48 protein-coding genes and 1 riboswitch (2 of these 49 cut by a window edge) are annotated in these 57,671 nt (G+C 58.7%); of the genes, 24 read left to right on the top strand and 24 right to left on the bottom strand.

Going from position 1 to position 57,671, the window contains the following annotated elements:
- Positions 1 to 423: the 5' portion of a metallophosphoesterase family protein gene (locus GYN08_RS20150; RefSeq protein ID WP_166278300.1), read on the bottom strand. The gene continues 303 nt to the left of window position 1, outside the view; only the first 423 of its 726 coding nucleotides appear in the window; it begins with the start codon at positions 421 to 423; its stop codon lies off the left edge, out of view.
- A gap of 315 nt (positions 424 to 738) precedes the next feature.
- Here GYN08_RS20150 and GYN08_RS20145 point away from each other — a divergent pair, with 315 nt between their 5' ends.
- Both GYN08_RS20145 and GYN08_RS20140 read left to right on the top strand, forming a co-directional pair.
- Positions 739 to 1,374, top strand: coding sequence for a TetR/AcrR family transcriptional regulator (locus GYN08_RS20145; RefSeq protein ID WP_166278297.1), 636 nt, complete (start codon positions 739 to 741; stop codon positions 1,372 to 1,374).
- 13 nt (positions 1,375 to 1,387) lie between these two features.
- Complete coding sequence (locus GYN08_RS20140; RefSeq protein ID WP_166278294.1) at positions 1,388 to 1,897, top strand: DUF4188 domain-containing protein; 510 nt, start codon at positions 1,388 to 1,390, stop codon at positions 1,895 to 1,897.
- Between the two features lie 448 nt (positions 1,898 to 2,345).
- Here GYN08_RS20140 and GYN08_RS20135 read toward each other — a convergent pair whose 3' ends face one another.
- Positions 2,346 to 3,362 carry an ABC transporter substrate-binding protein gene (locus GYN08_RS20135; RefSeq protein ID WP_166278291.1) on the bottom strand — a complete coding sequence of 339 codons (1,017 nt, stop codon included), beginning with the start codon at positions 3,360 to 3,362 and terminating at the stop codon, positions 2,346 to 2,348.
- A 290-nt stretch (positions 3,363 to 3,652) separates the two neighbouring features.
- Here GYN08_RS20135 and GYN08_RS20130 point away from each other — a divergent pair, with 290 nt between their 5' ends.
- The 8 genes from GYN08_RS20130 to GYN08_RS20095 all read left to right on the top strand — a co-directional run bounded on the left by GYN08_RS20130 (position 3,653) and on the right by GYN08_RS20095 (position 14,184).
- Entirely contained in the window at positions 3,653 to 5,032 is a 1,380-nt protein-coding gene (locus tag GYN08_RS20130; RefSeq protein WP_235946408.1) for a sodium-dependent transporter, read from the top strand.
- A gap of 464 nt (positions 5,033 to 5,496) precedes the next feature.
- The gene (chvE, locus tag GYN08_RS20125) at positions 5,497 to 6,582 is read left to right on the top strand and encodes a multiple monosaccharide ABC transporter substrate-binding protein (RefSeq protein WP_166278404.1); all 1,086 of its coding nucleotides are present in this window, start codon (positions 5,497 to 5,499) and stop codon (positions 6,580 to 6,582) included.
- A gap of 22 nt (positions 6,583 to 6,604) precedes the next feature.
- A complete protein-coding gene (gene mmsA / locus GYN08_RS20120) occupies positions 6,605 to 8,164 on the top strand; it encodes a multiple monosaccharide ABC transporter ATP-binding protein (RefSeq protein ID WP_166278285.1) in 1,560 nt (519 codons plus the stop codon).
- Complete coding sequence (gene mmsB, locus GYN08_RS20115) at positions 8,139 to 9,302, top strand: multiple monosaccharide ABC transporter permease (protein WP_166278282.1); 1,164 nt, start codon at positions 8,139 to 8,141, stop codon at positions 9,300 to 9,302. Before mmsA ends, mmsB begins: the two co-directional genes overlap by 26 nt.
- Before the next feature lie 211 nt (positions 9,303 to 9,513).
- On the top strand, positions 9,514 to 10,524 hold the full coding sequence (locus GYN08_RS20110; RefSeq protein WP_166278279.1) for a substrate-binding domain-containing protein: 1,011 nt from the start codon (positions 9,514 to 9,516) through the stop codon (positions 10,522 to 10,524).
- Positions 10,514 to 12,382: a cache domain-containing sensor histidine kinase gene (locus GYN08_RS20105; protein WP_166278276.1), complete on the top strand. Its 1,869-nt coding sequence runs from the start codon at positions 10,514 to 10,516 to the stop codon at positions 12,380 to 12,382. Before GYN08_RS20110 ends, GYN08_RS20105 begins: the two co-directional genes overlap by 11 nt.
- Positions 12,379 to 13,608 (top strand): response regulator transcription factor, encoded by a 1,230-nt coding sequence (locus GYN08_RS20100; protein WP_166278273.1) that lies wholly within the window; start codon positions 12,379 to 12,381, stop codon positions 13,606 to 13,608. Before GYN08_RS20105 ends, GYN08_RS20100 begins: the two co-directional genes overlap by 4 nt.
- A 144-nt stretch (positions 13,609 to 13,752) precedes the next feature.
- Complete coding sequence (locus tag GYN08_RS20095) at positions 13,753 to 14,184, top strand: DUF6526 family protein (RefSeq protein ID WP_166278270.1); 432 nt, start codon at positions 13,753 to 13,755, stop codon at positions 14,182 to 14,184.
- Between the two features lie 304 nt (positions 14,185 to 14,488).
- Here the strand turns inward: GYN08_RS20095 and GYN08_RS20090 are convergent, their stop codons facing one another.
- Positions 14,489 to 15,475, bottom strand: coding sequence for a diaminopimelate dehydrogenase (locus GYN08_RS20090; protein WP_166278268.1), 987 nt, complete (start codon positions 15,473 to 15,475; stop codon positions 14,489 to 14,491).
- Positions 15,476 to 15,745: 270 nt separating this feature from the next.
- Between GYN08_RS20090 and GYN08_RS20085 the strand changes: the two genes are divergently transcribed.
- From GYN08_RS20085 to GYN08_RS20060, 6 genes are all read left to right on the top strand, one after another.
- On the top strand, positions 15,746 to 16,456 hold the full coding sequence (locus GYN08_RS20085; protein WP_166278265.1) for a response regulator transcription factor: 711 nt from the start codon (positions 15,746 to 15,748) through the stop codon (positions 16,454 to 16,456).
- A 1-nt stretch (position 16,457) separates the two neighbouring features.
- Entirely contained in the window at positions 16,458 to 17,909 is a 1,452-nt protein-coding gene (locus tag GYN08_RS20080) for a sensor histidine kinase (RefSeq protein ID WP_166278262.1), read from the top strand.
- A complete protein-coding gene (locus GYN08_RS20075; RefSeq protein ID WP_166278259.1) occupies positions 17,899 to 18,840 on the top strand; it encodes a PepSY domain-containing protein in 942 nt (313 codons plus the stop codon). Before GYN08_RS20080 ends, GYN08_RS20075 begins: the two co-directional genes overlap by 11 nt.
- A 202-nt stretch (positions 18,841 to 19,042) precedes the next feature.
- Complete coding sequence (locus tag GYN08_RS20070) at positions 19,043 to 19,669, top strand: PepSY domain-containing protein (RefSeq protein ID WP_166278256.1); 627 nt, start codon at positions 19,043 to 19,045, stop codon at positions 19,667 to 19,669.
- A 307-nt stretch (positions 19,670 to 19,976) separates the two neighbouring features.
- Positions 19,977 to 21,284, top strand: a complete 1,308-nt coding sequence (locus GYN08_RS20065; protein WP_166278253.1) for a DUF5050 domain-containing protein — start codon at positions 19,977 to 19,979, stop codon at positions 21,282 to 21,284.
- 740 nt (positions 21,285 to 22,024) lie between these two features.
- Positions 22,025 to 22,720 (top strand): MgtC/SapB family protein, encoded by a 696-nt coding sequence (locus GYN08_RS20060; protein WP_206023849.1) that lies wholly within the window; start codon positions 22,025 to 22,027, stop codon positions 22,718 to 22,720.
- 35 nt (positions 22,721 to 22,755) lie between these two features.
- Here GYN08_RS20060 and GYN08_RS20055 read toward each other — a convergent pair whose 3' ends face one another.
- From GYN08_RS20055 to GYN08_RS20010, 10 genes are all read right to left on the bottom strand, one after another.
- Positions 22,756 to 23,829 (bottom strand): hypothetical protein, encoded by a 1,074-nt coding sequence (locus GYN08_RS20055; protein WP_166278250.1) that lies wholly within the window; start codon positions 23,827 to 23,829, stop codon positions 22,756 to 22,758.
- 6 nt (positions 23,830 to 23,835) lie between these two features.
- A complete protein-coding gene (locus tag GYN08_RS20050; RefSeq protein ID WP_166278247.1) occupies positions 23,836 to 25,662 on the bottom strand; it encodes an HSP90 family protein in 1,827 nt (608 codons plus the stop codon).
- Positions 25,663 to 25,942: 280 nt separating this feature from the next.
- The gene (locus tag GYN08_RS20045) at positions 25,943 to 27,244 is read right to left on the bottom strand and encodes a pyrimidine-nucleoside phosphorylase (protein ID WP_166278244.1); all 1,302 of its coding nucleotides are present in this window, start codon (positions 27,242 to 27,244) and stop codon (positions 25,943 to 25,945) included.
- Between the two features lie 121 nt (positions 27,245 to 27,365).
- Complete coding sequence (gene deoD / locus GYN08_RS20040) at positions 27,366 to 28,073, bottom strand: purine-nucleoside phosphorylase (protein WP_166278241.1); 708 nt, start codon at positions 28,071 to 28,073, stop codon at positions 27,366 to 27,368.
- Between the two features lie 381 nt (positions 28,074 to 28,454).
- Entirely contained in the window at positions 28,455 to 29,636 is a 1,182-nt protein-coding gene (gene deoB, locus GYN08_RS20035; RefSeq protein ID WP_166278238.1) for a phosphopentomutase, read from the bottom strand.
- 57 nt (positions 29,637 to 29,693) lie between these two features.
- On the bottom strand, positions 29,694 to 30,884 hold the full coding sequence (locus tag GYN08_RS20030) for a NupC/NupG family nucleoside CNT transporter (protein ID WP_166278236.1): 1,191 nt from the start codon (positions 30,882 to 30,884) through the stop codon (positions 29,694 to 29,696).
- Between the two features lie 253 nt (positions 30,885 to 31,137).
- Positions 31,138 to 31,536, bottom strand: coding sequence for a cytidine deaminase (locus GYN08_RS20025; RefSeq protein WP_166278398.1), 399 nt, complete (start codon positions 31,534 to 31,536; stop codon positions 31,138 to 31,140).
- A gap of 122 nt (positions 31,537 to 31,658) precedes the next feature.
- A complete protein-coding gene (gene deoC / locus GYN08_RS20020) occupies positions 31,659 to 32,324 on the bottom strand; it encodes a deoxyribose-phosphate aldolase (RefSeq protein WP_166278233.1) in 666 nt (221 codons plus the stop codon).
- A 269-nt stretch (positions 32,325 to 32,593) separates the two neighbouring features.
- Positions 32,594 to 33,586: a hypothetical protein gene (locus GYN08_RS20015; protein WP_166278230.1), complete on the bottom strand. Its 993-nt coding sequence runs from the start codon at positions 33,584 to 33,586 to the stop codon at positions 32,594 to 32,596.
- A 42-nt stretch (positions 33,587 to 33,628) separates the two neighbouring features.
- Positions 33,629 to 33,720: riboswitch (cyclic di-GMP riboswitch) on the bottom strand.
- Positions 33,721 to 33,822: 102 nt separating this feature from the next.
- Positions 33,823 to 34,761 (bottom strand): sugar-binding transcriptional regulator, encoded by a 939-nt coding sequence (locus tag GYN08_RS20010; protein ID WP_166278395.1) that lies wholly within the window; start codon positions 34,759 to 34,761, stop codon positions 33,823 to 33,825.
- A gap of 277 nt (positions 34,762 to 35,038) precedes the next feature.
- On the opposite strand from GYN08_RS20010, the gene GYN08_RS20005 reads away from it, so the two are divergent.
- The 4 genes from GYN08_RS20005 to GYN08_RS19990 all read left to right on the top strand — a co-directional run bounded on the left by GYN08_RS20005 (position 35,039) and on the right by GYN08_RS19990 (position 44,529).
- Entirely contained in the window at positions 35,039 to 35,749 is a 711-nt protein-coding gene (locus tag GYN08_RS20005; protein WP_166278228.1) for a 4'-phosphopantetheinyl transferase family protein, read from the top strand.
- A 117-nt stretch (positions 35,750 to 35,866) separates the two neighbouring features.
- On the top strand, positions 35,867 to 42,682 hold the full coding sequence (locus GYN08_RS20000) for a non-ribosomal peptide synthetase (RefSeq protein ID WP_166278225.1): 6,816 nt from the start codon (positions 35,867 to 35,869) through the stop codon (positions 42,680 to 42,682).
- Positions 42,683 to 42,769: 87 nt separating this feature from the next.
- The gene (locus GYN08_RS19995; RefSeq protein ID WP_166278222.1) at positions 42,770 to 43,114 is read left to right on the top strand and encodes a hypothetical protein; all 345 of its coding nucleotides are present in this window, start codon (positions 42,770 to 42,772) and stop codon (positions 43,112 to 43,114) included.
- 164 nt (positions 43,115 to 43,278) lie between these two features.
- Positions 43,279 to 44,529, top strand: coding sequence for a methyl-accepting chemotaxis protein (locus GYN08_RS19990; protein WP_166278219.1), 1,251 nt, complete (start codon positions 43,279 to 43,281; stop codon positions 44,527 to 44,529).
- A gap of 136 nt (positions 44,530 to 44,665) precedes the next feature.
- Here GYN08_RS19990 and GYN08_RS19985 read toward each other — a convergent pair whose 3' ends face one another.
- Together GYN08_RS19985 and GYN08_RS19980 are read right to left on the bottom strand one after the other, a co-directional pair.
- Positions 44,666 to 44,926, bottom strand: a complete 261-nt coding sequence (locus GYN08_RS19985) for a GlsB/YeaQ/YmgE family stress response membrane protein (RefSeq protein WP_166278216.1) — start codon at positions 44,924 to 44,926, stop codon at positions 44,666 to 44,668.
- Between the two features lie 291 nt (positions 44,927 to 45,217).
- On the bottom strand, positions 45,218 to 46,444 hold the full coding sequence (locus GYN08_RS19980) for an outer membrane protein assembly factor BamB family protein (RefSeq protein WP_166278212.1): 1,227 nt from the start codon (positions 46,442 to 46,444) through the stop codon (positions 45,218 to 45,220).
- Positions 46,445 to 46,879: 435 nt separating this feature from the next.
- On the opposite strand from GYN08_RS19980, the gene GYN08_RS19975 reads away from it, so the two are divergent.
- From GYN08_RS19975 to GYN08_RS19965, 3 genes are all read left to right on the top strand, one after another.
- Entirely contained in the window at positions 46,880 to 47,032 is a 153-nt protein-coding gene (locus GYN08_RS19975) for a hypothetical protein (RefSeq protein ID WP_166278209.1), read from the top strand.
- 114 nt (positions 47,033 to 47,146) lie between these two features.
- On the top strand, positions 47,147 to 47,461 hold the full coding sequence (locus GYN08_RS19970) for a ribosomal L7/L12 family protein (RefSeq protein WP_166278204.1): 315 nt from the start codon (positions 47,147 to 47,149) through the stop codon (positions 47,459 to 47,461).
- A gap of 197 nt (positions 47,462 to 47,658) precedes the next feature.
- A complete protein-coding gene (locus GYN08_RS19965; RefSeq protein WP_166278202.1) occupies positions 47,659 to 48,375 on the top strand; it encodes a class I SAM-dependent methyltransferase in 717 nt (238 codons plus the stop codon).
- A 169-nt stretch (positions 48,376 to 48,544) separates the two neighbouring features.
- Here GYN08_RS19965 and mnhG read toward each other — a convergent pair whose 3' ends face one another.
- Genes mnhG through GYN08_RS19930 form a run of 7 tightly spaced genes read right to left on the bottom strand, consistent with a single transcriptional unit; the run spans position 48,545 to position 54,690 of the window.
- Positions 48,545 to 49,030 (bottom strand): monovalent cation/H(+) antiporter subunit G, encoded by a 486-nt coding sequence (mnhG, locus tag GYN08_RS19960; RefSeq protein WP_166278199.1) that lies wholly within the window; start codon positions 49,028 to 49,030, stop codon positions 48,545 to 48,547.
- Positions 49,002 to 49,295, bottom strand: coding sequence for a Na(+)/H(+) antiporter subunit F1 (locus GYN08_RS19955; protein ID WP_166278392.1), 294 nt, complete (start codon positions 49,293 to 49,295; stop codon positions 49,002 to 49,004). Before GYN08_RS19955 ends, mnhG begins: the two co-directional genes overlap by 29 nt.
- Positions 49,292 to 49,771, bottom strand: coding sequence for a Na+/H+ antiporter subunit E (locus GYN08_RS19950; protein WP_166278196.1), 480 nt, complete (start codon positions 49,769 to 49,771; stop codon positions 49,292 to 49,294). Before GYN08_RS19950 ends, GYN08_RS19955 begins: the two co-directional genes overlap by 4 nt.
- 6 nt (positions 49,772 to 49,777) lie before the next feature.
- Positions 49,778 to 51,256: a Na+/H+ antiporter subunit D gene (locus GYN08_RS19945; protein ID WP_166278193.1), complete on the bottom strand. Its 1,479-nt coding sequence runs from the start codon at positions 51,254 to 51,256 to the stop codon at positions 49,778 to 49,780.
- Positions 51,253 to 51,609, bottom strand: coding sequence for a Na(+)/H(+) antiporter subunit C (locus GYN08_RS19940; protein ID WP_166278190.1), 357 nt, complete (start codon positions 51,607 to 51,609; stop codon positions 51,253 to 51,255). Before GYN08_RS19940 ends, GYN08_RS19945 begins: the two co-directional genes overlap by 4 nt.
- The gene (locus GYN08_RS19935) at positions 51,609 to 52,034 is read right to left on the bottom strand and encodes a Na(+)/H(+) antiporter subunit B (RefSeq protein ID WP_166278187.1); all 426 of its coding nucleotides are present in this window, start codon (positions 52,032 to 52,034) and stop codon (positions 51,609 to 51,611) included. Before GYN08_RS19935 ends, GYN08_RS19940 begins: the two co-directional genes overlap by 1 nt.
- Complete coding sequence (locus GYN08_RS19930) at positions 52,027 to 54,690, bottom strand: Na+/H+ antiporter subunit A (RefSeq protein ID WP_166278184.1); 2,664 nt, start codon at positions 54,688 to 54,690, stop codon at positions 52,027 to 52,029. The genes GYN08_RS19935 and GYN08_RS19930 overlap by 8 nt, the downstream gene beginning before the upstream one ends.
- Before the next feature lie 189 nt (positions 54,691 to 54,879).
- Here GYN08_RS19930 and GYN08_RS19925 point away from each other — a divergent pair, with 189 nt between their 5' ends.
- Complete coding sequence (locus GYN08_RS19925; protein WP_166278181.1) at positions 54,880 to 55,374, top strand: GNAT family N-acetyltransferase; 495 nt, start codon at positions 54,880 to 54,882, stop codon at positions 55,372 to 55,374.
- A gap of 191 nt (positions 55,375 to 55,565) precedes the next feature.
- Here the strand turns inward: GYN08_RS19925 and GYN08_RS19920 are convergent, their stop codons facing one another.
- Together GYN08_RS19920 and GYN08_RS19915 are read right to left on the bottom strand one after the other, a co-directional pair.
- Entirely contained in the window at positions 55,566 to 56,753 is a 1,188-nt protein-coding gene (locus tag GYN08_RS19920; protein WP_166278178.1) for an asparaginase, read from the bottom strand.
- A gap of 335 nt (positions 56,754 to 57,088) precedes the next feature.
- Positions 57,089 to 57,671, bottom strand: the 3' portion of a protein-coding gene (locus tag GYN08_RS19915; protein WP_166278175.1) for a bifunctional helix-turn-helix transcriptional regulator/GNAT family N-acetyltransferase. Its footprint extends 395 nt past the window's final position; 583 of the gene's 978 nt are visible here — the last part of the coding sequence; its start codon lies beyond the right edge, outside the window — the gene reads right to left on this strand; the stop codon is at positions 57,089 to 57,091.

Here is a 57,671-nt window from a genome sequence, read left to right as displayed (position 1 = left end):
CTCGTAATAACGGTCGAGGCCGCGCGCGAAGTCCAGATGCCGCGCCAACGCTTCGGATTTCAGCTCGGGACGCCGGAAAGCTTCGCCGGTCTCGATGCGCAGTTCGCGATCGGCGAAGCCGTAGCTCTCGAGCGTGGCGCAGCCGCCGTTGCGGACGACCCAGCGCTTCCAGTCCTCTTCGCCTCCGTTGACCAGGGCGCGCAGCATCAAGTCTTCGTGATTGCCCATCAGGGCGACCGCGCCGGCCGCGCGAAGTTCCATGACGCGTTCCAGCGTCCGCATGGATTGGGGGCCGCGGTCGATGTAGTCGCCGAGCAGCACGAGCTGATCCGAAGCCGGATCGTATCCGGTTTTGTCCAGCAGCCGTTCGAACAAATCCAGTTCTCCGTGAATGTCGCTGATCGCCAGCGTTCTTTTTTTCATGAGGGAGGCCTCGCTTTCGGGGAAGGTTAGCCCGGAGGGGCGGTTCGGCAATGCGGCGGCATGAACGGAATCGGCGCCGGCACCGTACTCATGCACGCCGCGCCGTTCGTCGTCAGCAGATGGAAACGCAGCCGTTCGGGAGCCTTGCTGCGGAGCAAAGCGCCGAATCCCCCGCCCGGCAGCTCGATATTCTTTTTATTTTAAGCTTGCGGCTTCGGAACGACAAGAACAAAAAAAGCTTGTATATTTAGATTAACTCAAGTAAATTAATGTACAAGAGTTAACCTTTTTTTGCGCTGACGGGAGGATGAAGCATTGACGGAACGGAGTTACCCGCTGAGGGACGTCAAAAAGGCGAGAACGAGAATCCGGCTCTATGAAACGGGATTGTCGATGATGAAGACGCGCAGGTTCGGCGAGATCATGGTGGACGAGATTTGCCGCGAAGCGGAGACGTCGAAAGTTACTTTTTTCAAATGTTTTCCTCAAAAGGAGGCGCTGCTCGTCTATTTTATGCGAGTATGGCTTACGAACCGCATGCTGGAGATCGAGGAGGCGGGCAAGCGGGGCTTCGGAGCGATCCGCCATCTGCTGGACAGCGTGGCGACATGGCACGAAGACGTGCCGGGCGTCATGCCCAGCCTGATCGCTTTTCTCGCGCAGACCGATATGCATCCGTGCATGCCGGAGCTCGGCGAAGCGGAAGTGCATCTGCTGTTTCCCGGGCGGGAAGAAGCCGCGGCGGAGCCGCCCGTTCTGCCCGCGCTGTTTCGCCGCTGCATGCTCGAAGCGCAAAGCGAAGGCACGCTGGCTCCCGGGATCGAAGTGGACGATGCGGTCAAGCTGCTGTGGACGGTTTTTTACGGGGCGTTTCTGACGGCGCGGCTGTACGGGTCATCGGATATTCGGGGATTTTACGAACTGCATCTGGGACGGTTGGAAAAAAGCTGAGGAGGCGATCCGCATGGCAAAAGTGATTCCGGGCCGGCAGACGGCCGAGATCGAAGGTCCGTTCGTCGTGTTCATTATCGGGGTGCGCATCAACAAATGGCTGTCCGTCGGTCAGTGGCTGCCGGTAGTGCAGGCTATGCCGCCGATGCTGAAGGAGCTGTACGCGAACAAGGAGCTCGGTTTTTTGGACGCGGCTTACTTCATGTCGGCCCGGGGGCCGTCGATCGTGCAGTATTGGCGTTCGTACGATCAACTGGAGCGCTATGCCCGGGGCGGCGAGCATCATTTGAAAGCCTGGAAGGATTTCAACCGCAAAGCGAGGACGGGGCAGGCGGTCGGCATTTATCACGAGACTTATCTGATCGAAAACGGGGCGTGCGAATCGATCTACGTGAACATGCCGGCGACCGGCCTGGGCCGCGCCGGTAAGCTGACGCCGGTCGGCGCGGGAAGCGAAACGTCGCGGGAACGCGCCGGCCTGGGAAGACGCGGCGAAGAGGGCGGCAGTCGTTCGACGGAATAAAAGGGGAAGCGGGACCGGAAGTTAGGCGAGAATCCGGACAATCTTAACTTTTTCGCCGTCTTCGTCTCTTAACGAACGCTGATATCGCTATTTACCGATTTACGGTCTCTTTTTTTAGCTAACGAATCCTTATGTCCTTATAAGCCGGGATAAGGCTCGTTAAAGGCCGTTTCGGCTTAAATAGCGTGCCGAAGATTCGTTAGCGTTCGACGAAGCCGCCTGACGAACAAATAGCGTGCCGAAGATTCGTTAGCGTCCGCCGAAGCTGGCGAGCCGATGAAATCGCCGCTCCCGTCGAACCGCGAAGAACGCCTTATCGGCCTCCGGTCGGCGAGGCCGATAAGGCAGGAGCAAAGAACACGCAAACCACAAGCCAAGAAACCCGGCAATCCTTGCGGCAGCCGGGTTTCTCCATACTCTGCAGGAGCGGGCTTTCCGCTCCCTTTTTTTATTTCCCGCCGACTAACGCTTCGCGCACCAGTTCCAGCGATCGCTGCTTGATATGCGGCGCTTCGCTGATGACCCACTGCGGCATCTCGTACACGTGGCCGGCTCGCACCGCCTTCAAGTTTTTCCAAACGGAAGTCCGCTCGATCTGGCTTCGGTTATCTTCCGCGTCTTTATCGCCTTCCGCGTTCGGGGCTCCGATTTCCACGAAAATGTAGTCCGCGTCGTAGTCGGGCAGCACCTCCAGCGAGATCGGCACGACGTCTTCCAGCTGTTCGACGCCCTTGGCCGGAGTCAGGCCGAGATCGCCGTAAAGCACCTCGGACAGCGCCTGCTTCGGTCCGTGGACGCGCACTTCCTTCGGCATGATGCGCAGATACAGGAAAGTCGAGCCTTCGGGAACGGCTTTCGCGATCGCGGCCCTCGCTTCCTCGGCTTTCTTGCCGTACGAGTTCAGCCACTCGTCCGCCTGCTGCCGCCGTCCGAGCATATCGCCGTAAGTTCGGAGCTCTTCTTTCCAATCTTTCGAGGGAGAATCCGCGATAACGGTAGGCGCGATCGCCTGCAGTTGATCATACAGGTCGGCCTGCGCTTTGCGTCCCAGAATCATGTCGGGTTGTGCGTTCAGCACGGCTTCGACGTTGACTTCGTCGCCGAGAGGCTGTACGCCTTCCAGCGCGGAAGCTTCCAGATACGGCGGCATGACGCCTCCCGGATAGGTGGCCGAAGCATACGGCTTGACGCCGAGGGCGAGCAGAAAGTCGGTCAGCCGGTAATCGAGCGAAGCGATACGCCCCGGCTTGGCGGGAATGATGCTTTCCCCTTTGAGATGCGGGACCGTCCGTGTATCGGCGGCTGTCGTACCGGCTGCCGGCGCGCTCGGAGAATCGGCCGCGGAAAAATTTTTCGCGGCCGAAGAACCGTTTCCGGAAGCGGCGCATCCGGCAATCAGCAGGACGCCCGCCAGAAGAAGGGCGCCGGCGGATTTGGAGAGAACGCATAGAGGATTCGGTGGCATACATACAGCTCCTATTCGATAATGATAATCGTTATCATATAAAAAACCCGGACAACCGTCAAATCAGAATCGTTTACGAAGAAAAACCGTTCGCGCTTGAAAAGAACAAAATATATGTATATGCGGATCTATAAATTCATAACGAAGGTTGTAAGGTTTATATTTTTTCATTTTGTTATTGACCCGAGCGAATAAAACTATAGACAACCCGACATTGATTGGTTACCATGAGAAAATCAAATCGCGTTACAGAAATCGAATCGTAGAAAGGTCGGAGGGGTATGAAAGGAATGGACAACAAATCGGTAGGAGCCGGCGACAGACCCGGACAGGGCGGCACGGGCTTTTCCAAAAAAGGCTTCATCCTGGCCGCGATCGGCAGTTCGGTCGGCCTGGGCAACATGTGGAAGTTTCCTTATATTACCGGCGAGAACGGCGGAGCGGCCTTTTTCCTGCTGTTCATTATCTGCCTGGTCGTCGTGGGACTGCCGATTCTGCTGGCGGAGATGACGATCGGGCGCGGCGGGCGCAGCAACGCTTCCGCTTCGCTGTTCAATCTGACGAATAAAAAGCATTGGAAATGGTTCGGCCTGATCTCGATCGTGACCGCTTTCCTTATTATGTCGTACTACGGCGTAGTGGCCGGTTGGACCATGCATTACATGATCCAGTCGTTCTCGGGCGCGCTGTCCGATGTCAACATGGATTATGCCGCAGCGTTCCTGGGCTTCGCGGGCGGGTACATGCCGCTCTTCTGGAGCGCGGTCGTCATGGCCATTACGGGCTTCGTTATCGCAAAAGGCGTATCGAGCGGCATCGAAAAATTCAACAAAATCCTCATTCCGGGCTTTCTGATTCTGCTGCTGATCCTCATGGTCCGCGCGCTGACGCTGCCGGGAGCGATGGAGGGCGCCGAGTTCTTCCTGAAACCGGATTTCTCCAAGCTGAACGAAGAATCCGTGCTGATCGCGCTGGGACACTCGTTCTTCTCGCTGTCGCTCGGCATGGGCTGCATGCTGACGTACGGCTCTTACGTGCAAAAGGACCAGTCGCTCGGCAAAGCGTCGCTGGCGATCGCCGGAGGCGACCTGCTGTACGCGTTCGTCGCCGGTCTCGTCATCTTCCCGACGGTATTCGCTTACGGCATGGAGCCGTCCAGCGGCGTCGGCCTGGCTTTCATCGCCCTGCCGGCCGCGTTCGCGCAGATGCCGCTCGGCTTCCTGTTCGGCGGCTTGTTCTTCCTGCTGCTGGCGATCGCGGCGCTGACCTCGGCCGTCTCTATCCTTGAAGTTCCGGTTGCCTACGCGATGGAACAATGGAAATGGAGCCGGAAAAAGACGGCGATTATCCTCGCTTCCTTCGCGTTCCTGCTCGGCGTACCGTCGGCGCTGTCCGTCGAAGGTACGAGCGGTCCGCTCAGCAATCTGCTCATTTTCGGCAAAACGATCTTCGACCTGTTCGATTTCTCGACGTCGTACATCCTGATGCCGATCGGGGGATTGATCATCACGCTGTTCACGGGCTATGCCTGGAAACGGGCCGGTGAAGAAGCGGGCCTTACCGGCGGCATTTACCGGACGTGGATGTTCCTGCTGCGTTATGTCTGCCCGCTGCTGATCATCCTGATCTTCCTGTACTCGGTAGGCGTTCTGGATTTCGGAACGGATTGATCGACGACAAAGCGAGCGCTCCCTTCGGGGAGCGCTCAGACTGTCGAGAAAGTTACTTCAGCGCGGGAAGCGAGAAGACTCCGAGAGAAATTCGTCAGCGTATGCTTACGAAGTGCCTTTCTTCGAAAGGCTGTAGGTCGCGTGTTGAAATCGAGAAAAAGATTAAATGTTAAGCGGAATTTTCTCGATTTCAAAGGCGAACGCTGTCGCTCCTTCACTGAATTTCTCTCTACGTCTTCTCGCTTCCAGTTACGCTAGATTTTCTCGACACGTTGAGCGCTCCCTTCGGGGAGCGCTTTTTCGTCGTTCCCGCGCGCAAAAGTTAAATTTTTATAAAAAAGGTGCGCTTCCGTATAAAGACCCCCCGAAAAAGCGGTGCTATGCTGAAAGGCGTAAAGAAACGAGACGGCGCCGATAAATTGGAAGCGCTATCTAAAGACAGAATTACGGGAGGGAGCTCGGTGATGAAAAGAATATCGGCGCTTCTGCTCGCGCTGGTGATGACGGCGGTTCTGGCCGGCTGCAATCTGGCGGAGAGCAGTGCGGGAAGCGCGGAGAAGGGTTATATCGGTCTGTCGATGCCGACCAAGTCGTCGGAGCGCTGGGTAGCGGACGGCAGCAACATGCAGCGGCTGTTCGAGGAAAAAGGCTATAAGACCGATCTGCAGTATGCGGAAGACGTGGTGGAGAACCAGATCTCGCAGATCGAGAACATGATTACCAAAGGCGTCGACGTCATCGTCATCGCGGCGGTGGACGGCAACACGCTGACCGACGTGATCGGCAAGGCGCACGATCGGGGCATCCAAGTCATCGCTTACGATCGCCTGATCCGCAATACGCCGCACATCAGCTATTATGCGACGTTCGACAACTTTAAAGTCGGCGTGCTTCAAGCTTCTTATATCGCGGACAAGCTCGGACTCGAAGAAGGCAAGGGACCGTTCAACATCGAGCTGTTCGGCGGCTCGCCTGACGATAACAACGCGTACTTCTTCTACGACGGCGCGATGTCGATTCTTCAGCCTTACATCGACTCGGGCAAGCTGGTCGTGCGCAGCAAACAGACGACGATGGCCCAGATCGCCACGCTGCGCTGGGACGGATCGCTCGCTCAGTCCCGGATGGACAACCTGCTGAGCGCTTATTATTCGGGCGACCATCTGGACGCGGTCCTGTCGCCGTACGACGGCATCAGCATCGGCATCCTGTCTTCGCTCAAAGGCATCGGCTACGGTTCTTCGTCCAAGCCGCTTCCGGTCATTACCGGGCAGGACGCGGAACTTGCTTCGATCAAGTCGATCGTGGCGGACGAACAGACGCAGACGGTATTCAAGGATACCCGCAAGCTGGCGCAGCAGACCGTATCCATGGTCGAGAGCGTGCTGAAAGGCGAAAAAGCGGAAGTCAACGACACGAAATCTTACAATAACGGCGTCATGGTCGTCCCGGCCTACCTGCTCGATCCGGTATCCGTCGACAAGCAGAACGTGCAGGAAGAGATCGTGGACCAGGATTATTACACAAAAGAAGAAATCGGACTGAAATAAGAGGAAACGGAGGAACGCGGCCATGTCGGATTACATTCTGGAAATGCGAGGGATCGTCAAGACGTTCCCCGGCGTGAAAGCGCTGGACGACGTGAACATCCGGGTGCGCAAAGGCGAGATCCACTCGCTCTGCGGCGAGAACGGCGCGGGCAAATCGACGCTGATGAAGGTGCTGAGCGGCGTATATCCGTACGGAAGCTACGACGGCGACATTTTGTTCGAAGGGCAGACGTGCCAGTTCAAGGACATCAAGCAGAGCGAGGAAAAAGGCATCGTCATTATTCACCAGGAGCTTGCGCTGATTCCGTACCTGTCGATCGCGGAAAACATTTTTCTGGGCAACGAACGCTCGAAAAAAGGCGTCATCGACTGGAACGAGACGACCGTGCGCACCGGCGAACTGCTGAAAAAAGTCGGGCTGAGCGAAAATCCGAATACGCTCGTCGGCAACATCGGCGTCGGCAAGCAGCAGCTGGTGGAAATCGCCAAAGCGCTGTCCAAAAAGGTCAAGCTGCTGATTCTCGACGAACCGACGGCGGCGCTGAACGAAGACGACAGCGAAAACCTGCTTCAGCTCATGCTGGAGTTCAAGCGTCAAGGCATGACCTGCATCCTGATCTCCCACAAGCTGAACGAAGTGTCGAAAGTGTCGGATTCGATCACGATTCTGCGCGACGGCCACACGATCGAAACGATGGACATGAAGACGGATCAAGTTACGGAGGACCGGATTATCAGCGGCATGGTCGGCCGGGACATGACGCACCGGTTTCCCGAACGGACGCCGCAGATCGGGGACGTGGCGCTCGAGGTGCGGGACTGGACGGTCTACCACGAGCATCATCCCGACCGTAAGGCGCTGGATAACATCAATCTGACGCTCCGACACGGGGAAATCGTCGGTATCGCGGGACTGATGGGCGCCGGACGGACCGAACTTGCGATGAGCATCTTCGGGAAAGCGTACGGACGGAATATCAGCGGCAGATTGATCAAAGACGGGCAGGAGATCCGGAACGATTCCGTCAACCAGGCGATCGGCAACGGCTTTGCCTACGTAACGGAAGACCGGAAAGAGTACGGGCTGATTCTGATGGACGACATCAAGCGCAATATCTCGCTGACCGGCATCGGCAAGCTGACGAAGCGCGCGGTCGTGAACGAACGCGAAGAAGTTCTGGTAGCCGAAGATATGCGCAAACGGATGAATATCAAGGCGCCGAGCATTTTGCAAAAAACGGGGAATTTGAGCGGCGGCAATCAGCAGAAAGTGGTGCTCGGCAAGTGGATCTTCGCCGGACCGGACATCCTCATTCTGGACGAGCCGACCCGGGGCATCGACGTCGGCGCCAAATACGAAATCTATACGATCATTCATCAGCTTGCCGCGCAGGGCAAGGCGGTGCTCGTCATCTCTTCGGAGCTGCCGGAAGTCATCGGACTGAGCGACCGCATTTACGTCATGAACGCGGGCCGGATTACCGGCGAAGTGGACCGGGCGAACGCGTCGCAGGAGACGCTGATGAAATACATGACCAATACTGGAGGGGTTAAGCGTGGAAGCGATCACCAAACTGTTTAAAAGCAATGTCCGGCAGTACGGCATGATTATCGCCCTGATCGTCATCATGATTCTGTTCACCGTGCTGACGGGCGGCCTGCTCGTCAAGCCGATCAATATCACGAACCTGATTTTGCAAAACAGCTATATTCTCGTACTGGCGATCGGGATGGTACTCGTCATCATTACGGGGCATATCGATTTGTCCGTCGGTTCGGTCGCCGCCTTCGTGGGCGCCATGTCCGCGATCATGATGGTTGACTGGGGACTGCCGGCCTGGGTAGCGGTTATCGCTTCGCTGGTCATCGGCGGACTGATCGGCGCCTGGCAGGGTTTCTGGGTCGCCTACGTCAAGATTCCGGCCTTTATCGTAACGCTGGCGGGGATGCTGCTGTTCCGGGGCCTGACGATGATCGTGCTGGAAGGGCAGTCGATCTCGCCGTTCCCGGGCGGATTCACGAAGATCAGCTCCGGCTTCGTGCCGAATCTGGCCGACACGGCTACCAACCTGGTGGCGATTCTGGCGGGGGTCGCTTTCACCGTGCTCTACATCTGGAGCGAAGTGCGCGGACGCCGCGAACAGCTCAAATATAATTTCGAAGTGTCTTCTTCCGGATTGTTTATCGCCAAGCTCGTCCTGATCTCTCTGGTGCTGAACCTGTTCACCTTTATGCTGGCCAGCTACGCGGGCATTCCTAACATTCTCGTGCTGCTGCTGGTGCTGATTCTCGCTTATTCGTTCATGATGAGCAAGACGGTCATGGGCCGCCACATTTATGCGCTGGGCGGCAACGAGAAGGCGGCGGGGCTGTCCGGCGTCAAAACGAAGAAAGTCACGTTCTGGGTATTCGTCAACATGGGCATGCTCGCGGCGGTCAGCGGCCTGATTTTCGCGGCCCGTCTGAACGCGGCGACGCCGAGAGCGGGCACGAACTTCGAGCTGGACGCGATCGCGGCCTGCTTCATCGGAGGCGCGTCGGCATCGGGCGGTATCGGAACGGTGTTCGGCGCCATCATCGGCGGCCTGGTCATGGGCGTGCTGAACAACGGCATGTCGCTGATCGGCCTGGGCATCGACTGGCAGCAGGGCATCAAAGGCCTGGTTCTGCTGCTCGCGGTGGCATTCGACATTTACAACAAAAACAAGAGAGTCGCCTAAGCGGCTGAACTTCTCTTGCGCGGCATCGGCCGTACCTGCCGGGCGGCTGACGCCGCGGCGCGGGTACGGCTTTGCCGCGTCCGAAGGGAAAGCGCTTTTTTTCACGCCCGCAATTGGATAGAATCAAAAGGGGCGGCCGACGGATCCGAATCCGGCGGCCGGACTTTTCGGCGGCGCAAGCCGCGTACACGAACGAAGGAGGAAGCGTCCCGTGAAAAAAACGGCTCTGCTCTATATGCTGCTGATCGCGGCCTTCCTGGCTTACGCGGCCCGGCACGCGTACGTCAACTCGGCGGGCGAAGGATCGTTCCGCTCGGAAGAACTGAGAGGCGAACTCGGCGAAAATTATGTCATGGTCACTTTTTTATCGGGTATCGAATATTGGAAAAGCTGTCTCAAAGGCTTCGAGGATGCCGCCGAAGCGCTGAACGTTTCGATCGAATACCGGGGCGCCACCCAATACGACGCGCGGGAACAAATTACGGTGCTGGAGCAGATCATCGCCAAAAAGCCGGCCGGCATCGCGATTTCCGCCATCGACCCCAGTTCGCTGACGGGCGTGATCGACAAGGCGGTGGACGCCGGCATCCCTGTCGTCGTGTTCGACTCCGGCGCGCCGGGAAGCAAAGCTTATTCGTTTCTGGGAACGGACAATTATGCGGCGGGCGCCACGGCGGCTGACCAGATGGCGGAACTTCTCGGCGGTCAGGGCAAAGTGGCGGTCATTACGCTGCCTTCCCAACAGAATCACGACGAACGGACGCGGGGATTCCGGGATACGATCGAAAAAAGGCATCCGGACATCAAAGTAGTGGCCGTGGAAGACGATAAAGGCGATGCCATGGCGGCCAAAGAACTGACGAAATCGCTGCTGAAGCGATATCCGGACCTGGCCGGCGTATTCGTGACCGAAGCGGCCGGCGGCAAGGGAGCGGGCGAAGCGGCCAAGGAACTGAAGCGCGAGGAAAAGCTGCGGGTGATCGCGTTCGACACCGACAAGGATACGCTGGACATGATCCGCGAAGGGAGCATCTCGGCCGCGATCGCGCAGGGCACGTGGAATATGGGCTACTGGTCGCTTCAATATTTGTTCCATCTGCATCACGATCTCACGATTCCTTCGCCCGCCGCATCCGGCGACGTGTCGCCGCTGCCGGTCGGAGTCGATACGGGCATATCGGTCGTGACGCCGGAGAACGTGGACGATTATTATGCGAAATGAGCGAAGAGCGCCGGCGGGAACCTCCGCTTGGCAAAAGCTCAAAAAAATCAAAAAACCGAAGCTGTACGATCTGAGACTGCGCTATCAGCTGATGATTCTGTTTCTGCTGATCAGCCTGCTGCCTTCGATCGGACTCGGATATCTGGTGAACTGGACGGTGAGCCGGGTGCTGGAGCGCCAGGCGATCGAACATACGCTGCAGCTGATCGGCAAAGTCAACCAGACGCTGGACAGCGATATGGAAAATTTGCAAAACATGACGTACCTGATCGGCTTCGACGACCGGGTACGCGCGTTTATGTCCGGTACCGAGACGTCGGACGAGGACCTCTACCGGTTGAAGCAGTATCTTCAGCGCTATACGACGCTGTATCCGGAAATCGCGGGATTGCTCGTGGTGGGAGCGGACGGGGACTACGTCAGCAACGAGCTGTACGCGCGCACGCCGGAAAGCCTGACCGGGGAGAACTGGTACAGGAGAGCGGTGGCCGCCGAAGGGCTGTTTACGATTCTGGGCCAGCCTTCGGGCCGCAACTTGACCTCGCACGTCAATTACCGGGACGACGAGGTGGTGACGGTCGTACGGGCGGTCGTCGACCCCGATACCGAGCAGGCGATCGGCGCGGTGCTCATCGACTTGAAGCTGTGGACGATCTCCAAGGCGGCAAGAGACGTCAAGCTGGGGCGGACCGGTTACTTGACGGTAGTGGACCGGGACGGCGGACAAATTTACGCGCCGGACGAACCTTACGTGGGCCGCCTGCCGTCCGAATGGTTCGCGGACGGGCCGAGCGGGGCGGGTACGCGCCGGATCGACGGAAGGGAGCTGCAGCTGATTTACGCGGATTCCTCGTTTACCGGCTGGCGTACGGTGGGCGTGTTTTTGACGCGGGAATCGCTGTTCGAAGTGGGACAGATTCATTTTTACGTGATCTGCTTCCTGTTCCTCGTCTGCATGCTGGGGCTCACCGGTCTGTCGCGCTCCATTTCCGATCCGATCAGCCAGTTGATGGATGCCATGGGGAAGGCGGAGTCGGGGGATCTGTCGGTCCGCTACGGGACGGTTCGCCGCGACGAGATCGGCATGCTCGGACGCAGCTTCAACCATATGCTGGTCGAACTGCGGCGGCTGATCCGGCTGAACGAACGGAAGGAACGGCAGAAGAGGGAAGCGGAACTGAGAAGCCTGCAGGACAACATCAAGCCGCATTTTCTGTATAATACGCTCGATACGATCCACTGGATGGCACGCAAAAAGGGCGCGGACGAAGTCTCGGAAATGGTGGAGTCGCTGTCGAAGCTGTTCCGCATCGGCCTCAGCAAAGGCGGCGACGTCATCCCGCTGGCCGACGAGCTGGAACATATCCGCAGCTACGTGCTGATTCAGCAGACGAGATATAAGGGACGTTTGACCGTGGATATCCAAGCCCCTCCCGAAGCGCGCGAATACTTCGTGCTCAAGCTGCTGCTGCAGCCGCTGGTGGAGAACGCCATCTATCACGGAATCAAAGCGCGCCGCGGTCCGGGAACCATCGGCATTCGGGTTGCCGTCCGAGGCGAAGACCTGCTGCTGGAGGTGACCGACGACGGCGCGGGCATGGAGCCGCAGCGTCTGGAGGAGCTTCGGGAGAAGCTGAGGAATCCGCTGGAAGCGATCGAACGCCAGGCGTCGGAACGGGAAAGAAACGGGCGGAGTTACGGTCTGCTGAACGTGCAGTCCCGATTGAAGCTCGCTTTCGGCGAAGAGTACGGCATTCATGTCGAGAGCGCGGAGGGCGAAGGTACGCGGGCGGCGGTTCGCCATCCGCTGCTGACCGAGCCTCCCGCGTTCCGAACCGAGGAGGAGGAAGAAGCATGAGAGAAGAGCCGTATCGGGTCCTGATCGCGGACGACGAACCGATTATCCGCGAAGGACTGCGGGAAGCGGTGAATTGGGAGGAGCTGGGCATGGAAGTGGCCGGCGAGGCCGAAGACGGGGAGGAGGCGCTGGAGCTTGCGCTGAGCCTGCGGGTCCATCTGGTTCTGGTGGACATGAACATGCCGTTCCTGAACGGCATCTCCGTGATGCGGAAGCTGCGGGAGCGGCTGCCGGACTGCCGGTTCGTCATCATTACCGGACACGACGAGTTCGACTACGCGCGCGAAGGCATTCGGCTCGGCGTCGAAGATTATATTCTCAAGCCGGTCAACCCGGAGCTGCTGCGCGGGGTCGTGCTTCGGGTTAAGGAAAGCCTGGACAGCGAAGCCAAACAGGCCGGGTACCTGAAGCTTGCGTCCGAGCAAATCCGGCGCAATATCCCCCTGCTCAAAGCCCGGTTCGGCCAAGAGTGGGCGGAAGGGCTGCTGAACGGGGAAGAGATCGAAGAAAGGCTGAAATTTCTCGGGCTGCCCGCGGCGAGTCCGGTTCAGCTGTGCGTGATCCGCTGGCCCGAACCGGAAGCCGCTCAGCCGGTCATGCGGGAGAGCGACCGGCAGCTGTATCTGTTCGCGGCGGAAAATATCGTGTCCGAGCTGGCCGGGGAGCGCCGCCATATGCTGATTCGAGACTCAGGCGGCCTTTTGCTGCTGTTTTTGTGGGACGCGGCGGAAGCGGAGATCGCCGCGCATATCGAACGCAGCGTGCGGCGATTCCTCAAGATTACGGTGCAGGCCCATATCGAGTCGGTGACGTCCGGCACGGAATCCCTGCCGAACGTCTATAAGCGCTGCCGGGAAGCCGTCTACAAAGACGCCCAGCTGTCGCCGCTCGTGCGCCGGGCCAGAGAGTACATTCGCGACTATTACGGCGACCCCGATCTGACGCTGGAATCGTTCGCGAGGGACCTGCAGGTTTCGCCCGTTTATTTGAGCCGCGTGCTGAAGAAGGAATTGGGCGATTCCTTCGTGGCGCTCGTGACCCACGCGCGGATTCGCAAGGCGATCGAGCTGCTGAACACGACCGACTTGCCGATTTACGAGATCGCGGAGCAGAGCGGATACGACAGCCAGCACTACTTCAGCACCGCTTTCAAAAAAGTAATGGGCGTGTCGCCGAATCAATACCGGCGCGGCGCCGCTTTTCCCGATCAACCGTCAGGCCGTTGAAGCCCGGCAAAATGACGGCCGATCGACCTCCCTTGCCGACTTCCCGATACTCGCATGGTTGCAAAACGCGCGGAGCGTGTAATAGAACTTAGCGGCCGGGAAACCCGACACGGCCGGTAAGCATCGGAGAAAAGAGGGGAAGACATGGAACAACCGAAAAAATTCAGTCTGCGCTTCGATTGGCCGCACCATTTCGTTGCGCTTCCGCTTGCCTTGATCCTGCTGATCGCTTCGATCGTTAACTTGGTTCATGAACTGCGGCAGGATGCGCGGGCTTTGCCCGCCTGGATCCTGGTCGGCCTTGCGCTGGGCCTGCTGCTGGTCGCGCTTCGCATGCGGGTTTATGCGACCAAGACTCAGGACCGCATCGTGCGGATCGAGGAGAATTTCCGCTATTACCGCTTGACGGGACGCGAGCTGGACCGCCGTCTCAGCGTTGCCCAGATCATTGCGCTGCGCAACGCCGGCGACAAAGAATTTCCGGCACTCTGCGCCCGGGCGGCCGAAGAGAATTGGGATGCCAAGCGAATCCGGTCGTCGATCAAACATTTCCGTCCCGATACGATGCGGATCTGACCCGCCGGTCGGCAGCTCGGGCGCTGCCGACGCGGACAAAGCGGGAGGATCGGGCCATGAAGGCGGAGGGCGCCAAGCCCCGCGGCCAGGAGGCCGAACGACGAACCTCAAGCGCAAGATCGACAGCGCAAAAAAGCACGGTGCCGGCATTTCCGGTCTCCGTGCTTTTTTTTGCGCTGCCAGCGGGCCGGAGCCCGGGAGCGCCGTTCGAATCGCACGACGCCCTGCGCGCTCACGGCGTCCGCCGCTTTCAGGAAGCCGGCGATGTTGGCGCCTGCCGCGGTTACGGGAAGAGCACAGGGAGTTACAGCAGTTCTTTTCGCAGTTCCTCGGGCGACTTCGGCGATAGATGCCCCAGCGGGATATCGAATACCGTGCGGGCGCCGACCTGGCCTTCGGCGGCCAGGCGGAAAGCGGCACGCGCGTAGGCGACCAGCACGCTGGCCGTAAATTCAGGGTTGCTCTCCAGCTCAAGTCCGAATTCGATGCGCTGTTTCGTTCCGCTCCCGGTCACGCCGCTTCGGATCACGAAGCCGCCGTGCGGCATGCCGGAATGCTCGCGCTGCAGTTCTTCCATCGTGATAAAGGTGACGCTCGTATCGTAATCGGCAAAATAATTCGGCATGGAGACGACGGCTTCTCGGATCGCGTTCTCGTCGGCGCCTTCTTCCGCAACGACATAGCAGTCGCGCACATGCTTGTCGCGCGTCTTCAACTCCGGCGTTTCGCCCGAACGGATCGAGTCGATGGCCGCCTGGACCGGAACGGTATACTGAACGCCGGCCCGCACGCCCGGAATGCGGCGAATCGCGTCCGAATGGCCCTGGCTTACGCCTTTTCCCCAGAACGTGTATTCTTTGCCTTCGGGCAGAATCGATTCCGCGAGCAGACGGTTCATGGAAAATAAGCCGGGATCCCAACCGGTCGAGATGACGCTGAGCCGTCCGCCCAGCAGGGCGGCGGTGTTGACCTTATCGTAAAACTCGGGGATCTTGGCATGCGTGTCGAAGCTGTCTACCGTATGGAACAGCGATGCGAGCTGAGGCGTTTGTTCCGGCAGGTCCGTAGCGGACCCTCCGCACAAAATCATGACGTCGATGTCCTCGCGGAAGCGTTCCGCATCCGCCATATGTACGAAACGGACCGATTCTCCCCGCTGCTCGAGCGATTTGGGGTCGCGCCGGCTGAATACCGCCACCAGTTCCATGTCCGGATTTTGCGAGATCGCTTCTCGTACGCCGCGGCCCAGATTGCCGTAACCGACAATGCCGATCCTGATTTTTTGCTGCATGAAAATCCCTCCTTTTGAAAGCGGTTGAATGGAAACGGACGATATCTCTTAAGTATAAGTAAACGTAACATTAGGTGTAAACTGTCAGTCTGCAATTGATCGGAAAACGCCTCTAAAGTCCCAGGAAACCCGTTCCAAGGAAAAGAGAGGAAGGGGTCCTTCGTCAGCGTGCGAACTGCTTCGAAGACGTCGGCTCGGAACTCTGACGGTATGTCTGGCGGTCTTGCCCGGTTTCGCTTAAAATATGGAACAGGAAAAGGAGGGGCAGCCGTGACCGGAAAGATCTTGATTATCGAAGACGAAGACAAAATCGCCCGGCTGTTGGAGCTTGAGCTGGGATATGAAGGTTATCGGACAGGACGGGCCGCTTCGGGCACGGACGGGTTGGATCGATACAGGGAAGGAGGCTGGGACCTGATATTGCTCGACGTGATGCTGCCGGGACTCAGCGGCATCGAGGTGCTGCGCCGGATTCGGGCGGCCGATCCGCTGACGCCCGTCATCTTGCTTACCGCAAAGGATTCGGTCGAAGACAAGGTCTCGGGCCTGGATCTCGGAGCGACCGATTACGTAACCAAGCCGTTTCAAATCGAAGAACTGCTGGCGCGCATCCGCTCGGCGCTGAGAGCGAGAGCGGCGGTCGCGGCGCGGCGCGAAGAGATCGGGGCTCCGCCCGAGGCAATGCTGACGGCGGGCAATTTGCGGTTGAACGAGCAGACGCGGGAAGTATACCGGGGCGAACGCCGGATCGAGCTGACGCCGAGGGAGTTCGACCTGCTCGTATATCTGCTGCGCAATCAGCGCCAGGTGCTGAGCCGGGAGCAGATGATCCGCGAAGTGTGGGGTTACGACTATGCCGGCGATACCAATGTGGTCGACGTCTATATCCGTTACGTGCGCAAAAAAATCGACGAAGCCGGGATGCCCGAACTGATTCATACGGTCCGGGGAGTGGGGTACGTGCTGAAGGAGTCTTCCTGAGATGCGGCTTAAGCACAAAATATATTTGTATTCGTCGGTGCTGTTCGCCGTGCTGCTGGCAGCCGCCTGCATCTCGATCTATTTGCTGTTCGAGAAAATGTCGCTGGAAGCCGAAAGCCGCCGTTTCGAGACGGAAGCGGAACTGACCGCCGAGCGGATCAGCGCGTCCGCGGCGCAGACCGCGCCGGACGATTTGCTCCGCGCCTATGCGCCGGCGGACGGCATGCTGCGTCTCGTCAAGCCCGACGGCAGCAGCCTCGCGCGTCCGGTTACGGCCAGCGAGGATGCCGGGCTGAGCGAACGATTGAGCCGCGAAAAGTACGCTTATACGTCAGCGCATGCGGAAGAGAGACTGGGCAGCGGAGGCGACGGATATATCCGCGTCTCCGTGCCGATCATCTGGCCGGACGGCGAAGTAATCAGCATGCAGATCAGCCGGAGCATCGCCGATCTGGAAAGCCGTCTCAATGTCCTTAAGACGGTACTGGTCATCGTGGCGCTGCTGGCTATGGTTCCGGCCGTGCTCGCCAGCACCGTGCTGGCGAACCGGATCGTGAAGCCGATCGCGGCGCTCACGGGCACTATGGGCGATATCCGGCGCAGCGGCCGTTTTCAGCAGATCGAGACGGGGCAGAAGCCCGGCGACGAGCTGGCGGAAATGGGCCGGACTTTCAACGAGATGATTCTGCTGCTGGAAGCCAACTTTGCCAGGCAGGAGCGCTTCGTGTCGGACGCTTCGCACGAATTGAAGACGCCGCTTACGATTATCGAGAGTTATGCCAGCCTGCTGAAGAGGCGGGGCAAGCAGCGGCCGGAAGTGTTCGACGAAGCGGTCGACGCGATTCTGTCGGAATCGGTACGCATGCGAGAGCTGACGGAGCGGCTGCTTCAGCTTGCGAGAAGTCCGGAAGCGGACAGCCTGGAATTCGGCGATCTCGATCTGGCTCGGTCGGCCGCCGAGTCCGCTCGCGCATTTATCCGGGCTTACGGCAGGGAGATCGAGGTGGATGCGCCGGGCAGCGTTCCCGTCTGGACGGATGCGGCCAAAGTCCGCCAGCTGCTCTTCATTCTGCTGGACAACGCGCGAAAATACAGCGAGGGACGGATTACCGTGTCGGCTTCCGGGGATGGACCCGGCGGAGCGGCTGTCCTTAAGGTGACCGACCGGGGAATCGGCATTCCGGAAAGCGAGCTGCCGAAAGTGTTCGACCGTTTTTATCGGGTCGATTCCTCCCGGGTTCGCAGTCCGGGCGCGGGGGGGGCGGGACTGGGGCTCTCGCTGGCGCGGGATCTGGCGCAGGCGCTGGACATCCGCATCGGTATCGAGAGCGAGGTCGATAAGGGAACGACCGTGACATTGATTTTCCCCCGGGAAGAGCGCGCAAGGGAGAAACCGACGGGGGAACGGCTGTCCCGGAGAGCAGGAGAAGGAGGGGGTCGACATGAAACGTAGGGCGGCATGGCCGGCAGCGGCCTTGTTGATCGCCGCCGCGTCCGCCGGACTGCTTGTCTGGAGCCCGTGGAATGCGGCAGATCCTTCAATGACTCAAGCGGAAGCGGAAAGCAAACTGTTGAAGCTGTACGCGGGCAGCATCGAGTCCGCCCGCCGCGCCGGAGACCTGTACGAAATGCGGCTGCGGACGGAAGCGGGACTGTATGCGGTTCAGCTGTCGGCTGCGGACGGACGCGTCGAATCGATCCGCCGACTGGAGGCGGCGCCGGCCGAGCCGCCGAAAATCGTCAGCCGCGAGACGATCAAGACGCGGCTCGAGGAACAGACCGGGGTTCGCGTGGACAGCCTTGAATTGGAGACCGGCGATGAGGGAACGCGAAGCTTGTACGTGGCGGAATTGAGCAAGGCTTCGGGGGAACGGCGCAGGCTGGAAATCGACGCTTACAGCGGAGAAACGGTGACGGATCGGGCGATCGCGCCGTCCTCGCCGGACGATACCCGTCCGCCTTCCGAAGGAACTGCCGATAGCACGGACAAAGGGAAGGAAGGGAGCCCCGGCCAGTCCGCGGGAGAACCGCGGCCGTCCGTCCCTTCCCGCCTGCTGACCGAGGACCAGGCGAAGGCGGCCGCTGCCGCGGCGTTAGGAGCGGAGATCGGCGCCGTGGAAGACAGCGACGCGGAGCTGAGAAGCCAAGAAGACGGCCAAGCGTATTATTTGGTCGACGTCGAGCTGAAGAACGGCCGCAAAGCGGAAGTGCAGATCAATGCCGTATCCGGCGCCATGCGGACGATCACCTGGGACGAAGAAGACGCTGCCCCGCAGCCGCCGAAAAAAGGAACGAACGGTTCGGACGACCGCAGCGACGACGATGATGACAGCGACGACGATGACGGCAGCGGCGACGAAGACGGCGAAGACGAAAATACGTAAGCCCGCCAAGCGGGCGCCGCGGCTTCGAAGTGGGTCCGCTCCGGGAAGCTGCGTTCCCGAGAGCAGGCTTCTTTTTTTCTCATGGAATTCTAATGGAGCTCTCTTCTGCCTCTCAGACAAGAAGGTTAATCTAAAAATGCGGCAGGGAACGGAGCAAGACCCTGCAATCCACAGACGAGAGAAAACGAGGAGGAAATTCAATATGGTAAAACGCAAAGTGATGATCGGAGCGGTGGCGGCGGCTTTAACGCTCGGAGGAACGGCAGCGCTGGCAAGCGGAGCGGGAACGACTGGCTCTTCCGGCGCATCGTCCTCGCCCGCGGCGGTAAACGCATCGGCGTCCGCGGCTTCGAAAACGATGATTTCGAAAGCCCAGGCCAAGCAGATCGCGCTCAAGGCTCAAAAGGGCAAAGTCGACGATATCGAACTGAAGACAAGAAACGGAAAAGCATATTATGAAGTGGATATCGACCGTCAGTCCGGAGACGTCGACGTTTGGGTAGACGCGTATACCGGCTCGATTCTCAAAGTGGTAAGCGATGACGACTCCGAAGATTCCGACGACCGCGGCAGCGACAAGTCGACTTCCGGAACGGCCTCTTCGAAGGTGAAGGTTACGGCGGCTCAAGCAGGCGCCATCGCGGTCAAACATGTCGGAGGAGGAAAGGTAACCGACAGCGATCTGGATCGGGAAGACGGCCGCTATGTGTACGAGATCGAAATTCGGACCGCGAACGGTGAAGCGGACGTGACAGTGGATGCGAACACCGGCAGGGTGCTGGAAAGTCATGTGGACAATGATAATGACGACGATGACGACGACAATTAAGCGGGAGCGCCGGAGCGTTCCGGCAGCGGAAGATCGGCCTAAAAGCCGGTCTTTTTGTCGTGTTTGCGCCTGCGCTTTATGAGAAGGCTCTCCGCCTAAAGACCCGGAAAGGAATCAAAGCGGCGGAGCAGTCGGTTCCGCAGAACGATTTTTATAAAATCCCAACCATTTCCTGTTATTTTTTCGTTTCAGCGTGGTAGTCTGGTAAAGCTTGCCTAAGCAAGCGAGTAGGATGGATCGGGCCGGAAACCAGCTTCGGCTGCCGCCTGATTGTACATACGGACAACGGACGAAAGAGGGAAAAAAGATGACAATCGGATGGAAATGGACGAAACGCCTGGCGGTTTCGGCTGCGGCGGCCGTGCTGATTACGGCCGGGGCGGCAGCTTCGGCGGCTCCTTCCGCGGAAGCGGCAGCGGCGCAGAAGGCGGATATTTATTATGTATCGAACGGCGATTTGTATCGCGTAAATACGGAAGGCGGAGCTTCCCAGCGTCTGCGCCGGAACTTCGACGGCATCGAACTGAAGCCGGCCGGCGGCTACATGTATTATATGTACGACGAAAATTCGACGACGCTGCTGCGTCTGTCGCTGACCGATTCGGGCGCCAAAGCCGCCGACTTCGGCAAAAGCAAACGCATCGTGCATTTCGATACGGCAGGCGATACGGTCTACGCCATGGACGATTACGGCGTTCTCTACGCCACGCCGGCGGATGCCGCACAGCTGACCGACGGCGTCAAGCTTACCGATATGGCCGATCCGAAATTCCCGGCGTTCAAAATCGTCGGCGACCGCATTTACTTCAATGCTCTGAAGGACGGCCGGACCACCTGGGTCGCTTCCAAAAAAACGGACGGAAGCGGATCGGTGCAGTGGGTTGCCAAGGGGACGCTGGACAATGCTTATTATGCCCATACGGACAGCAGCCGTCTGTATCTGATGGTCAACACGAACCCGAAAGAAACGCGGTATTCCACCGATTGCATGGTGCTCTATTCGCTTCCGAAAAAAGGCGGCGCGGCCAAAGCATTGAACGCCAAGTCGCCGCTTGACGCCAATGCGGTAAATTCGGGAGGCTGGGCCAACGGATACTATGTCTTCAACAAAGGCATTCGCCCCGGCTCCGACGGACGCTCCGACTACTCCACGGGAGTCGGATACGTTATCAGCGGCACGACAGGCAAAACGACCAAGCTGCACGGCACGGGCGTGTACGAAATCGCCAACGTGGGCAGCAGCAGCCTGGCGTTCAACGATGCCAAAGGCAGCGCCTATGTGGCAACGCTGGCGAACGGGAAAGTCACGAAGACGAAAAAGCTGTCCTTGAGCGGCGTCGGCTACGTGCGCAACCTGACGAATCAGGGCGCTGTGCGCTCGACGGTGCTGTTTGCGGGGAGCGGCGCTTACGTGCTCGATCCGGCCAAGCTTACGCTGAAAAAAATGGTCGGCGTCGAATGGGATCTGTGCCAGTACGAAGACGACGTGGCCGGCATCTTCTACGTGAACGCGGCCGACGGCGGACGGTTGTACCGGATGAACGAGACCGGAACGAAGGGCGTCAAGCTGACGGACGAGAAAGTCTCGCGGATCGTGCTGATCGCGAAAAACTAAACAGGGCTCTGCCGGACATCCTTCGGCATGCGGCTTTTATTAGAAAGAGGGGGACCCGAAATTTCGGGTCCCCCTCTTTTTCGTATGCGGCATTCAGCCGTAGGCTGCCTTAAGCCGCCCTTCGCAGCATGACGGGCGGCTTAAGGCAGTTCCTGCCCGGCTGCGCGCCTGCCGCGCGGCCGGGCAGGTCGGCCGCAGGCCGCCGGCAGATCGCCGGCAGGTCGCGGATGACCGGGTCCGACGGGTAAAAACCGCAGGTTTCTCGACCGTCTTCGTCTCCCTCGTTCCCCTCGATACAGAAGACTTCCGTTTTCACGAATAGCTGCGAATAAGCACTTATCTTGCCCGAAAACGCTCCTTTTAAGAAAATAAATGCGGGAGAGCAGCTATTTGTTCGTTAAGCCGCCTTTTTTCGAAGCTTTTATTGAAATAGCTGCTCTTACGCAGTTATTTATAAAAAACGAACGAGCCGCGGGGAAATAACTGCTTATACGCAGCTATTTGTTCGGCACAGGCACGCAGCCCTGTACGGGATCTCCGCCCTCTGGGCGCGGGTGAGCGGTTCGTGATGAACAATCCCTCCTAGGCAAGGCGTTAACGCCCTTCAAACGCGGACCGCGAAACGAATATTGCGACGAATGTAAAAATAAGAGCGTGATTATGTAAAAATAGGGTAAAAAATAGCAGGCATAAGGCCGATAAACCGCATCCGTTTTCAACGGAACAAAGGAGCTGGGAGTATGGGGTATTTCGACATGATCGATCTGCCGCTGGAATTGGAGCATCTTCTCCGGGTTCTGATCGCGGGAATGTGCGGAGCCTTGATCGGATATGAGCGGAAAAGCAGAAGCAAGGAAGCCGGCACGCGGACGCATTTTATCGTGGCGGTAGGCGCGGCGCTGATCATGATCATTTCCAAATACGGATTTATGGACCTGGAAGGCCGCGACGGGGTGCAGATCGATCCCACGAAGGTCGCTTCCGAGATCGTCAGCGGCATCGGATTTCTCGGGGCGGGGATGATCTTCATGCGCAAATACACGGTCAACGGCTTAACGACGGCGGCGGGCATGTGGGCGACGGCCGGCATAGGCATGGCGATGGGGGCTGGGCTCTACATTCTGGGCATTGCCGCAACGTTAATGATCTATTTGACTCAGATCATCATGCACGGCAACTTCAAAGGCCGGCTGGTCGCTTCGACGCATCGATTGGTCGTAACGGTGCGTCAGGAACAGGGGGCGTCCGAACGTTTTAAAAGGCTGCTGGAAGAGCGCGATATGGTCCTCATCAACTTCAAGGCAGCGGGGAAAGAGGAGGAGAAGCGCCAGCTGATGCTGGACATGGTGGTCCGAATGCCCAAGGGGATGACGGCCGAACAGATCATTCCGCTGCTGGAGGAGCATGACGAGATTCTCGGCATCGAAGTGAAATAGGGCGGCGAAGGGCAAAAGGAAAAGGAGCGGGGCATTCAGCCCCGCTCCTTTAACAATTCCTGTCCGAAATTCACGTAATAATCGTTGCCGTTGCGCCGGTCGAGAGCGGCAGCCGTCGCAAACGCTTCTTCCTCCAACCGGGCGCGCAGTTCGTCATGCCGGTCCGCCAGCTCGTAAAAACGGGAGGAAGGCGGCAGATTCAGCACATACGGCTCGCCGATGCGGTCCAGCTTGCGCAGCAGCGCGGCGGCGTTCAGGAAAAACATCATGCGGTTCAGCGGATCTTCGTGCGACTCGAGCTGGGGCAGGTGACGGTCCAGCAGCGGAAGACCGCGCTGCGGATCGACGACCGACAGATAGCCGATGTGCTCGCCGAATTCGTGCGCGAACGTCAGATTGTCGCGAATCAGCTTATAGCTTTTGGGCTGCATTTCCTCGGCTTCTTCCGTGCGTCCCAAACGGTGCAGAGGGAGCAGCAGGAACGGAAGCGTGGAGTGGGGCACGTGCGCGCAGCGCTGACGATCCTGGATAATCGGCGCGGCTTTTTTGACGGCCTGTTCGTCCTGCCTTGTCAGCAGCAAATACTTGACCTGCTCGTCCAGCTCGCAGGCCGAACAGTCGCTCATGCCGTCTTTTTTCAGCTTGCGGAATTCTTTGAGGCATTCGCCGGCCCGTTCCAGCTCTCCCATGTACATCGAGAGGCGGAAACGATAGTACCAATACGTCCGGTCGCTGACCCCGTAAGCCCGGTAACGTCGGCGCAGATCCTCCAGCAGCGAATCGATCTGTTCGGCCGGCACGTCGGGGAAAGACGGCACGTCGTCGATGACCCATTTGTAATTCCAATGCAGCGTGCGGGCGTCGAAAGCTTCGGGGTTTCGGTCGTACTGGCCGAGCTGCCAGGAATAGGCGACGATCGCTTTGAGCGGAAAGCCGCCGAAGCTGCCCGCCTCCACGATCGCCTCGCGCGCTTCGTAACCCGATGCCACGTCGCCCGCCAGATCGGCGATCTCGGCGGCCCGCTCCAGCAGCGCGATTTTCGCCGCGCCGTTGGGCAAGTCGTAAGCTTCGTCCATCAAATCCTCGAATTCCGTTTCAAAATCCTGCATATTCGCTTATTCTCCCTTCTCCGATTCCATGCTCCAGTCGATGAGCGACAGGATGCCCGTATTCAGCAGGGCCAGCTCCTGACGGCTCATCGGATAGTGTCCCATCATCAGCGCGTTGGCGTACAGCATCTCGACCAGCGTGCCCAGTCTGGAAGTCGGCCGGCCCATGAACAGCCGCTGCACGACGGGATTGTTCAGATTCAGATACAAGATCGAATAGCTGCCGGCTCCGCTTTGCATCGAACCGCCCAGACTGCCGAGCACCGAGGCGAACGCCTGCGGGCTTTCTTCGCCCGCGCGCTCGATCGAACGCAGCGTCGCCGCTTCTTCCGGCAGCGTGAACAAGGCCGGCAGCTCTTCCGGCTTGAAGCGCTTGAGCATCACGCGGCAGCGGAAGCGCTGAAGCGCGAGATCCGCGGCGCGCGAAGCTTCAAGCGCAGCGGAGCGTTCCTCCGCGTTCAGATCGGTAAAAGCGAGCGACAAGTCTTCGGGCAGCAGCCGCCGGGTGTCGGCGCCGCGCACGATGCGAGGCAGAGCTTCGAGCAGCTCCGCTTCATAGATATAGCCGCCGTTGACGACGAGCATCGACTGGGCGGAAGCGACATGGCGCAGCTGGCGGTAATGATCGAGAGAGGCCGTATAATACAGCGTGCGCCGTTCGTCCAGCAGCTCGCCCAATGTTTTATTCCCGTAGGTGCTCTCGAACGGAAGCCAGCGGTGGATCAGGCGGTAAAATTCGTCGTCTTCCGCGGCCAGATTTTTCATCGACAGAGCATGCATCTCGATAATCCGCCCCAGGCGTTTCGGGTCCGTCTCGCTCATGGCGATCAGCTCCGAACGGATCGATTCGCCCAGCTCGCAGCGCACCCGCTCGAGCTGTTCGTTTTCGTAAAAGTGCTCGCGCGAGGCTGTCGGCTGCAGCTCGTCGGTCCAGATCAGACATTTGACGAAAAAGGCCCATTCCGGCAAAATGTTGTCCGCCTGCTCGGAAATCAGCATCCGCTTCAAATAGACTTTATGCGAGCGCTTGGCGTTCAAGTTGACGGCATGCGGCAGAATGTAGGCGATCCCGCCGGTGCGTCCCGTCGAAGTCCGCAGCGGAATAAAGTCGCGGAAGCGTTCGCCGAGCATGCTTTCGCCGAAGCGAAGCACTTCGTCCCGGCTGCCGGCAGCCCGTTCGGGACGAACGATCCAGTCCGGCAGCTCGCCGTTGATCCGGCGTTCCCGGCCGCCTTCGGACAGGCGGATCGGATACGGCAGCAGGGCGCCGTAATGCAGCAGATCCAACTCGACCGTATCCGCTTCGAAATAGAAGTCGGTGTCCGGCTTGCAGCGCAAATACACTTTGGTGCCGGGAGAGAGCGCCGCGTCCAGCTTGCGGATGCTGTATGTACCGTCGGGTTTGCCCCGCCATTCGATGGACGGTCCGCCTTTGGCGGATTGGGTCAGCATGACGATCTCGTCGCTCACCATGAAGCAGGAGAGCAGGCCGATGCCGAAGCGCCCGATGAACGACGTCTCGCCGAGCAGTTCCGTTCCGTTCCGCTTGGACGAATGGCCGATCATGGCCAAAAATTCGTGCACGTCTTCCTCGGTCAGGCCGATGCCGTTATCCTGCATCAGCAGCGTCGCTCCGGTTCCGGAACCGGCCAGCTCGACATACACTTCGCCCCGGTGGGAAGGGTCAAGGTCCATGCGGGCGGTAATGGCGTCGGTGGCGTTCTGCAGCAGCTCGCGCAGGAAGACGCGGGGGCTGCTGTACAAATGGTTGGACAAAATATCGATCATGCCGCCCAGGTTAACCTGAAAGCGGTATTCCTGCGAATCGGTCATCAAGGGGAACCTCCTTCGGAAACAGCGCATTTATAGGTGAAGCTCTGTATTCATTTTAGCTCTCTTGGCTGTCTTTTCCAAATCGGCCCTTCGGCTCGCGGCTTTCGGCACGGCAAAAAGGCGTTTCTCCCATCGGTCGATGGGAGAAACGCCCTATGAGCTCGGCAGGCTGCTTTACGGAAGGCAATGCCTGTTTCCGTTTGAAGCTTTCGGTACGTACCCGCTTCAGGAGCTCCGAAAGCCGGATGATGCCGAACCCGCAGTCGATGCCAGGCCGATCTTACTCGGTGACCGTGCCGTAAATCAGCGTCGGCGCTTCCGCGCTGTCGGCGATGGAGATCGCCGCGAGAATCTTCTCGCGCACGTTCGCCACGTCTTCGCTGTTCGCGTGGATCGTCACGAGCGACTCGCCTTCCTGCACGGCGTCGCCGACCTTCTTGTTCAGCATGAGGCCGACCGCCAGGTCGATCTCGGATTCTTTCGTCGCGCGGCCCGCGCCGAGCCACATCGCGGCTACGCCGATCTCGTCGGCAACGATCTGCGACACGACGCCGCTTCTCGGTGCCGGAACTTCGATCTTGTACGGCGCCTGCGGCAGGCGTTCCGGGTGATCGACGACGGAAGCGTCGCCGCCCTGGTTGGCGAGGAAGTCGCGGAACTTGTCCAGCGCTTTGCCGTTCGCGATCACTTCGCGCAGCTTGGCTTCGGCGTCTTCGAGAGAGGACGCTTTGCCTGCCAGGAAGACCATTTGGCTGCCGAGCGCCATGCACAGATCTTCCAGGTCTTTCGGACCCTGGCCTCTAAGCGTGTCGATCGCTTCCTGCACTTCCAGCGCGTTGCCGATCGCGGCGCCGAGCGGCTGGCTCATGTCGGAGATGACGGCCATCGTGCGGCGGCCGACGTTGTTGCCGATGGAGACCATCGCGTGCGCCAGATCTTTGGAGCCTTCCAGCGTCTTCATGAACGCGCCGGCGCCTGTCTTCACGTCGAGCACGATCGCGTCCGCGCCCGCCGCGATTTTTTTGCTCATGATGGAGCTGGCGATCATCGGAATGGAGTCGACGGTCGCCGTCACGTCGCGCAGCGCATAAAGCTTTTTGTCCGCCGGCGTCAGGTTGCCGCTCTGGCCGATAACCGCGATCTTATGTTCGTTGACGAGCTTGACGAACTCTTCGTTCGTGATCTCGACGTGGAAGCCGGCAACGGCTTCCAGCTTATCGACCGTACCGCCGGTATGTCCCAGACCGCGGCCGGACATCTTGGCGACCGGCACGTCCAGCGCCGCGACGAGCGGAGCCAGCACCAGCGTCGTCGTGTCGCCCACGCCGCCCGTGGAGTGCTTGTCGACTTTGACGCCTTCGATTGCCGACAGATCGATCGTATCGCCGGAATTAACCATGGCCATCGTCAGGTCGGCGCGTTCGCGATCGGTCATGTCTTTGAAGAAGACAGCCATTGCGAATGCGCTTACTTGATAGTCCGGGATGTCCCCTTTGGTATAGCCTTCGATGATGAAGTTGATTTCCTCGGTCGTCAATTCCTTGCCGTCGCGTTTCTTTTCGATCAAATCTACCATTCTCATATCTGTGTGCCTCGCTTTCGTAAAATGGTACCGGCCGGTCCCGCGCAGTGCGTGAGCCGGCCGGTGTCTGCGGATGCCGAACGGATGAAGGGAGCCGCAGAAACGGCAGTCCCTTTTCGGATTACAGGGTGATAGCCGTCTCCAGCGCGACTTCCATCATGTCATTGAACGTCGACTGACGCTCGGCCGAAGTCGTTTCTTCGCCGGTGATCAGGTGATCGCTGACGGTCAGGATCGTCAGCGCGTTCACGCCGAACTTGGCCGCGAGCGAATACAGCGCCGTCGTTTCCATTTCGACGCCGAGCACGCCGTGCTGCATGAGCTTGGTCGTGACCGTTTTGTCGTCGCGGTAGAAGATGTCGGAGCTCAGGATGTTGCCGACGTGCACGTTCAGGCCTTTTTCCACGGCACGCTCGTAAGCTTCCTTCAGCAGGCCGAAGCTTGCGATCGGAGCGAAGTCGAAGCCCGGGAACGTGTTGCGGTTCATGCTGGAATCCGTGCAGGCCGCCTGGGCCAGGATGACGTCGCGGACGCGGACGCTCTCCTGCATGCCGCCGCAGGTGCCGACGCGGATCAGGTTTTTGACGCCGTATTCGCTGATCAGCTCGTTGGCGTAGATGGCGAACGAAGGGATGCCCATGCCGGAGCCCTGGACGGAAATGCGTTTGCCTTTGTACGTGCCGGTGAAGCCCAGCATGCCGCGGACCTGATTGTATTGAACGACGTCTTCGAGATACGTGTCGGCGATGAATTTCGCTCTCAGGGGATCGCCCGGGAGCAGGATCGTTTCGGCGATGTCGCCGACTTTGGCTTCGATATGAACACTCATTTTGTAAAACCTCCGTTTTGGGTGTGAGGCGCTCTGGTGCGCGGTGAGACGCTGCGAACGGGGCGGGCCTGCGATCGCCGTTCCATTCCGATTTTTTGATTTAACTTTATAAAAGGTGAAAATCGGAATGAAAATGCGAGCGGGCTTATGCTTCCGAAGTGACTTTCCGTTGGAAAGTCTTTAGCTTCTCCGGCTCCGCCCCGTTCTCCGCTTAGGCGGGCACGAGGCGAAACTGCGGAGAAAACCCGATTCGCGTTCTTTTTTATGGTTAGAAAGAAAATCCGATTCGCTCGACCGGTCTTCATGTTTGACCTTCGCTTCGAACAAGCGGCAAGCTTGCCGTCGTTTCGAGCAGCGGCGCTCAAGCGAATCTCCCGAATCTTACTTCAAATCGCCCAGGAAGCTGGTGCCGTATTCCGGCATCTTCACGCCGAAGTTCTCGGCGACGGTCGCGGCGATGTCGGAGAACGTGCTGCGCAGCGGCAGCTGCTTGCCGCCGTCTTTGAACGCCGGCGAGTAGGCGAGCAGAGGCACGTATTCGCGGGTATGGTCGGTGCCGCGGTACGTCGGATCGTTGCCGTGGTCGGCGGTGATGAGCAGCAGGTCGTCATCGTTCATTTTCGCGAACACTTCCGGCAGGCGGGCGTCGTATTCTTCGAGCGCCTGGCCGTAACCCTGCGGATCGCGGCGGTGTCCGAACAGCGCGTCGAAATCGACGAGGTTCAGGAAGCTGAGGCCGTTGAACGGTTTGTCCAGTTCTTCGACCAGCTTGTCCATGCCGTCCATGTTGGATACGGTGCGCACGGAGCGGGTCACGCCTTCGCCGTCGTAGATGTCGGCAATCTTGCCGAGGGCGATAACGTCGAAGCCGCCGTCCTTCAGCTCGTTCATCGTCGTGCGGCCGAACGGTTTCAGCGCGTAATCATGGCGGTTGGACGTGCGCTTGAACGCGCCGGGTTCGCCGAGGAACGGACGGGCAATGATGCGGCCGAGCATGTACGGGTCTTCCAGCGTGATTTCGCGGCAGAACTCGCAAATCTCGTACAGTTCCTTGAGCGGAACGATCTCCTCGTGCGCGGCGACCTGAAGCACGGAATCGGCCGACGTATACACGATCAGCGCGCCGGTCTTCATATGTTCTTCGCCCAGCTCGTCGAGGATTTCCGTGCCGCTGGCCGGCTTGTTGCCGATCACTTTGCGGCCCGTATGCTCCTCGATGCGCTGAATCAGCTCGTCGGGGAAGCCGTCCGGGAAGACGCGGAACGGCGTGTCGATGTACAGGCCCATGATCTCCCAGTGGCCGGTCATCGTGTCTTTGCCGCGGGAAGCTTCCTGCATTTTGGTGTAGTAGGCGAGAGGCGCGTCGGCTTTCGGAACGCCCTGCACTTCCTCGATATTGGACAGGCCGAGTTTGGCCATGTTCGGCATGTTCAGGCCGCCCATTTCCCGGGCGATGTGGCCGAACGTGTCGACCCCGAAATCGTCGAACTCCGCGGCATCCGGCGCTTCGCCGATGCCGACCGAGTCCATCACGATCAGGTGGATGCGTTTAAATGTGGACATGGTTCATGCTCCTTTCAGAAAATCTTATTCTACACCTTTTTACCCCTTTTTTCACGGTCAAATGAACAATCCGGCGATGATGGCGGACAGCATGCTGACGAGCGTCGCGCCGTACAGCAGTTTGAGGCCGAATCTTGCGACGACGTTGCCCTGCTTCTCGTGCAGACCCTTCACCGCGCCGGCGATGATGCCGATCGAGGAGAAGTTGGCGAACGAGACCAGGAAGACGGATACGATGCCGATCGTACGCTCGGACAGCGTGCCGGCGTTGATCAGTGTCTGCAGATTCAGCATGGCCGTAAATTCGTTGGTCATCAGCTTGGTGGCCATGATGCTGCCCGCCGTTACGGCGTCGTGCCACGGCACCCCCATGACGAACGCGAACGGGGAGAAAACATAGCCCAGCATCTCTTGGAAGCTAATGCCGAAGATCGCGCCGAAAATGCCGTTCAGCATGGCGATCAATGCGACGAAACCGATCAGCATGGCGGCGACGACGATCGCGACCTTGAAGCCGTCCATGATGTATTCGCCGAGCATTTCGAAGAACGACTGTTTTTCTTCCTGCTGCACTTCCAGTATATCTTCTTCCGGCTGCACTTTATAAGGGTTAATGATCGAAGCGATGATAAATCCGCCGAACAAGTTCAGCACAAGCGCCGTTACCACGTAACGAGGCGGGATCAGGCCCATATAGGCGCCGACGATCGACATGGATACGGTGGACATGGCCGAAGCGCAGAGCGTGTACAGACGGTGCTTAGGCAGCAGCCCGATCTGTTTTTTGACGGAAATGAAGACCTCGGACTGGCCGAGAATGGCGGATGCGACCGCATTATACGATTCCAGCTTGCCCATGCCGTTGACCTTGCTCAGCGCAAGACCGATGTAGCGGACGATAAAAGGCAGGACGCGAACGTATTGAAGAATACCGATCAGAGCCGAGATAAATACGATGGGCATCAGTACGTTAAGGAAGAAGATAGAGGCTCTGTTTTCAGCCAATATTCCGCCGAAGACGAAACCGATTCCCTCGTAGGCATATCCGAGCAGCGCCTCGAAGGTATTGGCAAAAGCGCTGATCAACTTGGTACCCAGCACCGTATTCAACAGCAGGAAAGCGAGAATCAGTTGAAGCACGACCATGACGATCAGCGGACGATAACGAATGTTTTTTCTGCCGTTGCTGGCGACGAAAGCGAGACCGAATACAACGACCAGACCGAGCAGCGCGATCAGAATATTCATGTACAAAAATCTCCTAGAAGTTATTTTGAAAAAGCCTGGGAAAACCTGACAAATTGCTGACATGCCATGACAAAGGGGGACGGACAAAAGCGCCTTTCCATCTTTATCAACGATGCCCGAAATTTGAATCATTTTGAAGCGCTTGCATAAATGGCCGGAAACGAAAAAGAAAAAATCGGTGCCGTTTTCGAAAAACCGCGCCGAAAACCGGAAGGGATCGGGACGGCGCGATTTTTATCGAAACGGAAGCCCGTCATCTCGCCTTGTCCATGTCCTTGGCTTGGAAGTAACCCGGAAGCAGCCGGTCCATCGTCCATTCCTCGGTATTGCCGTTTAGGTTCGTCAGATAGATGAGCGTATGCTCGTCGGCGAACTCGGCAATCACCTGACGGCAGGCGCCGCACGGAGACACGGGACCTTCCGTATCGGCGACGACCGCGATCGCTTCGATGCGGCGTATGCCTTCGGAAGCGGCTTTGAAAATGGCGGTGCGTTCCGCGCAGTTGGTCAGGCCGAACGAAGCGTTTTCAATATTGCAGCCGGAATAGATTTTGCCGTCGGCCAGCAGCGCGGCCCCCACTTCGAAGTGCGAATACGGCACGTAAGCGGAAGTGCGGGCTTCGATGGCGGCCTGGATCAGGCTGTCTTTCATAGGGTGGCTCATAGCGGAGTCCTCCTCGGATCAAGATTCGAAATACGGCCGCGGGACCGTCTAATGAACGGCCCGCGGCGTGTCGTGCCGCTTGCGGGGCTGCCCGTCGAACGGGCGGACGATCAGTACGAAGAGTCGGACTTTTCGCCCTGCATGATCTTCACGCCGGAGCTTGCGCCGATGCGCGTTGCGCCGGCTTCGATCATTTTCTCCATGTCTTCGCGGCTGCGGACGCCTCCGGAAGCTTTGACTCCGATGTCCGGTCCGACCGTTTTGCGCATGAGAGCCACATCTTCAACCGTCGCTCCGCCCGTCGAGAAGCCCGTGGACGTTTTGACAAAGTCGGCTCCCGCGCGCACGGACAGCTCGGAAGCGAGCACTTTCTCGTCGTCGGTCAGCAGGCAGGTCTCGATGATCACTTTGACCAGCGCTTTGCCGGCCGCCGCTTCGACCACCGCGCGGATGTCGCGCTCGGCGAGTTCGGCATTGCCGCTTTTCAGCGCGCCGATATTCAGCACCATGTCGATTTCTCCCGCGCCTTTTTCGATGGCATCGCGAGTCTCGAAAGCTTTCGTCTCCGGCGTCGACGCTCCCAGCGGGAAGCCGATGACGGTGCAGACTTTGACTTCGGTGCCGGCCAGGCGTTCCGCGGCGTAGGCTACCCAAGTCGGGTTGACGCAGACCGAAGCGAACGTGTACGTTTTCGCTTCTTCGATCAGCTTGGCGACCTCCGCTTCCGTCGCGTCGGCGCGCAGAAGCGTATGATCGATCATGGATGCAAGATTCATGTGGATCTCTCCTTCGGATTCGATTTATTCCCATCATACCACCTTCGTGAACAAGTGTAAAATGGTTGTTGAAATTTTGTTCAAGGAGGCCGGATTCAGGCGATCTGACGGGTTCCAAACCTGCCGCGCGAGCTGCAAAGCTGCCTGATCAAACGAAAAAAAGCCCGCTTCCGGCAATTCGTCGGTTCTCGACGAAACGCGGAAGCGGGCTTCAGCAGAGCCCGGCCGGGTACGGCCGCTCCGGTCGGCGGACCGGCCGGGTACGAATCTTATTTCTGTTTCTTTCCTGCCGGCGCTTTGACTGCGGTCGGCTTGGTCGTTTTGACTGCCGATCCGGTCTGGCCGCTGGTCGGCAGCGGGGCCGGTACAATCGCGGCCTCGGAGTCCTGCAGCTTTTTCCAGCCGACATAATCGTGAACGGCAAAGCCGGCAAAAGCAGAACTTCCGCCGACGGCCTGCTTGACGAGCGCGAGCTGGCTGTTCAGGTAAGAGGCGCCTTCTTCGTAAAAAGTAACCTGGGGCGTCTCCGTCGACGGGTTCGTTTCCACGGCGATCCGGATCGGTTTACCCAGCTTTTCGCCTTCGGCAAGCTCGTTTTTCGCCACTTCGGCGATCTGCTCGGCGGAATCGCGGTAAGCCATGATCGTGATTCCGTCAAAGCGTCCGATGAGCCAGGAACTTAAAGTGCCCGTTTCGCCGGGCATGACGTGCTCGTCGAACCAGAACGGGATATCCGCTTCGATCGTCAGGCCGAGCGTTCTCGCGCCGGCGATCAGCGAATCGACGTTTTCTTTCCAGGAAGTCAGCAGAGCTTCGCGGGCGCTCGTCCACTCGGGCAGCAGATAAGGCTCGACGTCGACGTGAATGCCGGCAAACTTTTCGTTCGCGGCGGCGCCGGACTGGTAAGCGGACAGCCAGGCGATGAAAGCGTCCGAAGGACTGCGGTCCAGCGCCCAGCGCGGCGCGCCGTCCAGTGCGTAGACTTGAATGCCCTGCGCCGAAGCGCGGCCGATAAACGAAGCGTAATCCGATTTTGCCATATCGCCGTCGATCTGAAGATAAAGCGTCGTGACATGGTTGGAAGCCGCGAAACGCAGCAGATCGTCGGAAGAGGAACGGAGCAGCCAAGGGTTCCATACCCAGGTCGAGACGCCGTCCTGTTCGCGCGCGTGAGCGCCGCTTGTGCCGAACGAGCCTGCGGTCCAAGCCAACAGGAGGAACAAAATAAGACAGCGGGACAGCTTGGAGCGTGTCTTTATCATTTTTTTCTTCACCTTTCGATTCATCCGTAAATCAGGTCCGGAATCGGCGGCCCGGCTGCCTTGGCCGCCCGGAGGTCGGCTGTAGGCCCGCGGCTTTGCGTCCCCGTCTTTCGGCGGGTTTGCCCTGAGCAGGATAGGAAATGGGCATACGGAAGAGTCTTCCGCGCCGGTCATCATGTCTCGCGCGTACGGATTCGATCCGCACAACTCTTATATCGGCAGGCAGGCCGTCATATTCAATCGGCAAGCAAAGCGAGGGCCGTAAATTGGTCCGTTACGAGAATGTTGGCGTATCGTCCGGCGAGCGCGGCGCGGATGGCGCGAATCTTGCGCGGTCCGCCCGCGACGAGAATCGACTTTTCCTTGCGCCGCAGTTCGTGCAGATCTATGCCGACCGTGCGGGCGTTGATTTCTTCGCTGCAAATCTTCCCTTTATCGTCGAAGAAGCGGGAACAAATGTCGGCAGCTCCCGCGGCCTGCAGCATCTGGCGCTGCTGGCCGTCGAAGTAGCCGAGCCGGAACAGAAGAGCGTCGTCTTCCACCGTGCCGACCGTAAACACGGCCACGTTGGCTTGACGCCCCAACTCGATGATGCGCTGAATATGCCGGTCTTCCTCGACCATCCGTTTGAGTTCGACGCTGTCGAAGATGACCGGCAGCGGAAGATAGCGGGCGATCGTGCCGAACGCTTCCGCGAACAAGTTGGCGGTTTCGGCGGCATAGGTCGGCACCTGGGAATGGCTGACGCCGCCTTTGAGCTGAACCACCTCCACGCCACGAACGGGTTTGTGTTTCAGCGACAGCGCCAGAGCATGCATGGTCGTGCCCCAGGTAATGCCGATAAGGTCACCGTCCTGAATGATTTCGTCCAGGTATTCCGCGGCGGCCGCGGCGACCCGGGAGCGAATCTCCCGATATTCGTTTTGAGGCGAGTAGCAGACTCGGGCGGCCTGCAGCCCGAAACGCTTCGTCAATTCCGCTCCCAGCGCGTCCAGATCTTCGAGCGGGTCGGCAATGCTGATGCGGACATAGCCGTGTTCCTTGGCATGTTGAAGCAGGCGAGAGACCGTCGGGCGAGAAACGCCGAGCCGAGCCGCGATGTCCTGTTGACTGTAATCGGACAGATAGTACAGCCGCGCCGCTTCGATGCTGAGCCGCTGTCTGTCCAGGTCGATATTATCCGTCATGATCGTCCCCTTGATTTTTTTAATATCATTATACGTGTCCGGTATCCTCTTTGCACGAAAGAAGGAAAGTCACCCGAAAGTGGGAGGTCAAAAAATGGGTCTTAAGGATTAAATGAGACTATTTTCTTAAAAGTACTTCACTTTTCGCCCGATGTTCCGATATTCTCTAAGTGAGTTTTTTTGGTATCATAGGGAGGAAGAACGAATTTAAAGCATCCTGATCCGCATATCCGAGCCGCTTGGAAAGGAGTCGATTCCTATCGAAGTGCATGCCGTTTTTCTTCATCGGCTTCCTGCCGCTTCCGACTGGAACCGCCTGATTTCCGCTTTTCTTCCCGCGGAACGGGCACGCATCCAGCGCTTGAAACGCGAGGAAGACCGGCTGCTTAAAGCCGCTTCACACATGCTTGTATCGGTGCTGCTCGGCGAGAGGATGGGCATTGGGTACGAAGACCTGCCTTTTCGGCGGGGCGTACGGGGAAAGCCTTATCTTGCCGCGGATGCTTCGCCGTCGTTCGGCATATCCCGCTCGGGACGGCTTGCCGTATGCGCGCTGGCGGATACGGAAGTCGGGATCGACGTGGAGCGCCGCGACTTTCTTGATGCGGATACGGTCCGCGCGCTGCTCGGCCGTTCCGCGGGTGCTTCCGGAGAGCGGCGCGCCGCGCCGGACGAACTGCAATTTTTTTACGAGCGCTGGACGATGTTAGAGAGCTGGCTGAAGGCGGAAGGAACGGGCTTGACCGATGAACGTACGCTCGCTTCGTTCGAGCCGCGGACGGAGGAGGCGGCTTTTCGCGTCGAAGCTTCGGAAGCGGGCGCCGATCCGTGGATGATCGATTCTTACTCCCTCGTCCTGCCCGATTCCGAACGTTACGCGTTGGCTCTTTGCCGCAGGCCGGAGGAGCGGCGTGCCGCAGAAGTCGAGTTTTTGGAAGCAAGCGTGCTGGAACGGCGCTTTCGCATGCTGTTATGAAATTTTCACGCGGGCGAGAACCCGAGCCGTTTTTGGCCGCGGATCGCGAGCCGGAATGCTTTTTGCGTATGGCGGCCCTGCAGAGGAACCGATACACGGGAGGAGAAAAACAAAAGCATGAATGCTGAACTGAAACATCATCCGAATACTCAAGCTTATTGGCTGGAGCGGCTGCGCGGCGTGGAAGAAAAAACGGTCCTGAGCGGCGAAACGGTACCCGCGCTGGAGGGGATCGGCAGCATCGAACGCGAATTTCGGGCCGTCGATGCCGGTCTGCTTCGCGCAGGCGCGGCCCATGCGGCCTGGTCGGTTCTGCTGCAGCGTTATTTGCGCACCGAAGAGCTGGCGTTCGCGGCCTGGCTGCCTGGCTCCGGCAGCATGATTCCGCTTCTGTTCAGGGCGGACCGGGAAGAGACGTTCCGCGTTCGCGCCGAAGCGGTGAAGAAAAGCCTGCTCGAAGCGGGCGACCTTGCGCTCGCTCCGGAGGAATTTGCGGCGATGTACGCGTCTTTGCAGGCGGAGCGCCCTTATAACACGGGAATCGGCTTCGATCTTCCGGTAAGCGCGGACGAAGCGTTGGCGAACTCGGGCTGCGATCTGTTTCTTGCATTCTCCGGCACGGACCGGGTTTATGTCCGCGCTGTTTTCCGCAGGGCCGCTTTCGGCGAAAGCTTCGTGAAGGAGGCGCTGGCCAACCTGCAGGGCATCGTCGTCCGCATGTTCGCCGCGCCCGATTCGCGGATCGGGGAGGAAGACATTATCGGGGAGCAGGAGCGCGAAATTTTGCTGAATCTCTGGAATCGGGCGGACGGCAAATTCGACGCGGATCTTCCCGTCCACCGGATGATCAAAGAGACGGCGGCGCGGGTGCCCGAACGCGAAGCGGTCGTGTACGAAGGCGGAACGCTTAGTTATGCGGAGCTGGACGGGCGCTCGGACGTGCTGGCGGCCGAACTGCGCGCGGAAGGATTGGGAAGCGGCCGAATCGCCGGCATCATGGCCCGTCCGTCTGCCGAGATGATTCTGTCCGTGCTGGCGGTGCTGAAGACCGGCGCGGCTTACCTGCCGATCGATCCGGAATATCCGCAGGAGCGCATCCGCTTTATGCTGGAGGACAGCGGGGCCGACCTGCTGCTGCTGACGCCGGGTCTTGCGGCGCCGCTCGGCTATGCGGGCGGAACGCTGCAGGTCGACAACGACCGGAATTGGGAGGCCGAAGCGGAGGAAGGGGAGTTCGGAGCCCCCGAAGATCCGGCCTACGTCATCTATACTTCCGGTTCCACCGGTACGCCGAAAGGAGTCGTGATCGAGCATCGCTCGCTGATCAACTTGGCGCAGTGGCACGTCGATCATTTTCGGGTCACGCCCGAAGACCGGACGGTCAAGTATGCCGGATTCGGATTCGACGCTTCGGTATGGGAGATATTTCCTTATCTGCTGCAGGGCGCGGCTATCCATATGATTCCCGAGGACCTGCGCCTCGACCCGGCAGGCTTGAACCGGCATTTCAACGAAAAAGGCATTACCATCGCGTTTTTGCCGACCCAGTTGTGCGAACAGTTCATGGAATACGAAAACTATTCGCTGCGCGTCCTGCTTACCGGAGGCGACAAGCTGAAGACCTTCCGCGCCCGGCCGTACGAGCTGCATAACTGCTACGGTCCGACGGAAAACACGATCGTGACCAGCTCCCATCTCGTGACCGAAATGGAGGACAACATCCCGATCGGCAAGCCGGTCCGCGGCTCCCAGATCATGATTCTCGATGCCTTCGGCCGTCTGCAGCCGGTCGGGGCGGCCGGCGAATTATGCGTCGCCGGAGTCGGCCTGGCGAGAGGTTACTTGAACCGGCCGGAGCTGACGGCGGAGAAATTCACGGCGCATCCGTACCGCGCAGGCGAGCGGATGTACCGGACGGGCGATCTGGCGCGCTGGAAGCGTGACGGCACGATCGAATTTCTCGGCCGTCTCGACCATCAGGTCAAAGTCCGCGGGTTCCGTATCGAAATCGGCGAAATCGAGCAGCGCATTCTTGAGCGTGACGGCGTGCGCGACTGCATCGTTGCGGCTTTGAAGGACCCGAACGGAGAAGCCTATCTCTGCGCGTACGTCGAATCGGACACGGAACGCAGCCACGCCGAATGGTCGGAAGACCTGAGCCGAACGCTGCCCGATTACATGGTGCCGGCCCACTTTGTCACCTTGGAAAAGCTGCCGGTCAACGCGAACGGCAAGATCGACCGCCGGGCGCTTCCCGAGCCGGCCGCCGGCGGGGGTTCCGATTTCGAAGCGCCGTCGAACGAGGTCGAGCGGCGGCTGCACGCCTTGTGGAGCGGCATTCTCGGACATGACCGGTTCGGCGTGCTCGACCGCTTCTTCGACATCGGCGGGCATTCGCTGCAGGCCGCCGTTCTGCGCGCGCAGATCGACCGCCAGCTCGGCGCCTCGCTGTCGATCCGCGAGCTGTTCGAGTATGCGACCGTTCGGACGCAGGCGGCCGAGATCGCCAAGCGAACCGGCGAACCGGGAACCCGGGCTGCGGAGCAAGCGGCGATTCCGGCTGCGCTGCCTGCCGCTTATTATCCCGCTTATCCGGCACAAAGCCGCTTGTTCCTGATCGAGCAGATGGAGGGGGCGGGCACGGCTTACAACGCGCCGGCGCTGCTGCGCGTCGAGGGAAGACTGGATGCCGATCGGCTGGAGCGATCGCTGAGAGGGCTGATCCGTCGGCACGAGGCGCTGCGCACGTCGTTCGAGCTGCTCGGCGATCGAGTCGTGCAGCGCGTGCATGAAGACGCGGAACTGCGCCTGGCCGTATCGCGCGCGGGCGAGCGGAACATTCGGGCGATGATGGACGCGTTCGTCCGCCCGTTCGATTTGAGCCGCGCGCCGCTGATGCGAGCGGGTCTGGTGTCCTGTTCGGACGACCTGCATTTTGTCATGCTCGATTTCCATCACATCGCGGTCGACGGGGTGTCGATGCACGTCTTCTTCGAGGAATGGTCGCGGCTGTATCGCGGCGAATCGCCGGGAACGGCGCCGCTTCAATTCAAGGACTTCTCCGTCTGGTATGAACGCGAAGCCGCGGCGTCCGTCCGGGCGTCGCGGCTGGCTTACTGGAAAGAGCGTCTCGCCGGCGAACTGCCCATGCTTCAGCTTCCGCTCGACAAACCGAGACCGGAGAAGCAGAGCTTCCGCGGGGACACGCTGCATAAGGAGATCGGAGAGGAGCTGCGGACCGAGCTGAAAAAATTGGCCGACCGCACGGGGACGACGCTGTTCATGGTCATGCTTGCCGCTTACGGCGCGCTGCTGGGCAGGTACGCGGGCCAGGAGGATCTGATCGTCGGCGTTCCGGTCGCCAACCGGAGCCGCGAAGAGCTGCACGGCGTGATCGGGATGTTCGTCAACACGCTTCCTCTGCGGATGTACCCGGACAAGAAAAAAACGTTCGCGGAATATCTGCAGGACGTAAAAAGCGAGCTGCTGGGCGCATTCGACCATCAGGAATACGAACTCGGCGAGCTGGTGAACGAATTGAACGTGCCGCGCAGCGCCGGACGAAGCCCGCTGTTCGACACGATGTTCGTCATGCAGAACACGGGCGCCCTGGCGCCGGAGCTTGACGGCGCCGACGCGGCGGCCGAACGGTACGCGCCGAAGATCGCCAAATACGATCTGATGGCCGACGTGACGGAACACGGGAGCGGCATTCGCCTCGATTTCCAATACTGCACCGATCTGTTCGGGGAGAGCACGATCGGGAAAATGGCGGACCACTACATTCGCCTGCTGCAATCGGCGGCCGAAAACGAACAGGTCGCGCTGCACGAACTGCCGATGCTTGGGCGCACGGAACAGGCGTCGCTGATCTGTGGTCTGAACGATACGGTATCGGATTACGAACGGAGCCTGACGATCCAGGAAGCTTTCGAACGCCGCGTTCTCGAAAGACCGCATCATACGGCCGTCGCCTTCGAAGAGACTTCGCTTACGTACGCGGAATTGAACGAACGGGCCAACCGCCTTGCGCATACCCTTGTGGAAAAAGGGGTGGGCGCCGATAAATTGGTGGGCCTTATGCTCGACCGCTCTCCGGAAATGATTGTCGGCTTGCTGGGCATTTTGAAAGCGGGCGGGGCTTATGTGCCGATCGATCCGGAATATCCGGAAGACCGTATCCTTTATATGCTGGAGAACAGCGGGTCCGACCTGCTGTTGACCCAGCGGCATCTGGCGGGCCGATCGGCATTCGGCGGCTCGGTGCTCTGCCTGGACGAGGCGGACGCCTACTCGCCGCGGACGGAAAATCTTCCGCTCCGCAGTAACGCGAGCGACCTGCTGTACGTTATTTATACATCGGGAACGACGGGGCGCCCCAAGGGAGTCATGATCGAACATCGCAACATGATCAATCTGCTGCATTACGAATATACCCGGACGAATATCGACTACGCGGGGCGGGTGCTGCAGTTCACGACGATCAGCTTCGATGTTTGCTCCCAGGAGATCTGGTCGACGCTGCTGGCCGGCGGCACGCTGTGCATGATTCGCAGCGAGACGCGGCGAGAAGTCGGCCGCCTGCTCGAGCTGATCGAGCGCCGGCAGATCAGCGTGCTGTTTATGCCGGTATCGTTCTTGAAATTCATTTTAAGCGAAAAAGAGTACGAGGAACGCTTTCCGACCTGCATCCGCCATATCGTCACGGCGGGCGAGCAGCTGGTCGTACCCGAGAAATTCCGGGAGCATCTGCGGCGCAACGGCATTTTCCTGCACAATCATTACGGTCCTTCCGAGACGCATGTGGCGACCGCGCATACGATCGATCCGGCGGGATTCATTCCCGAGCTGCCTCCGATCGGCAAACCGATTACCAATACTCGCATATATATTTTGAACGACGCGCTGCAGCTGCAGCCGCAGGGAGCGGCCGGCGAACTGTATATTGCGGGCGATTGCGTGGGACGCGGTTATTACAATCAGCCGGAGCTGACGAACGAGCGTTATTCGGCCGATCCGTTCGAGACGGGCGGCCGCATGTACAAAACGGGCGACCTGGCACGTTGGAACGCGGCCGGAGAGCTGGAGTTTCTCGGACGTCTCGATCATCAGGTCAAAATCCGCGGATTCCGGATCGAATTGGGCGAGATCGAAACGGCGCTGCTGGAGCACGAGTCCGTCAAGGAAACAATCGTTGTCGCAAAGGAAGACGCCTCGGGCGGCAAATACTTGTGCGCCTATACGGCTTCCCCGGTTCCGGCGGCTCGGCAGGAACTGCGCCGGCATCTGGCCGACCGTCTGCCGGATTATATGATTCCGTCGTATTTCGTCCATCTGGACGTCATGCCGCTGACGCCGAACGGCAAGATCGACCGCCGGGCGCTGCCGGAACCGCAGCCGGGCGAAATGGAATCCGGCACGGAATACGCGGCGCCGCAGAGCGAGACGGAATGCCGAATCGCGGAAGTCTGGCGGAATGTGCTCGGGACGGAACGGATCGGCCTGCATGACAATTTCTTCGAACTCGGCGGTCATTCGCTGAAGGCTGCCGTGATGGTGGCGCGTCTGCAGGAGCAGTTCGAGCTCAGCATCAACAACGTGTTCGAACATCAAACGCTGGCGGAGCTGGCAGCCGTCGTCAAGCCGGCTTCGAACCGTATCGCGGAGAAGTTGGCCGAACTGAAGGAAGCCAGCCGCGCTCCGGGCGAAGATACGCTCGGCGGGGAACGCGAAGCGTACCGGCGCCGCGCGGAAGCCGATGCGGCTTCCGTCGAAGTGTCGAAGCTTCGCGACTACCGGGGCGTCCTGCTGACCGGAGCGACCGGCTATGTCGGCATTCATCTGCTGCACGATATGCTCGCCCTTACCGATTGGGAAGTATATGCCGTCGTGCGCGGAGACGACGACGCTCAAGCTTCCCGGCGGATTCGGGCGAAGCTGGACTTCTATTTCGGCGAAGGCGCGCTGAGCGAAGCGGCGGGCCGCCTGCACGTCTTCAGCGGGGACTTGTCCGAAGACAGGCTGGGAATGTCCGACGAAAGCTATCGCAGGCTCGAGCGTGAGATCGACGCAATCGTGCATGCGGCGGCCACCGTCAAGCATTACGGCAGCTATGACGACTTCAAACGCCATAACGTCGAGGCGACGGAGCGGCTGATCGACCTGGCGGAAGCGGGCCAAAGGAAAGATTTTCATCATATTTCGACGCTCGGCGTGGCAACGGGAATCATCCCGCAGCGGACGGAAGCTTTCTTCGGGGAGTACGATCTTGACCTGGGCCAGGAGTACGAAAATTATTACGCGAAGACCAAGTTCGAAGCCGAGAAAAAAGTCGTCGAAGCGAGGGAACGGGGGCTGCGGACAAGCATTTACCGTTTGGGCAACGTCGTGTTCCATTCGGAGACGGGACGTTTTCAAGAAAACATCGGGGAGAATGCGTTTTATACGATGATGCAGTCGTTCGTGCGTCTGGGCATAGTCCCGGAACTTGCGCCGGATACCGACTTCTCGTACGTCGACGGAATCAGCCGGGCCATTCTGCTGCTGATGCGGCCGGAGGGCCTGCAGAACGAAATTTTCCATTTGCTGAATCCGAATCTGGAAAGCATGCATCGCATTTTGACGGAAGAGCGTGTCGGCCGTCCCGTGCAAACGTTGGAGTTTGCAAAATTTGTCGACAAATTGACAGACAGCTTCCTGGCGAACGAATCGCGGGCAGAGGTCGACAAGATTATGCTGCACTACGGTTGGTTGGAAAGCGCACAGATACAAACCCGATTCGAGATCGCGTCCTACCGCACTGCCGCTTACTTGGAGCGGCTTGGATTCGTGTGGAAGGCGATGGACGATACGCTTGTTTCCCGAATGCTGGCGTATGCCGAGCAGCAGAATTTCTTTGATTTACAATCGAATGAAGACGAAGGATTTAAATGAAGATATGCAATTTTTTTCTTGGAATTCGACATTTTTTTTAGTAGACTATATGATGAAGCTGTACATTTGAATCAAGGGGGACTTCACATGTTTAAAATCGAGTATTTGCCGTCCATCAACCGGGTTGTCTGCACGGTAGAGAGCATCACGATGGATGAAGTCGAAGCGTACAACAAAGAGTACAAAGCGGTTCTGACCAAAGTGAAACCGGGATTCACCGGACTGACGGACCTGAGCAAAGGCAAATTGTTCACGCAGGAGGTTGCGGTGGCGCTGGCTCCGCTGGGTGAACTGTCGGTAGAAAAAGGCCTGACCAAATGGGCATATTACACGGGTTCCGCCGTATCGAAAATGCAGATGAAGCGGATGTTCGGCGATATCGTCGTTTCGTTCGAAAAAATCGAAGACGCGGAAGCTTATCTGAACAGCTGATTCGGCTTTGCCAAAACGGCCGTCAAAACCCGATGTTTGGTTGTTTCGGCTTGAAAGCCCGGGTATACCGGGCTTTTTTTGTGATCGTCCTTCAAGGAAATCGGGCAGGGTCCATGCGGTTCCGCGCGAGCGGGCCGACTCTAAACATAATGGGTGGGGGAAAAATGAAAAAGCAGGCCAATAAGCGTTTAATCGCAACCGGCGCGGCGGCCGCCGCTCTGCTGGAAGTCGTTATCGCTTTTCTGTTTATGATGCCGGGACGGGGCTGGGGGAGCTTCGTTCCGGGACTCGTGTTGGCTGCAGTCGCAGGCGCCGGCGCCTTTGCCGCCGGCATGATGCTGCTGGTTCGCGAAGCCGACCGCAGAGCGGCGGAGATCGGGAAGCGGTTTGACGAGGCGGGAGTATCGCCTTCTTCTTCGGCTGCCGTCGGTACGGATTCGGCTTCCGGCGAACCCGGACACGAGTCGCTCAAGGCGATCGAGCGGATGCAAAACTATTTGCTGGATATCGATCGGAGCGTCGAACAGGTGAAATCGAGCGCGGACATGGGCGTAGTCGTATCCGACTTGATCACGGAGTCGGCCCGCAGCGCGGCTCTGCGCTCGGACGAGCAGGCGGAAAAAATGAAAGAAATCGTGCGTACGACCAACGAAATGACCGCAGCCGTTCAGCAGGTGGCGGGAAGCGCGGACGAAGTGGCGAGCGCGACGCTGCAAACTTCGGAGCAGGCATCGTCGGGTTACCGTCAGCTGCTGAGCGCCATGGATCAGGTTCGCAAGACCGACGGTACGATCCAGACGCTGCTTGAGCAGGTTAACCGGCTTGACGAAAAATCGGGAGAGATCGAATACTTCGTCAGCATCATTACGGAGATCGCTTCGCAGACCCACCTGCTTGCTTTGAATGCGGCCATCGAAGCGGCGCGCGCCGGCGAGTCCGGACAAGGCTTCTCCGTCATCGCGTCCGAGGTCCGCAAGCTGGCGGAACAGTCTTCCGAATCCGCCAAGCGGGTCTCGACGATCAACGCCAGCATTCAGCAGGATACCGGCGAAGTGGTGGGGACTTCTACGTTGGTCGCCGAAGACATGAAGCAGGGCATCGGCTCGCTCGAAGAAGTCGGCCGGTCGTTCCAATTCATTCAAGCCGCCGTCGACGAAGTCAACATCCAGATGCAGGACGTATCGGCCGCCGTCGAAGAAATCGCCGCCCATACCGAGCAGGTGGGCGAGACGATCGCCCATGCGGAGGAAATGGTCGAGAATACGTCGACCGAAGTCGCTACGGTCCGCCAGGCGGCGGAAGAACAGCTGGGCAGCATGCAGCAGCTTTCGGAGACCGTTTCGGAACTGTCCGAACTCAGCGGGAGAGTCAAGCTGGCTGTCGAACATTTCCGCGAAATGCAGCCCGCCCGTTAAAAAAACGGCAGGGCAAAACACGCAAAAAAGAGCGCATTTCCGCAGTATGCGGAATGCGCTCTTTTTTGGCGGTACGCATGCGTTTTCTTGAACGAGAACGCTCAGGCGTACCCTGCACCCACTTCATCCCGTACGATTAGGCCCGGTTTCTGCGGCCCAACGAACGCATGATCAGGCTGACAACCGCAACCAGTACGATCGCGCCGATCAAGGCAGGAATAATGTAGAATCCTCCGATTTCAGGACCCATCTCTCCCAGGATTACTCCGCCGAGCCAACCGCCGATGAAGCCGGCGATAATGTTGCCGATGATGCCTCCAGGAATGTCTCTGCCCACAATGAGTCCGGCCAACCAACCGATAACGCCGCCTACAATCAACGACCAGATAATGCCCATTTTGTATCGCCTCCGTTTGTGTTTTTGTTTGCTCAACTACAACTTAACCTAAGAGCAAGCATTTGAATAAGAACTCGAAAATTTAATTTTGAAACAGCTAGAAAGCTTACCTATTTAAAATATTATGGGCCTAAGCGTCTTTTTTATCGTCGATCCGCCGAAAAAAAAGGCGTGATGCGGCGGCTTGCGCAAGCCTGCGGAAGAAAACGGGCAAAAAAAGAGCCGTGCAAAAAGAACCTTCGCGCTGAAGCGCGAAGGTTCTTTTTCGGAATTTACGAACATCGACGTTTTCTAATTCAAGGCGTATTTGACCAGGGAACCCGACTCCGCCGCATAGAGCACGCCGCCGGCATAGGCGAACGCGTAATCGGAACGAAGCGGCAGATTCGACACGGCCTGGATGACGTCCAGCTTGTGAGGATCTAGCACATAGAGCGTATCGGCCATGTCGATCTGGAGCCTGCCGTCGTCGGAGCGCTCCATGACGACGATCTGGCCCGGTTCGTCCTCCAGCGTATGCTCCGCCAATTTGCCGCTGAGATCGAAGGCGGAAAGCCGGCGCTTCGAATAGGTCACATAACCGCTTCCGGTCGAATAGATGACCGAATCGGCCGGGATGACGCGTCCCCAGAGCAGCCGACCCTGCGGCGAAAAAGCGAACAGCTTGTTGACCGTGCCGGCGACCGAACCGCGGAAGATTACCGTATTGTCGTCCTGAACGAGAATGGCCGGACCGCCGCCGTCTCCGAGCAGATTGACGCTGGAAGGGAATTTATACGCATATACGCGCTTAAGTTCCGGCGTATAGACTTCCACGGAAGGACTGGGCGAACGGTCCCATGCGCCGCCGATTTTGACGAGGCGGCTCGTATCGACGACGAGGCGTTGGCCTTCCGCCGTCAGAATGCTGCCCTTCAGCGTTTTGGCTGCGATGACGCGGCCTGCCGAATCGCAGCGAACAGCGGATGTCTTGACGAAGCCGCGTTTGTCGGGTCCCTGCGGCGAAGCGATCAGCAGGCTCTCGTCGCCCAACATGTACACGTCGCTTCCATAGGAAACAGACCGGGTCCAGGTTTCCCTGCCGTTCGGACTCAGCGCATAAATTTTTTGGGTTTTGTCGGAAAAAGTGCCGGTGAAGTAGACGGCGCCGTTTTCCGCATACAGGATCGAGCTTGCGATCGTATACGCTCCGCCCTTTTCGTGGAAAGTGCGGGACCATTTCTGGGCTCCGGTAGAAGCGTCGAATGCGGTTACCGTCTCCAAATGCCAGTCGTAAGGCGTTTTGGACGAAGTTTTTTTGACGCTTTGTACCGTGTGGACATAAATAAGGCTGCGGGATTTGACGTAGCGAATGTCGTGCGCGGAAGCGGACGACGTATCGTAAACGGAAGCGGAAGTCCAGGAAGGCTGGGGAAGAGGATTTCCCGCCGTACTGCCGGCGGCGTCCGCATAACCGGGAGCGCTCAGCAGCACGGCTGCGCTGAGTACGAATGCGCCCCATTTTTCGGGTGATTTCATTGAGAATTTTCCATTCCTTTCTATGAACCTGACGCCCGGTGTAAATCGGCTATGCTGATTATACACTTTGCCTTCAATGTTTACCAGGAGTTTACGTTTAAAGCGGCGTAGGTAGGGAGATCTTCCGTTTTTAATCCTCAGGGCATGGTTTTTTAGGATCTTTGCCGTTCAATAGGCTTGAAACGAACTTGAATCTAGATTTTTTTACAGAAAAAGGGTGATTTTGCTTGCCTAGTCGCCTGGGCTTATAAGCTGCGGCTGTGGTTGCGATTTGCCGTAAAAACGTACACCTTTGTCCCTGAATCCCGCAAAACCGGTTTATTTTTTACCAGTTCGGGTTATATAGTCGTAATGAAGAAGCGAGCGACATACGATAAGCTTTGCCCGTTATTTGCAAGGCATATCCACTCCAACCGGAAAGGGGAACGGACAAGGATGAATATGAGCGTACATAACCTGATGGCTTTCCATTCGAATTACTTCAGACCGCAGCCGGCAGTTTCGCCTCAGAAGAACGCGGGCGGAGAACAGGAAAAGAGTTTCCAAGAGATCCTCAAAGAGAAGATGGCACGGCCGGTAACGAAGTAACGCCATCCGCCGGCTTTGAATACATATTATGTATAATAGAAGCGAACGGATGCGGAACGGGAAGCTCTCGCCGTTCGTCATCCGATCCAAACGGATTTGAAGGGAGCGGAGTGTATGGAATTCGACTATACATCCGTCGTTTTGGCGCTTATCGTCTTTTCGCTGATGCTGATGGTGATTCGGCTGCGGTTCGAGGTCAGGCATCTAAAAGAAGAACTCGACCGGCTTGCGGAGGCTCCCCGTTACTATCGGTCCGCCGCTGCCGGCGGCACCCAGAACGAAGAGCGGCCGCTTCGCCCCTCGGGAGACGGAGACGAACAATTGCGTGCGCTTGTCGCCAAGGGCAGGAAGATCGAGGCGATCAAGGAAGCGCGGCAGCTCTATAATCTGTCGCTGAAGGATGCGAAAGATTACGTCGAATCGCTGTAACGTGTCCGGCATGCCGGACGAATCGAAGAAGCCGCGGCATAGGCCGCGGCTTTTGCTGCTGCGAAGCATGAAGAGATCGTCTCGGCCTCGGGACGGAGACCGAATTCAACCGCGCGATGGAACCGCTCCGCCGAAGCATGGGTTACAATGGACGGGAAGAAGAATAAACGGCTTACGACAAGTCGGGAGGGATATCCATGTTCGATACGACGCGTATTCCGGGTGACGCCTCATCCGGGCCTTACGCGCTGCCGCGCGGCGAAGCCGGATTCGCAGAAGCGGTAAGGCCGCAGGGGACGGAGTTTGCCGACTCGGGCACGAGGGTGCTGAAGGACAAGGTCGTCCGCCTCCAGGCAAGAACGAATCGCTTTTATTTCAAGCTGCGGTTCGGAGGCGAGATTCAATATCGGTGGACCTTTCTGGCGGAATTGGACATTCGACGCGGAGATCGGGTGCTGGAGACGGCGGTCGGAACCGGCGCCAACCTTCCGCTGCTGCCCGCGGGAGCGCACTTATACGGATTGGATCGGTCGGCGCCCATGCTGCGCGAAGCGGCCAGACATTTGAAGGAATGGGGAACGGAGGCGGAATTGATTCTCGGCACGGCGGAACGTCTGCCTTTTCGCGGCGATTCTTTCGACTGCGTCTACCGGATCGGCGGGCTCGGCGATTGCGGCGATCCGGCGCTGGCGCTGAGCGAGATGATCCGGGTGGCGAAAAGCGGCACAAAACTGTTGATCGCGGACGAAGTCGATTCTCTGGCCCGGGGACGCCGCGCCCGGATATCCCTGGCCAAAAAAAGCGATCGGCCGCGGCCCGCCGTGCTTAATCTGCTGCCTGCGGGCATGCTCGACGTGAACTACGAAGAGGTGTGCAAAGGCACGATGTACCGGCTGACGTTTCGCAAGCCTTAGCTCGTCTCGGGAACACCGACGACGCTGCCGGGTTCATACATAAGGAAGCCGGGCAACGATCAAAAGCGCCTTTCGGCGGCAAACGATCCTCTGCGATAAAGGAGCGTTCGTGTCGAAAGGCGCTTTTTGTCGATCCGGCATTCGCGGATGCCCTGCCGGACGAAGGGCGTTAATCTTCTTCCGGTCCCGGAATAGGCGTGGGTCCGCCGCGGCGCGTGCCCGCTTCTTCGCGCAGGTCGGCGCCGCCGGACGGATCGGCGGCCTCTGTGTCGCCCGCCGTCCCGGAACGGGGGCTGCCGGCGGCCTTGATCGCTTCGGCCAGCTCGTCGCGAACGGTGCCGTTCCACAGCGGCACGCCGCTCCGGTAAGCGGCTCTGCCGTTCAAATGACCGGCCAAGGGAGCCGTGATGAAGAAAAAGACGATACCGAGCAAAACGTTCATGCTGGCGGTCTGCATGGCCGAAGCGAAATACAGAAATACGCCGGTCAGCACGCAAAGCACGCCGAGCGTGGAACTTTTCGTGGCGGCATGCGAACGCAGGTAGACGTCGGGCAGACGGATCAGGCCGAAAGCGCTGAATACGCTGAGCAGGGCGCCGGCCAGAATAAGCAGGACGGACAGCCATTCAATCGCGAGCAGGATCGTCTGGGGCATTGAGAACCTTCCCCCTTTCCATGTAACGAGCAAGCGCAACCGTGCCGAGAAAAGCGAGAATGCCGATCAGCAGTACCAATTCGAAGTAAGCGGTAGAACGCATATAGGCGCCCGCCACGGCGACTTCGGCGGCGATGTTGACCCCTATCGTATCGAGCGCCGCGATCCGGTCGGCAAGCGACGGACCTTTAAGGACCCGGTACAGACAGCCGAAGATCGCAAGGGCCAGGAGAATCATCGAAAGGAACAGTAGAGTCTGCATCAGCTTCGCGTCACCTCCATGATCGCGTTTTCGAACGTTTCCCGGATATGGTTTTCCACGCCGTGCGCTTCTTGGATGTCCATCGCATGAATGTAGAGCGTCTTCTCGTCAGGACTGATCTCGAGCAGCAGCGTTCCGGGCGTCAGGTTGACCAGTCCGCACAGAAGAGTAAGTTCCCAGCCCCGCCGAAGTTCGGTTTCGTAGGCGAACACGCCGGGCGTGAACGTCAACTTCGGCTTCGCGATCTGCCCGATCACGGCAAAAGACGCGACGACCAACTCTTTAAGCAGCAGCCCGAGCAGTTTGAGGCAGGCCCAAATTTTTTTCGGATAAAAAGGTTTGGGGAAAAATCGCCGCATCAGCGTCATGAGCAGCAGTCCGATCAGCAGACCGACGAGGAAGCCCGATACCGTCATCTCCCGCATCAGCAGCATCCAGACAAAAGCGATCACCAGGTTGAGCAGCAGTTGAAAGGCCAAAGGCATCTACTCCTTAAGTACGGCTTGGATATAAATCGAAGGTTCGTTCAAAATGTCCGCGGCCCGCTGCATGTAGGGCATAACCGGTTCGGCGAACAGGCCGAGCAGGACGATCAGCAGCATGAGCGGAGCGGAGCTCAGCAGCAGCTTGCGGGGCTGCTTCCAGTGCGCTTCGCGCGGATGGCGGGGTTCGCCCCAGAATCCAAGGATAAAGATCTTGATCAGCGAGTACAGCAGCAGCAGCGACAGAAGCACGCCCGCGGCGGCGATGACGTATCGGCCCTCTTCGAGACTTCCCTGGAGAATCAGCAGCTTGCCCGGGAATCCGCTCAGCGGAGGAACGCCGACGACGGCGAGCGAGGCGGCCAAAAACATCCAGCCCAACAAGGGCGAATGGATCAGCGCGCCGCCCATCCGGTTGATGCGTTCCGTACCCGTTTCCGCGACCAGGATGCCGGCCAGCAGGAACAGCAGCGCTTTGACGATCATATCGTGCACGAGATAGAATACGGCGCCTTTAAGCGCGTCTTCGTTGGACACGGCCAGCGCGAGCGAGATGAACCCGATGCTGGCGATCACATTGTAGCCGAGAATCCGGTTGACGTTCGTCTGCGAGACGGCCCCGAATCCTCCCAGCACGATGGTCGCGATGCCCATAAGTCCGATCAGCGTATGGGTGACGGAAGTTTCATGGTAAAAGACCAGCGTGAACACGCGGATCAAGGCGTACATGCCGACTTTGGTCAGCAGGGCGCCGAACAGGGCGGAAATGGCGGCCGGCGGCGCGCCGTAAGAACCCGGGAGCCAGAAGAACAGGAACAGCCCCGCCTTGACGCTGAATACGACGAGCAGCAGCGCGGCGACGGCCGTAATCGGCCCGCTCTGTCCGCTCTCGGCGATTCGCAGCGACAGATGCGCCAGATTCAGCGTGCCGGTCGCCCCGTACAGATAAGCGACGGAAGCAACGAACAGCGTCGAAGACAGCACGTTGATCAGGATATAATGAAGCGTCTCGCGGAATTGGCGCTTCGTGCCGCCCAGCACGATCAGCGCGTACGAAGACATCAGCATCAATTCGAAACAGACGAAGAGGTTGAACAGGTCTCCGGTCAGGAACGAACCGTTGACCCCGGCCAGCATGAAATGCACCAGCGGGTAAAAGTAATGCTTCTCCCGGTCTTCGTCGATGCCCCGGAACGAATACAGCAGGCAGCAGGCGCTGACGATCGAGGCGGCGAGCACGAGCAGCACGGCGAACATATCGGCAACGAGCACGATTCCGTAAGGCGGCGCCCAACCGCTCATATTCAGCGTCTGGATGCCGCCCGTGCGAACCTGAATCATCAGAAAAACGGCCGCGGCCGCGTTCAGCATGACGCTGATCAGACTGATCCAGCGCTGCAGCCGCAGCCGTTTGTTGAGAAAGATCAGCAGTACCGCCGTAAACAGCGGAATCAGCATCGGAGCGACAACCCAGTTGTTCATCGGCTCTGCCCCCTATGCCGGGAAGATTCGCTGGGCATCCTATCCATGTCCGTCGTGTCGAGCTTCTGGTAAGCCCGGTAAGCCAGCACCAGGAAAAAGGCCGTGATTCCGAAATTAATGACGATCGACGTCAGAATGAGCGCTTGAGGAAGCGGATCGACGAAAGTTTCCTTCCCTCTTCCCAGCAGGGGAGCGGAACCGGTCTTCAGCATGGACATCGCCATCAGAAGAAGGTGCACGGCGTGGGTGAGAATCGAAGTGCCGAGCACGATGCGCAGCACGTCCTGGGTCAATATCAGATAGATCCCGACGGCGAACAGAACGCCGACGATGATCGCGACAACAACTTCCATCAGCGGTCCTCCCCGATTGTCAGCAGGATCGTCATGGTGACGCCCACAACTGCGAGATAAACGCCCAGATCGAAAATCAAGGCGGTGTGCAGCTCGGTCTCTCCGAGCAGCGGAAGTTCAAAGTGGCCGAAAGCATGCTTCAGGAACGGCTTGCCGAAAAAGAGAGCGCCCGCGCCTGTAAGAAGCGCGATCAGCAGCCCGGATGCGGTCACCAGTTTGAAGTCGACCGGAAGCACTTTGCGCACCGTTTCGATATCGTACGCCAGTGCCAGGAGAAGAAGCGCGCCCGCGCTCATCAGACCGGCGATGAAGCCGCCTCCCGGGCTGCCGTGGCCGGTGAAAAACAAATACAGCGCAAAAGCCAATATGATGAAGACGACGACTTTGGACACGTTTTGCAGGAAAATGTCGCTGCCTTTAGGCATCGCGTTCGCCTCCTTTCGCGCGGGAATCCGCCGGTCCTTGGTCTTCTTCCGGTTGTTCCCGCCTATCGGAATGTTCGGCAGGGGAAGAACCGTCCAAGTCCGGCAGCGAGTCGGCTTGATCGTCTCCGGGCAGCCCGGCTCCGGGTTTCGACGCGTCGAGATCTTCCACGGGCCCGTCATAACCGTACTGGGCTTCGCGCAGGACGGAAGCCTCTTTGCGGGCTTCTTCGCCCTCGTGCTCGACATGGCGCGAACCGACGTCCGTCGCTTTGCGGCGCAGCTTGATCATGTTGTAAATGCCGAGCGACGCGACGCCGAGGACCATGATTTCCAGCATCGTATCGAAGCCGCGGAAATCGACGAGAATGACGTTCACGATATTTTTTCCGCCCGCCGATTCGTAGCTTTCGCGAACGTAATAGTCCGATACCGGATCGAACGGATTCGTATCCAGCACGGCCAACGCGATCAACGTCATCAAAGCGCCGACGGCAACCGATACGAGAAAGTTCGGCAGCCGGAAACGGACCGCCCGGCGCTCCGTGCGCAGCTTCGGAAGATGGTAGAAGCAGAGCAGGAAGAGCGTAACCGAGATCGATTCGACGACCATCTGGGTCAGAGCCAAATCCGGTGCGCGCAGAAACACGAACATCAGCGTCATCAAGTAGCCGATCGTACCGGTCAAAATAATGGCGACGGTACGGGATTTGGCGAACGGAACGGCCAGCGCCGCGGCGGCAAGACCCAGCAGGATCATCCATTCGTAAGGCCGAATTACCGCATAAGCGCGCACCTGGAAGGTCACGTCCGTGGAGCGGAACAGAATGAAGCCGAGCACCAGCAGCATGAAGCCGAGAATGTATTTGACGTAGCTGCGGGAAGATCCGTTCATGTACAGCGAAGTGACCCGGACGGTAATTCGTTCGAAAAAGCGCAGGCTGGCATCGTAAAAGCGGTTGATCGACAGTCCGCGCGGCAAAAGATCGTATCCTTTGACCCATCGCCGCGCGGTCAGCGTCAATACGGAGCCGGCCGCGACGATGCCGACCGTCATCCACAGCGCCGGAGTAAAGCCGTGCCACAGCTTAAGTTCCGCCGGCAGCCGTTCGCCGGAAGCGGGAATGATCGGCATCATGGCTTCCGCCGCCGGCCGGATCAGCGAGTAGGCGGCCAAACCGGGAAACAGCCCCAGCGCAAGCGCCAACGCGGACAGCAGAAGGGGCGGGATCGTCATTAGCGGGGGAGCTTCATGGATGTTGCGGCTTCGAAGCTCCTCCTTGAGCGGGCCGAAGAAGGTACGGACTACGAACAGCGCCGAGTAGACGAACGTGAACACGCTCGCGATCCAGGCGATAACCGGGAAGAGCACAGCCCAGGTCTGCAGCCGGAATACGCCGGCATGCATCGTTTCGATCATCGATTCGAGAAACATTTCTTTGCTGATGAATCCGCCGAACGGGGGCAGCCCCGCCATCGACAGCGCGCCGAACAGGGATACGGTAAACGTAAGCGGCATAATTCGCGCGAGTCCGCCCAGCTTGCGGATGTCCCGCGTGCCCGTCTCGTGATCGACGATGCCGGCCGCCATGAACAGCGTTCCTTTGAACGCGGCATGATTCAGCAGATGGAACAGGGCGGCCGTGCCCGCGGCGGCATAGAGCAGCCGTTCTTCGCCGTCGAAAATACCGGCCAGGGACGCGATTCCCAGCAGGCTCATCATGAGTCCCAGCTGGCTGATGGTCGAATAAGCCAGTATGCCTTTGAGATCGGTCTGCTTGACCGCTCCGAGGGATCCGTACAGCAGCGTGACCAATCCGCCCAACGAAACGATCCAGAACCATTCGGGCGCGCCCGCAAACACGGGAGTGAGCCGGGCCACCAGATACAAGCCCGCCTTGACCATGGTCGCGGAATGCAGATAAGCGCTGACCGGCGTCGGCGCTTCCATGGCGTCGGGCAGCCAGATGTGAAACGGATACTGCGCCGACTTGGTGAACGCGCCCAGCAGGATCAAGATCATGGCCGGCAGAAACAGCGGATGCGAAATCAGCGGCGCGCCGGCTTCGAACAGCTCCCGGATCCGGTACGTTCCGCTCATCACATAGAGCAGGATGAACCCGCTAAGCAGCCCGAGTCCCCCGGTCATGGTGATGAGCAGCGATTTGAGCGCGCCGTAGCGGGAACGCTGGTTTCGATGATTGTAGCCGATCAGCAGGAACGAAGCGATGCTGGTCAATTCCCAGAATCCGTACAAGGTCAGCAGATTGTCCGATAGGACGAGTCCGAGCATGGCTCCCATGAAAATAAGCAGCAGCACGTAAAACCGATTCAACGATTCTTCGGACGAGTTCATATAAGCGACGGAATAGAGGGCGACGAGCGCGCCCATTCCCGTGATCAGCAGGGCGAAAAGCAGAGACAGGCCGTCGAGGTACACCGTAAACGAGATGCCGAGGGACGGAATCCAGGCGAACGATTCGATGATCGGGGAACCGGCGCGGATGTCGGCCGAATAGCCGAGCAGCGCCGCGAACAGAACGGCCGACAGAACGGCAGCGAACCAACCTTTGTGCAGCCGGGGAGCCGCTTTCCCGAGCAGCGGAAGCGCGGCGGCGAGTACAAAAGGCGACAGCGTCAAGAGATGGAGTAGGGACAAACGGCTTCTCCTTTCCGCAGAGTAGTTTTCAACCAAGCGTTTTACTTTTTATTATTACCCGACTTTAGGTAAGGCCAAGCTTGCCCATGGTTTTTTTGTGAGAATGCGCGGAACCCGGGAAGAGCCGCTATGATGAAGAGGGCTGGGAGACGTTTCGGGGACGGGGCCGAGGAAAGGAAGGCGGTTTAAATGAAAGAACTTGAAAAGGGCGCAGGGGAGCCGGAGCTGCGATGGACATGGGAGCTTCCTTCCGCGGAAGAGCTGCATGATTTGTATGAAGCGTTGGACTGGAACGATTTTCTGCGGCTCGAACCGGAGAAGCTGCGCCGGGCGATGGAAGGCAGCTGGCGGGTCGTCAGCGTCTATGCGGCCGGGGAGCTGGCGGGAACGGGACGTCTCGTGTCGGACGGCGTCATCAATGCCTATTTGTGCGGCGTTGGCGTCCGGGAGCATTGGAGAAGCCGGGGAATCGGCAGCGAAATCGTGCGCAGGCTGACGAATGAAGCGGCCCGGGCGGGCCTCCATATCCAGTTATTTTGTTCGGAAGAACATCGGACTTATTACGGTGGGTTGGGCTTTGAAGAGTTTGCTTTGGGCATGAAGATGGACGGACGGAAGGCGGCGCCTGCCGGGCGATCTGAACCTGATGGAACTTCAGACGGAAACGCTGTTCGTTCAGGATGAAACCAGCCGTATGGTTGCGATTGATGACCCGGAAGGCGGAAAGGCTCCGTTATAAAAGGCTGCGCGAAAAAAAGGGGACGGGATCGATTATGATCCCGTCCCCTTTTATCCTTTTTACAAGGAAGGCAGCCGATTCGTCCAACGATCCGGAAAAGCCGGAACTCCGACGCCGAAAAGTCCCGTCGATCGTTTTATTTCTCCGGCACGCTTACCTGAGCGGCTCCGTAAGTCTCGAACCAGCCTTTAACCGTATCGAAGTCCTGCGAGAACGATAGGGAGAGCAGCAGCATCAGCCGTGCGTGCGCCGCGTTCAGATTGTCGCCGGCGATGATGTTTTTGCCGCTGGAGTAATTGCTGCCCGAACCGGTTCGGGTCGTCGCGACGAAAATCGTGCCGTGGTCTTCGATGGCCGCTGTCCGCTCCGCGCTCATGGCCCGCGAAATACCGCCGGCCCCGGTTCCCGCCGTTACGATCCCGTCCGCCCCGCCCGCGACGAACGCCGCAATGGCTCCGGCTCCGGCATCCTGATACGAATAAGCGATTTCGACTTTGGCGAGATCTTTTTTGCCGATTTTCGCGAGGTCGAAAGGCGTGGTCCAATTTGCCGCGCTCAACAAGGCGCGCTGCGGAGCGCGGTATACGCGCACGCCCGCTTCGTCGATGTAACCGAGCGCCCCGAGCTCCGGCGTCACGAATGTATCGGTACGGTACGAGTTGGACTTGGTGACTTCGCGCGCGGCATGGAATTCATCGTTCAGCATGAGAACGGTGCCGAAGTATTTCGTTTTGCCGCTTGCCGCCAGCTTGATGGCGTTATAGAGATTGGCCTGCGCATCGCTTCCGATTACGGTCCACGGACGCATCGATCCGGTTACGACAACGGGCTTGGAACTGCGGACGGTCAGATCGAGGAAATACGCGATCTCTTCCATCGTGTCGGTGCCGCTGGTCACGACGACCCCGTCCTGCGTCTTGAGCGCTTCGTCCACGCGGAGAGACAGATCGTACAGATCGGCGATGCTGTAGGCGCTGGAGCCGGAATTGCCGAACTGGTATGTACTGACCTGCGCGATCTTGTCCTTGTCGGGAAGCTCGGCGACCATGTCCGCGATCAGCAGCGTCCCCGCGCGGTAATTGGCAAAGCTGGTCGCGTCGGCGGATTGACCGGCGATCGTGCCCCCGGTGGCGATGACTTCGACTTTCGGCAGGGTGCTTGCGGCTGCCGGAACGGTTCCCGCCGGAGCCGGCGTGCTGGCAACGACCGTTCCTGTGACTTCCGCCGCGGAAACGCCGGGAAGCCGAACGACCGGAGCGGCTGCCGCCGCGGTAAGGCCGAGCGCAAGAACAGTTTTCATTACTTTTTTAGACATCGTGGACATGGAATTCCTCCTCAAGCCGAATGTAAGGGGAAGGAAAGACCGGACATGCAGCTTGCTTCCCGATGTCTATTAATATAGATTGATGTAAACTAAACTAACAAATCCGAATAAAGCTCAATAAAGCGCTATATTCACCTATTATCGACAAATATCGCTTTTAATCGCACTTTTTAAGACAAAAGGAACAAAAGTTCGAGTACGATAAAAAATCCATATTCCAAAACAATATGTCATATAAAATGACATATTGTTCAAAAAAAACAAGATTGAAACCTCAAAGCGTCCCGGAGAGAGAATTCTGAGTCTAATGAATGTTTATAATGAAAAACGAATAATTATTCTCTGGGGGCCGAGGGATTCGAACGGCGACCTAACGAAAGTTCCCAACATTCCACGTCAAAGCTCATGTCGTAGTAAGAGACCGAAGGCAGCTCGGTCAATTTGAATCCCCGCTTGGACAGCAGGCTCTGCAATTTATCCCGGTTCCGCACCGTCCATACGAACAGCCGGTCGCAGCCGGAGCCGACGAAGAACCGGATGGCTTCGTCGAGCAGTTTTCCGCCGATTCCGAGTCCCCGCCGTTTCGGTTCGACCATGAACAATTTGACATGCATGCGGCAGTCGTCGAGCCGTTCCAACACGATCGATCCGGCGCTTTCGCCGTTCATTTCGGCAATCCAGCAGCGCGCCCGAAATTCGCGCTCTTCCGCGGGTTCAAACAGCCCGGCAAGAGTATCGTTCAAAATGTTCCGGAATCCGTCTTGAGGGCCGAAGGTTTGCTCGAACAAGTTCTCGTAAGCTCGGGCCATGCGTTCTCCGTCGGACGGTTCGGCCTCGCGCAAAAAGTATCGGCTGTCCGGCCGGCGGTCGGAACGAGAAGCGTTGATTTCCTCGATCGTGCGAATGGCTTCCATCAGA

This window comes from Saccharibacillus alkalitolerans, assembly GCF_011090185.1.
GTDB classification, from domain to species: domain Bacteria; phylum Bacillota; class Bacilli; order Paenibacillales; family Paenibacillaceae; genus Saccharibacillus; species Saccharibacillus alkalitolerans.
Note: the sequence above shows the minus strand (reverse complement) of the source record. Positions and strands in the feature narration are given on the sequence as shown.

Bases quoted from the DNA above. Each gene is read 5' to 3' on its own strand.
- deoC (WP_166278233.1), bottom strand. From the start codon at position 32,324: ATGAATCTTGCATCCATGATCGATCATACGCTTCTGCGCGCCGACGCG.
- GYN08_RS20060 (WP_206023849.1), top strand. From the start codon at position 22,025: ATGGGGTATTTCGACATGATCGATCTGCCGCTGGAATTGGAGCATCTT.
- GYN08_RS19945 (WP_166278193.1), bottom strand. From the start codon at position 51,256: ATGAACAACTGGGTTGTCGCTCCGATGCTGATTCCGCTGTTTACGGCG.
- GYN08_RS19920 (WP_166278178.1), bottom strand. From the start codon at position 56,753: ATGTCCACGATGTCTAAAAAAGTAATGAAAACTGTTCTTGCGCTCGGC.
- GYN08_RS19970 (WP_166278204.1), top strand. From the start codon at position 47,147: ATGGAATTCGACTATACATCCGTCGTTTTGGCGCTTATCGTCTTTTCG.
- GYN08_RS19940 (WP_166278190.1), bottom strand. From the start codon at position 51,609: ATGGAAGTTGTTGTCGCGATCATCGTCGGCGTTCTGTTCGCCGTCGGG.
- GYN08_RS20095 (WP_166278270.1), top strand. From the start codon at position 13,753: ATGGAACAACCGAAAAAATTCAGTCTGCGCTTCGATTGGCCGCACCAT.
- GYN08_RS19995 (WP_166278222.1), top strand. From the start codon at position 42,770: ATGTTTAAAATCGAGTATTTGCCGTCCATCAACCGGGTTGTCTGCACG.
- GYN08_RS20140 (WP_166278294.1), top strand. From the start codon at position 1,388: ATGGCAAAAGTGATTCCGGGCCGGCAGACGGCCGAGATCGAAGGTCCG.
- GYN08_RS19985 (WP_166278216.1), bottom strand. From the start codon at position 44,926: ATGGGCATTATCTGGTCGTTGATTGTAGGCGGCGTTATCGGTTGGTTG.
- GYN08_RS20030 (WP_166278236.1), bottom strand. From the start codon at position 30,884: ATGAATATTCTGATCGCGCTGCTCGGTCTGGTCGTTGTATTCGGTCTC.
- GYN08_RS19965 (WP_166278202.1), top strand. From the start codon at position 47,659: ATGTTCGATACGACGCGTATTCCGGGTGACGCCTCATCCGGGCCTTAC.
- GYN08_RS20015 (WP_166278230.1), bottom strand. From the start codon at position 33,586: ATGATAAAGACACGCTCCAAGCTGTCCCGCTGTCTTATTTTGTTCCTC.
- deoD (WP_166278241.1), bottom strand. From the start codon at position 28,073: ATGAGTGTTCATATCGAAGCCAAAGTCGGCGACATCGCCGAAACGATC.
- mmsA (WP_166278285.1), top strand. From the start codon at position 6,605: ATGTCGGATTACATTCTGGAAATGCGAGGGATCGTCAAGACGTTCCCC.
- GYN08_RS20105 (WP_166278276.1), top strand. From the start codon at position 10,514: ATGCGAAATGAGCGAAGAGCGCCGGCGGGAACCTCCGCTTGGCAAAAG.
- deoB (WP_166278238.1), bottom strand. From the start codon at position 29,636: ATGTCCACATTTAAACGCATCCACCTGATCGTGATGGACTCGGTCGGC.
- GYN08_RS20045 (WP_166278244.1), bottom strand. From the start codon at position 27,244: ATGAGAATGGTAGATTTGATCGAAAAGAAACGCGACGGCAAGGAATTG.
- GYN08_RS20025 (WP_166278398.1), bottom strand. From the start codon at position 31,536: ATGAAAGACAGCCTGATCCAGGCCGCCATCGAAGCCCGCACTTCCGCT.
- GYN08_RS19935 (WP_166278187.1), bottom strand. From the start codon at position 52,034: ATGCCTAAAGGCAGCGACATTTTCCTGCAAAACGTGTCCAAAGTCGTC.
- GYN08_RS20080 (WP_166278262.1), top strand. From the start codon at position 16,458: ATGCGGCTTAAGCACAAAATATATTTGTATTCGTCGGTGCTGTTCGCC.
- GYN08_RS19975 (WP_166278209.1), top strand. From the start codon at position 46,880: ATGAATATGAGCGTACATAACCTGATGGCTTTCCATTCGAATTACTTC.
- GYN08_RS20050 (WP_166278247.1), bottom strand. From the start codon at position 25,662: ATGACCGATTCGCAGGAATACCGCTTTCAGGTTAACCTGGGCGGCATG.
- mnhG (WP_166278199.1), bottom strand. From the start codon at position 49,030: ATGCCCCAGACGATCCTGCTCGCGATTGAATGGCTGTCCGTCCTGCTT.
- GYN08_RS19980 (WP_166278212.1), bottom strand. From the start codon at position 46,444: ATGAAATCACCCGAAAAATGGGGCGCATTCGTACTCAGCGCAGCCGTG.
- GYN08_RS20130 (WP_235946408.1), top strand. From the start codon at position 3,653: ATGGACAACAAATCGGTAGGAGCCGGCGACAGACCCGGACAGGGCGGC.
- chvE (WP_166278404.1), top strand. From the start codon at position 5,497: ATGAAAAGAATATCGGCGCTTCTGCTCGCGCTGGTGATGACGGCGGTT.
- GYN08_RS20135 (WP_166278291.1), bottom strand. From the start codon at position 3,362: ATGCCACCGAATCCTCTATGCGTTCTCTCCAAATCCGCCGGCGCCCTT.
- GYN08_RS20065 (WP_166278253.1), top strand. From the start codon at position 19,977: ATGACAATCGGATGGAAATGGACGAAACGCCTGGCGGTTTCGGCTGCG.
- GYN08_RS19990 (WP_166278219.1), top strand. From the start codon at position 43,279: ATGAAAAAGCAGGCCAATAAGCGTTTAATCGCAACCGGCGCGGCGGCC.
- GYN08_RS20090 (WP_166278268.1), bottom strand. From the start codon at position 15,475: ATGCAGCAAAAAATCAGGATCGGCATTGTCGGTTACGGCAATCTGGGC.
- GYN08_RS20075 (WP_166278259.1), top strand. From the start codon at position 17,899: ATGAAACGTAGGGCGGCATGGCCGGCAGCGGCCTTGTTGATCGCCGCC.
- GYN08_RS19925 (WP_166278181.1), top strand. From the start codon at position 54,880: ATGAAAGAACTTGAAAAGGGCGCAGGGGAGCCGGAGCTGCGATGGACA.
- GYN08_RS20000 (WP_166278225.1), top strand. From the start codon at position 35,867: ATGAATGCTGAACTGAAACATCATCCGAATACTCAAGCTTATTGGCTG.
- GYN08_RS20070 (WP_166278256.1), top strand. From the start codon at position 19,043: ATGGTAAAACGCAAAGTGATGATCGGAGCGGTGGCGGCGGCTTTAACG.
- GYN08_RS20055 (WP_166278250.1), bottom strand. From the start codon at position 23,829: ATGCAGGATTTTGAAACGGAATTCGAGGATTTGATGGACGAAGCTTAC.
- GYN08_RS20100 (WP_166278273.1), top strand. From the start codon at position 12,379: ATGAGAGAAGAGCCGTATCGGGTCCTGATCGCGGACGACGAACCGATT.